Genomic DNA, 57671 nt, shown 5'->3' with positions numbered 1-57671 from the left:
AGGGCTTCATGGCATTTGCTTTAGTCCTTATTTGGAAGGACAAAACATCGGGGATCGCTTATCCGAAGAGCAGATTCAGAGAAGGATGGAAATTGTAGCTCCTTACACGAAATGGATTCGGTCCTTCTCCTGTACAGATGGAAATGAGTTTATTCCAAAAGCTGCTCGAGACAAAGGTCTTAAGACTATGGCCGGGGCTTGGATGGATAGCAACAAAGAAACAAATGAAAAAGAAATCGCAGCGCTGATTGACTTGGCTAAGAAAGGTATGGTTGACATAGCTGTGGTCGGAAATGAAGTGTTGCTGAGGGGAGACTTAACAGAGGAAGAATTGATTGCTTACATCAACCGGGTCAAACAGGCAGTCCCGGGAATTCCTGTAGGATATGTGGATGCATATAATGAGTTTATCAAACATCCTGCCCTGGTGGATGCTTGTGATGTGGTGTTGATCAATTGTTATCCTTTCTGGGAAGGCAGCAACATTACTCATGCCACGGCCCATTTGAATCAAATGTACTCCTTGACCAAAAATGCAGTCAATGGTAAAAAAATAATCATTACAGAAACAGGATGGCCAAACGAAGGTACTGCCATCCATGAAGCGCAGCCTTCCCCGGAAAATGCCATGCGCTACTTTATCAATACCCAAGTATGGAGTCAACAGGAAAACGTGGAAATGTTTTACTTCTCCTCTTTTGACGAATCCTGGAAGGTAAGGCACGAAGGGGATGTAGGACAGGCTTGGGGAATTTGGGATAAATATGAAAAACTTAAATACTGATAATTATGTCGTTTAATGCTGACAAAATCTTGGCCCTGGCAGGAAAAAACCTGCAGGGATTATCATCGAAAGAATTGGCTGAATCATTCAATGAACTACTAAAGGAAGGCATGCATGGCCTCTGCTTCAGTCCTTATGTGGAAGGGCAACAGCCAGGAGATCAATTGACTGAAGAACAAGTTCGTAGAAGACTGGAAATTATACGCCCCTATACCAATTGGGTCCGATCCTTTTCCTGTACCGAAGGGAACGAATTGATCCCTATCATTGCCAAAGAGATGGGGATGAAAACTCTGGTAGGTGCTTGGTTGGGTAAAGATGACAAGGTTAATCAAGAGGAGGTGGCCGGTTTGATTAAGTTGGCTAAAGAGGGTTATGTGGATATCGCCGCGGTGGGCAACGAGGTCTTGTACAGAAAAGACCTGACAGAAGATCAATTGCTTGATTTCATTGAAAAAGTGAAAAAAGAGCTTCCTAAAATTCCGATTGGCTACGTAGATGCTTATTATGAGTTTGAACATAAACCAAGAATCACTGAGGCTTGCGATGTAATCTTGGCCAATTGCTATCCATACTGGGAAGGTTGTGCACTGGATTATTCTTTGTTGTACATCAAAGACATGTATAACCGGGCAGTTCGAGCAGGCAAAGGCAAAAAAGTAATCATCACAGAAACAGGCTGGCCAAGTCAAGGGACTCCACTCTATGGAGCTGTTCCCTCTGATGATAATTTCATGAAATACTTCATCAATATCCAAACTTGGTCAAAACTGGATTCTATTGATGTGTTTTATTTCTCTTCTTTCGATGAATCCTGGAAAGTGGGCGCTGAAGGGGATGTGGGTGCCTATTGGGGAATATGGGATAAAGATGAACATTTGAAATATTGAATCAATAGATAATTAAGAAAGGGCCAATCGGCCCTTTTTCCTGACTTCGGCTGTCTCAAGTGCCGATTCGACATATTTCATTGATATTCTTTACGTTATGATTTTCAGTTTTTGACTTTGAGTGTCCCAGTGTCGAAGTCAAAAAAAATAAACCTCGCATTTGGTTATGGCGAGGTTTAACCCATGTTTACTACTGGGGTTGATCCATTACTTAGTTGCCTTTACCTCCTTTTCCGCCTCCCTTATTCCCCAAGATGGTAATGTCAATGTAAGTGAGGTTGTTCTCCACGTCAATCACGGCTGTTGGACCTCCTTCATCCTCTGTAGGAATGACTTCGGCACCTTCCAGAATTGTACTTTCAGTAAAGAAGGTATTTAAAGCAGTACCACCAGGATAGGTTTCATCAAAGCTGAAGGTAATTCGGTACACGCCAACACCATCATTTGCCCTTTTCACATCCCAGTTATAACCGAAAATAATTTTACCTTTAATGTTTACCTCTGCATTAAAGAATGTTGGACCGTCACCTTCTTCCCAAACGGGTTTATTGACCACAGGTGGCAACACATCACCAGTCCACAAGTGAGTTTCAGGATTCCAGGTAAGTTCAGGTGTTTCAGAGGTGATTTTTTGGATAGTTAACCTAGCATGCTCTGTATATACGGTAGCTTGAGTACCGGGACCATATACCACCTCATCTTCCAAAGTGGTTTGTAAACCGTGAAGCTCATCTGTTCCCCAACCGGAGACGTGTCTCATCGCATATTGACGATAAGGTGCCTCAACTGGGGCGTTATCATACAAGCCCATTTCGGTTCTTACTTTGGAGGTAAGGTACCAATCTACAGATTCCAGGTTGTCTCCCCAATCAACCACGTCAACTTCGACTGGTTCTAACGCATTTACATCTGATGCCTGCCAAAAGTTTCTCACATCCTTTTGAACCCAGGCTTTGTAAACGGAATCAATAGGAGGAATAGGAGTGGCAGAAAGATAACAAGGATCTGCACCTACTATCGGCAAACAGCTATAAATTGGGTAAGCGGGATCTATTGGATCTACTCCCCATACATACCACCAAGTACCTCCTGTCACCACATCATCTATGTCGTAACCTACAGGAGGTTCTCTCAAAGTAAGATCTGTACCTTCTGCCCAAATGACAGGGAAAGAAAGATTATTTCCTGCTACAGTTTCTCCTCCTCCGGGTTTGCCTCTACCACCTGGCCCACCGCCTCCGGGGCCATTTCCTGCCAAATTATAATCCATTTCACATGAAGTGAAAACCAACGCGCTGGCCAAGAAAAGACCCAATTTTAGGGATGTTTTTAAGGTTTTCATGACTTTTAGGTTTTTGTTTTAGATATAAGAGTTAGACACATTCTAACCTATTCTAAATTAATAACTTACCCTTTTTTCGGTTGTGATAAACAGTACACACGTTTCTGATTTTGATCAGAGAAATCGGGATCAAAAAACAATTTTATAGTGGTAAAATGAATTTATCTGTTAACAAAATATATTTTGAAAACAAGTCTTCCGTCCTAGAGTAATACTTATCTCAAGAATAAAAACCAAATTTCAGGTTATCACCCTATCCTATAGGTCATTGACTCAAAAACTCCACTTCATTCTTAAGAATCCCCGGTGAATCACACCCTGAAAATTCTCTGACTGCTTTGCATAAAAAGACTGCCAGGTGAAGTCCACATCCAGATTGGTGGCAAGATTGTATTGAAGGGATGGAAGGACCAGGAGCAAGTGGGTTCCCGGCGCATAAATCAGTGAAACTTGTCCAGAAAACAATGGCGTGAATTGCTTAGCTGTGGTAAAGACTCCGTTCCATTTGGTGGGCATTAGATTCTGCGGTGAAAGTTGAAAATTAAAAAGACTGATGTTTTCAATCGGCTCATCTATTCCTTTACTGTTGAGTAAAAAGCCTAGATTCAAATACCAACCTTTTTCAAAGACATAGTCACTTTCCATGGTCAGGTTGAGTTGGGCAGTAGTATCTCTATGGGCGGCATAATATTGAATTTCTCCTTTGAAACCTGCCTGGCCAATACTTCCCGACCAGCCGGTTCCCAAGGTCAAAATTTCTTGATAAACCCCTGCAGAAAACTGAAAATCATAGCTATACTTATTGAAATTATACTTTGCGGCTACCACCGCTTTATTGCTTTGATCAGCAGCAGAGGCAGCGATTTCCAAACTTGACATTTCGGTTAGGTGATATTTGGCTTTCACCGCATCCCTTCCCGGTCTTTCCTCATAATCAAAATCCAGAAAATTATAGGTGTTGAAAATATCGTTCGGATTCCAAATCGTACCGATTCCCCAATTAATTCGCTGTCTTCCCAGGCGAATTTCAAAAGCATTACTTTGATACTCCAGCCAAAACCGATCTACATAGGTCTGCATCAGCATACTTTCAGTTTCAAACCAGATCACTGAAGCATTGATCCATTCATTGGGATTTCGGATTCCTGAAGAAAACTCTGGAATGTATTTTACTTCTTCACCCCAAAAAAGTCTTGTCCTAAATTCTGCGGCTCCCCGAATTTTTTGACTCGGGTTCCATTTTAGGTTCAGCCGATTATGAATCAAATTTCCAGTGACCAGACTGTCAAATGATCTGTTGAAAGTAAGGGATTGCAGGTCTTTCAAATATCCCCTCAATTCCAATTTTTGTGACAATTTTGTCTCCGTCTGAGCAAAAAGAACTTGAGTTATCAGCATGGATAAGCTTATAATCCTCAAAAACTTCCATATGCCTAAGGAAGTACACATAGATTAATTCCTTGGTTTTTCTCCTTCATGTGGTAAATCAGTAGGTACCCGTGCAGTATCAGAATGGATTTGACCGTCAACCAAAGTGATCACTCTCCTTGCCCGTTCAATGACCCGCGCATCATGGGTAGAAAATATAAACGTGATATTTTCCTCTTGATTCAATTTCGCCATGATGTCCAGGAGATTGGTGGCTGATTTGGAGTCCAAATTAGCGGTAGGCTCGTCGGCCAACACAAATTGAGGTTTGGATGCCAAGGCCCTCGCTACCGCCACTCGCTGCTGCTGTCCTCCGGATAATTGGGCCGGACGTGTGTCCATCTTGTCTTCCATCCCGATCTCCCTGAAGAGATTCAGTACTCTTTCATCGATTTCTTCCTTTTTCTTATGCTGAAGTTGCATGATAAGCTCAACATTTTCCCTAGCTGTCAAGACAGGAATCAGATTGAAAGACTGAAAAACAAAGCCGATGTGGTGCAGACGAAAATCTATCAGTGCATTCGGGGAAAGCTGTGTAATGTCCTTGCCATTGATTAGAATACTTCCCTTATCGGGTTTATCTAACCCACCAAGCAAATTCAGCAAGGTAGTTTTGCCGGAACCTGATGGACCTACGAGTGCAGTGAACTCTCCCCTTTCCAAATGGAGATGCACATTATTTACCGCCAAAATCGGAATGGTGTCCGGATTAAAAGTCTTGCTTACGTTATGGGCATCAATGACAGTCTTCATAGTTGTGGGAATTATTGCCTTAGCGCATCAGCAGGCTGAAGTTTGATGGCTTTCCATGAAGGAAACAAAGCGGAAATCAAGGCGGTAATGAATACAATCAGCAGCACGCTATCCATCGTCGCAAAAGGAAATTCCGGATAGATCATACTTCCAAATCCAAAACTGGACATCGCTTCCTCTGAAAAAGAGGAAATATCAATTCCTGTTTTGGAGAAGTAAAGGATTGAAAACCAAGAACAAATAAATCCAATAGGAACTCCTACCAATGTGAGGATGAGCGTTTCGGTCAGGATCAAGAGAAAAATTTTCTTTCTGTTCATCCCTAAAGCGGTCAGCATTCCTATTTCCCTGGTCCTCTCGATGACCGACATCAACATGGTATTGATAATGCCGAATGCCAATGCAATCATGATGATCCCAATGATAATAGAGGAATATTGATTGATGGTGCCTACCAATAATTCAGTTTCCGGAGAATTTTCCTTCCAAGTCAAAACTGAATACTGAGGAAATTGAGCTTGAACTCCATTTTTCACCAAATCAAGATCCTCGTCTTTATTCAGAATCACAGCGATTTCATGGCTGCTTTCCCGTAGTCCCAAATCGTCCATCAGTGTAGCTCGATTGACATAAACAATCCGTTCATCTAATGGCGTATTAATGGTTTGATAAATTCCTGTCACCCGAAATGCACCGGAAGTCACCGTATTCTCTATATCAGTAAACGTAAGAACCAGTTTTGAACCCACTTTAAGCTTCATTTTCCCGGCTAGCTTTTTACTGATCAGAATTCCATTTTTTTTCCCGGGGTCCAAAAGTTCCCCTTCTTTGACTTTGAGATCCACCCTGGAAACTTCCTTTTCGTCCTCCAGATCAATACCGATGATTTGGACTCCAGATGTGCCTGTCGTTGTGGCAAGCATTCCTTGTGCAAGGACTCTATTGGAAAAAGCCTTGATTTCGGGAATCTTCTTCAACTCATTCTCCAGAAGGTTCTCATCTATTGTAAACTTGGGGTCATAGTCTTTTTTGAATTCAGGATGATGAACCTGTAGATGAGCTACTTCGGTATCAATCACTGTACGTACCCGTTCACTCATCATCCCTTCATAAAGCCCTAAGACAAACAGGCCTGCAAACAAACCGATAGCCACCGAGATCATGATGATGAGGCTTCGGGTTTTATTGCGCCATACGTTTCTCCAGGCCATTTTCAGGTTCATAGCTTCATTTTTTCATTGCCGTTACGGGATTTAGCCGTGCAATTTTTAAAAGAGGATAAAGGGAAAGTAAAAGCGCCAAGACAAGCACCAATAAGCCCTGTCGAAGGAAAATTTCAGGATTTGTGGAGGTGGGAAAAATCGCTTCAAACCCAAATTCCTCATACACTTTGGCCAATTCACCTTTAAACCGGATAGGAAAACGATTTAGATAAATCACAATTGGAATGCTGGCCAAAATCCCCAAAACACATCCCGCGAAAACTGTCAGGACCGATTCGATCAACATCAACTGCATCAATTTGCCTTTTTTCATTCCTATAGCTACCAGCATGCCCATTTCATACTTTCGCTCCACCATCATCATGAGTAAGGTACCGATGATTCCGAAGCCAATCAGCATATACAAAACACCCTGAATGATGATCAAGCTGGCTTTGTCTGTCCGAATGTGCTGGACTACCTCGGGCATCATTTCCTCCCAGGTCATCACTTCATAATCGGAACCCAAACTACTTTTTACCTTTTCTGCAGTGGGATTTAGATAATCTGGATTTTCCAGTCCAATCACGTAGGATGTGAGCATATTTTGAACGCTGTAAAGTTCCTGGGCTACCGAAAGACTCAGGTAAAGAGTTTGGTCATTTAGATCAGGTGACCCGAATTTTAGGATTCCCTTGATCGGGTATTTTCCTACTGCCATAGCCCCATGATAACCCTGACCGATGATAACTAAGGTATCATGAAGACTAAGATTCAAGCGATTGGCCAAGCCTTCAGACAGTAAAGAAGCAGGATCATTTTCGGAGAGGTACTCCCCTTCTATCAGTTTGTTTTCCAGTTGGGTTATGGAATTTTCCAAATCCGGGGAAATTCCAATAACCAGACAGCCTTTTGTCAGCGTATCCGAAGAGACCAAAGCAAAAGATTCAATTCGGGGTGCAACGGCTGTTATATTCTGATGCTGTGAAATCAGGTTTGACAACTTGGAGGAATTTTCAAACGTGTTGTCCAATATTTGCTCCTCCCAGTACCCTTTTTTATGTATCTGTATGTATCCGTTGTAAAAACTGACTACGTTTTTGATTAGGTTCTCGAATATTCCATCCTGAAGAGAATTGGTCAGAGTGGAAAGTATGACCGAAAAAAATACCGCTGCAATGGTAATGGCTGTCCGGTTACGGTTTCGCCACATATTTTTCCATGCCAGCTTCAGCAACCACATATCAGTTCAGTTTTCTCATTTGGTCCATGGTGAAAAAGCTGTCCTCCAATGGCCGATTAAAACGGATGCTTTTGTAGATAATCTCCGTTTTCTGGTTCTTTTTGTCCTGTGGAACCATTTCAAATCGCGTCGGAATCAGCCTTCCGTCCATCTGTTTGATGTCATAGCCGGTCATGGTATTGACCAAATAGCCATCTTCGTCATAAAACCGGGTATGAAGCTCCAAAAAATCTTTTTTATCAATCACGATGATGAGCTTACCCCAAACCAGTGCAGATTCAGGTTTGGGTATCATTTGAATAAGGAAACTCTCCCGGTCTGCCACCATCGTATCGCCAATGATGGTATGGGTATAATCTTCCAAAACTGAAGATTCTTTGACCAAATCATCATTGGTGAAATCCGTTCCCATCCAGCTTTGGCTCATCATGGAGGGAGGAAGCTTGATCGTTCGTTCTACTGTAGGTAGCCAGTTCCAGACTTCTTTTTTTCGCTTCAAAAAAACTGTCCCCTTGTCCTTTGCAGGAGTTTGGATGAGAATCATGGCGTAATCATTTCCTTTCATCCAGGTCTTTACACTCATTTCTCGGGTCCAGGACGGTCGGGTGGTTTTGATGACCAATTCTGCCTCGGAAGTATTTCCCCTCATTTTTTCATCAGCCTTCCGCACTATTTCTTTGGCATCTTGGGCTTGGACAAAGCTCAAACGAGCCATCAGAAGAAGGAATGCAAGAATGGAGGATTTCAGAAAGCTCATGTCACCAAGAATCTTCTAGAAGTTAATCAATTTTCAAAAAATCTTCAACTGAAGTAATCTTTTGATTTTCAACAATATCAGGGTGATTGAAGTAGAGCTTTTACCTGGTGTAAATTTGTGATGGGTGTAAACCAGAGATGAACACCCATCAACCAATAGTTTAGATTTTTTAGCTCAACACCTGGACCTTTGAGGTATGGGCAAATCATTCCATTCGCCCAATTCCATCCAAAATATTGCCTCAGCCGATGTCTAACCTCAACCTGAAGCTATACGAATGCTTGCTACCTTAATATTCAGAATTCCATTTACCTCAACTTGAGTACAGAAACATAAAAATCAGGATCAACCTCCAATTCCGAATTTTGATCTACCTTAAGTTGAGTCCAATTGGTGGAAATCACTATCCGCTGTTTTTTACCCTCGAGTTCAACATCTACAGGCATTTCAAAATTTTTCAGACAATTGCTGAACCGGTAATTCAAAGTCTTGGCATCTGAAAAATAATACTCCAACACCGGAATTCGCTCGTCTCTTAAATATTGGTCAAAAATAGGTGTGAGATCCATGCCAAAAGCTTGAGAAATATAACTTTCCACCTGCTGAGTAGTCACTGTTTGATGGTAAAATTCCTGATTCAAACCTCTGAGAATTTGTCTCCATTTCTCATCATCTTTCAGAATTTCTCGGAGCATGTTGAGCAAATTTCCTCCTTTGTAGTACATATCTCCCGAACCTCGCTGATTCACTCCATAGGTACCGATAATCGGACGATCATTAGCGATGTTCATTCGAGTGCCCCTGACATACTCCTGACCGGCTTCTTTTCCATAATGATAATCCAAAAAGAGGCTTTCCGAATAGTTGGTAAAGCTCTCATGGATCCACATATCGGCCACGTCCTTGTAAGTGATGTTATTGGCAAACCACTCATGACCGGCCTCGTGGATGATGATAAAGTCAAACTTCAAACCCCAACCTGTGCCACTTAGATCCCGGCCCCGATAGCCCATTTGGTAGCCATTGCCATAAGTGACTGAGCTTTGGTGCTCCATGCCGAGATAGGGTGCATCAACGAGCTTAAAGCCGTCTTCATAAAAAGGGTATGGGCCAAACCAGTGTTCAAAGGCCTTCATCATCCGTCCTGCATCCTGAAAATGGACTTTGGCTTTTTCTAGGTTTTCTCTGAGCACAAAGTAATCCATATCCAAGGTGCCTTTTTCTCCGACATACTTCTCTCCAAAATGGACATAATCCCCGATGTTGATATTTACCCCATAATCATTGATCGGATTGACCACAGACCAGTGATAGGTGTTTTTGCCATTCCCCATATCGATTCCTACCAAACGACCATTCGAAACATCCATTAACCCATCCGGAACTGTCACACTGATCATTAGGCTATCCACTTCATCGGCCGGATGATCTTTAAGTGGCCACCAGATGCTGGATCCAATTCCTTGATTGGAGGATGCTATAAAAGGTTTTCCGTTGCTGTCTTTGGTCCAGGTAATTCCCCCGTCCCAAGGCGGTCGGATGGCTTCTTTGGGTTGGCCTTCGTAGCTCACAACAAGTTCTTCAAAGGTACCCGGAACCTGCTTCTTCTTTAGCGTAACAAAGTGAGCCGCTCCTTCCCTTTTAAAATCCAGCTTCTCTCCTGCTTGAACTATAGAGGTGATTTTCAATGGTTCCTGCAAGTCAAGCTGTAAAACTTGATGTTCTGATACCACTCGATATCTTATTGTATTTGAACCTTTTATGGATTTGGTTTCAGGGAAAATTTCCACTGTCAAGTGGTAATGATTTAGATCCCACCAAGCTCGTTCGGGCGTGATGCTTCCCCGTAGAGTATCCGCTCGGGTGATGGTTTGCTGACCTATTCCAGCTAGGTGAGTTGACAAAAAAAGGAGGCTGAATCCGACCAGTATTTTTAAATTCAGTTTTGACATATTCTATAAAATTTCACTAAGAAAGTGACTTTTATCTAACATCTCAATACTAAAAACCAAAGAGGGAGCGATTGTCCAAATCCATCCAATTTAAAGTTGATTTCTGCTTCCAATTAGTGATTTGAATAAGGCTGCGATCTTAAACTTTGAAATCCGGATTGTAGCGAGCGACAAATGAAAATCGTACTTAGAAAAGAAACACTATCAGAAATATGCGGTCATTCATAATATCCTTCATTTTTATTCTAGCTATTTCCAGTTGCAATGAGGAAGACGGGCAATTAGAAAGCAGGTTTGAAGAAGGTACTTACAGAGGTACTTTCATTAGAAATTGGCCTTCTGGCCAAAGTAATACAGCGACCATCACCATGACTTTTGAGGATAATAAATGGAGTGGCTCCAGCAACATTCCGAAGTTTCCAGCCTTATGCCGAGGCACCTATTCCATCACTGGTAATAAAATCACTTTTCAGAATGAATGCCCATGGACAGCTGAATTTGATTGGAGCCTCATCCTTTCAGGCGAATTTACCTTAGAGAAAAGCGGTAAAGAATTGGAGTTCTCAAATTATACCCGTTCCGCTACTTTCACTGATCATTATAAGCTGGTTAAAGAATAAGAACTACCTATAAAAACTCTTTGCCAACTCAACTATTCTGGAAAAGAATAACATTAACTCTTGAACAGCCCCTACTGGTTTCTGATCTTCATCTTTTCATTGGAACTTCCAAATTTACTTTTGCCCCTCCCCGTCTTTTGCTTTCATCCGCCGCTTCCATAAAGGCATAGATTTCAAGTGTTTCTCTGGAATCGATGGGTGATTTTTTGGTTCGGAAAAACTCAGCAATCTGTACTACCAAAGGTTCATAGCCTTCGAAGGGTCCAAAAAACAGATTTCCATCGGTCCCAAAGGCGGTTCCTCCATAATCGTGCTTTCCAGATCTCATGCCCCTGAAGGTTCCGATCCGACCGTCTTTCCAGGTTCCTACGACTACTTCAGCATCCGGAGTTGAAAAGCGTGTCACTGATTCACATCCCACACCCATCGCAGTAAACAGGATTTCCACCCCATGAATCCCGTACCAAAACAAATCCGGATGGCTGGGTTCGAGTGTTGCAGGGCTGAATGCATCACAGGCCAGAACTTTTCCGACTTTGTTTTCATGACGGACGGCATGGACATTCTTTTGATAGCGCAGCGAGGAACAGGAAAACATCGGAACGCCCGCTACTTCCGCTTCTTGGTAAATTTTTACGGCATCTGCAAAAGAACCCGCAACCGGCTTGTCGATAAAAACAGGCTTTTTAGCCTTAAATACGGCCCTTGCCTGTTCCAAGTGAGGTTTGCCGTCATTGGTCTCCAGAAGCACCACATCTACTTTTTGAAGTAAAGCTTCGATGGAATCCACGATTTCCACACCTTGTTCTTTCACTTGATCGATGTAACCCGGAATTCGGTCCATGCTGGATTTGATGTCGCGGCTGCCGTAAGGATAGGCGGCCACGACGCGAAATCCCGCTAGTTCAGGCTTGGGATTCTCGGCATTAAAAAGCTTGGTAAAGGCTGGAGCATGTGAGGTGTCCAAACCGATGATTCCGATTTTAATTGGATTTACTTGGGTATTTCCAAGGAGGGAAAAAGGTAAAGAACTCAAGCTTGCTGCGGCTCCAAATGCTGTGGTTTTTTTTATAAATGATCGACGGGATGATTTCATAACAAATTGAAATAATGAATTTTATATGGTTTTATTAATGTCAATTTTTTGAAAATGTATTTAAATACAGGTCGTGCCTTTGGCACTCTTGGAAACTTATATTTTACCATTTGCCCAGAATTGAATTCTGGGCTAGTATAGAACACGCTTTCAGCGCTTTTCCTTGATTTCAATTTATAGCACATGCCCTGAAGGGGCAATTTGTAATAGCCTCAAATTCAATTTGGGGCTATGAATTTAATCCAATCTCAAGAGCACCAAAGGTGCGATCTGTGCCAAATTTGGAGATCCCTTACACCTTAAAGAAAATCTTCTTCCGATAAAGAAAATACAAGAACAGCCAAACCAACCCCAAAGCCCCCAAACTTTCCATTACCGGCATCCAATTTTCTCCTAAAGGTTTGTAAAGCCCTTCAAACAAAAGCCTGGAAGTATATCTGAAATTGACAAACCGATAGATCATGTAGATCGTCAAACTGTTCATCCCCACCACAACAAAGAAGAAGGCCCATTTCTGAAATTTCAGGATGTCGATCATCAGGTAAAAAAGGCCCATTGAAAGAAATGCCAAACCCGAAGTCAGCATAATAAAGGAACTCGTCCACATCCGCTTGAAAATTGGGAAATGAAGGTTCCAGACCAAGGCTATTCCGATGAAAATCAGCCCGGTAATCAGGAGTTCTTTGAGTTTTTGATTTTCTGAACTATTGATTTTCCGTAGAATTTCTCCTGCATGCGCTCCAAAGATCGTCAAACAGATTGCCGGAAAAGTGGTCAGAATTCCCAATTCATCGAATTGTCCTTGAAGCAGCCTTCCTGGTAGAAAAGTTCGGTCAAACCAACCCACCAAATTTCCCTCGAAACTCAAATCTCCTGCTCCAAATCCCGGAACGGGAACCAAAAAAACGGCTGCATAATAAAGCATCAAAATTCCTCCTGCGATGATCAACCGCTTCATCGCATTGAAGTTGAGAAAGAGAAAAACCGTCACAAAACCTGCTATTCCAATTCTTCCCAAGACGCTTCCCAAACGGATTTGCTCCCAATCGAAAAAGGGAAAAGGAGCATTTTTGTCCAAAATACCCAAGCCAATCAGGATTATCATTCTCCAAAATGCCTTTCGATAGATTTGGCTTTTGGGAGCATTGGCTTCTTTCAATTTCCCCAAGGAAAAAGGAATGGAAACCCCTGCCACGAACAGGAAAAGAGGAAAAATGAAATCGTAAAAGGTAAATCCGATCCACTCCGGGTGCTCAAATTGATGAGCCAGACTATCCATCCAAGTCATGGAAGTTTTGCCTTCCAAACTTCGGAAAAAAGCATCCGCCCCACAGATCATCAGCATGTCAAAGCCCCGAAGAGCATCGATTGACACCAGTCTCTTTGAAGGTTCTTTGAGCAGAATATCCATACGATCAGAGTTTAGGTTCCCAGCCTTTTTGGTATTCTCTGCCCCAAAGTTTCATGGCCTCCTTGTCACCAAGGATCTTTCCTGAATTTTGGTCAATTTCCAAAGCTCTTCCAGTTCGGTAGGAAATATTGCCCAAATGGCACAGCAACACGCTTTTTTGAATTTCAGGGTAAGGGGAAATCTGACTTTCTCCCTTATCAATGGCATTAATAAAATTGGTAAAATGAGCGATGTCCATGTCAAAACCAGCGCCGCGTTGATCCACCACGGTATTGGTCGTGGGCTCGGCAGATTTCACCAGCTTATTGGCGTTGTCGTAGATTTTGTAGGAGTTGTTGAGGAGTTCGAGCGTACCGTTTTCCCCATGAAATGAAACCCCTGAACCCATGGCGTTAATGTCGCGTGCATTGCAACTGCGTCCTTCCCAGAGGATGGATTTTCCGCCTGCAAAATCATAGCTGGCAATCTGGGTATCCGGGGTCTCCCAATCGTCCTGAAAATGGTAGCGCCCTCCGCTGGAATAGCATTTTTCGGGATAATCCACCTGCAATCCCCACCGGGCCAAATCCAAAAAGTGCACGCCATTATTGACGATTTCTCCTGTGCCCCAGTGCCAGAACCAGTGCCAATTGTAATGAATCAGGTTGTCTTTGAATTCTTTTCGAGGAACAGGCCCTTGCCAAAGCTCAAAATCCAGCCATTCTGGAACAGCCGCTGGCTTGCCGTAGCCAATTGATTTTCGGGTATTTGTATACCAAGCTCGGGCATAATAAGCCTTTCCGATTGCGCCGGAGTGAAGTTCTTTCATCGCCTCCTGCACTCTTGGCCAAGACCGGCGTTGATTGCCCATCTGAACGATTTTACCATACTTTTTGGTTGCTTCCACAAGCAGTTCGGATTCGGCAGGATTGTGCGAACCTGGCTTTTCCAGATATACATGTTTTCCTGCCTGAAGCGCCATAATGGAGGCTGGCGTATGCCAAAAATCAGGCATGGCAATCGAGACTGCATCCAGCGTTTTGTCTTCCAAGGCTTTTCTGAAATCTACCAAACCTGTTGGAGCTGTTTTCACTCCCTCTTTCAAAGCCAAGGCAATCCCGTTTTCCCGAGCACGGGAATCCACATCGCAGATGTAAGTGATTTCCACGTTAGGGATTTTGGCAAATGCCTGAATGTGCTGCAAGCCCCGGCTGTTGACGCCGATCACTGCTATGCGGTATTTGTCTTTGAGTGGATATTGAGAAAGGATATTGAATGAAAAAGCGGAAGAAGCCGCACTGAGACCCAAGGCTCCGGTTGCGGCCGTTTTGATAAAATGACGGCGGTTGAGGTTATTTTTCATGATGCTGTGGTTTTGAGTTTGGGTTAATCGAGAGGTATTTCTACTCCGTTTTTTAGGACTTTGAGAATTTTTAAAGTTTGATCTGGAGCTTGTTCTGCTAAAATCAAGTCTGCATTTTGACCGATTTGGATAGGCTCAAAAGAAGTATCAAAGAGCCTTTGAGGTCGTTTGGAGGCCATTTGCCAGGCTTCAGGAAGATCTGCCAATTTATTTTTGAGAAGGAAATTGATGCCTTGAAAGATATTCATAGCCGAACCTGCAAGCGTGTTGGCATTACCCAACAGGTGAAGCTTTCCATCAGAGGTTAATATGACTTTTCCTCCAACTGCAGCATTATAATCTCCAGGCGGCATGCCCGCCAAAGCCACGGAGTCACTGACGATCATCAGTTTTTCGGCTTTCACTTTCTTAAAGACCTGAATTACTTCAGCCGGAAGATGAAATCCATCCGCAATGATGGTGGCAGAAAGATTTTCGGCCGCCAGTTGAGACCAGAGGTAGTTGGGATGACGGGCAATGATGCTGTGCATTCCATTTCCCAAGTGGGTGGAAAGCCTCGCTCCTGCTTTCACCGCTTCCATAATTTGTTCATGACTGGCGTTCGTATGTCCGATGGAAACTAAAATCCCGGATTCCACACATTTTTCAATAAAAAAGGCGCTTCCCTCCCATTCCGGAGAAAGGGTGATCATCCTAATCAGACCTTCGCTTTCGTCAATCCACTTTTGAAACAAATTCCAGTTCGGAGCCTGTACAAATTCTCTGAAATGTGCACCTCTTGGTCCGTCTTCAGGAGAAATAAAAGGTCCTTCAATATGAATTCCACTGATGCAGGATTTGGCCAATAGATCATTTTTGCGAATCTGAACCACCTGCTGAATCAAAGCTGAAATCTTCTCCGGTGAATTGGTGATGATGGTGGGAAAATGGCTGGTAATTCCGCATTGAAGCAGTTTTTTGGAAATTTGACCCAAAGCCAAAACATCACTTTGAATCGAATTGTAATCCAAGCCACCATACCCATTCACTTGAATGTCAGTGAAACCAGGGCCTATCCAAACATTTTCCGGACAGGACTCAGAAGGTAAGACGGCCTTTATCTTCCCTTCGGAAATAAAGATTTCCAGTGGTTTTCCATCCAAAAAAGACTTTCCGATCAGGCGAGGTTCCATCTTCTGATTTTATGTCCATGGACTGCGTAAAACACCAGATACAAATAGCAAGGGAAAAGCACCCAATAAGCCTGTTGAACATTGACCGCGTCAGCCACGGCACCATAGGCAAGTGGCATGATGGCATTGCCGCAGAGTCCCATGATCATAATGGAAGCTCCGAGTTTGGTGAATCGACCCAATCCGTCTAAAGCCAAAGGCCAAATTCCAGCCCAAACCAGAGAATTGGCCAAGCCCAGCAGAACTACAAACCAAATCGACACATCCGATGTGATACCCAAAATCGTCACTTGACCCGAGGTGAAAATGATCAGCAGCGTGAATACCGTGCCCAACAGCGTACAAATCCGAAGCACATTCACCTGAGAAATTACTTTGGGAATCAAAGAAATACCGATCAGATAGCCCAAGATCGTAAATGCAAGCGTGTAGGAAGGGAAGACTTTGGCTTCCATCAATCCTATCCCAAAGGAGTTGGCATAAGGAATGACCGTATCGATCGCAATGACCTGGGTACCTACATGCAGAAAGATCGCTACCGCTCCCAAAATCAGATGGGGAAACTGGAAAATGGAGTTTTTACCTGAATTAGCCTCTGCTACTTCTGCGGTCTCATGTTCCGTGTCGATCTCAGGAAGTGGGGAAAACCTCACAAAGATTCCCAAGCCCAAAAGCACGGTTCCGACCACAGAATAAGGCAAAATGACTCGCCGGATCAATTCATCCAAGGCAGCGTCTTTCGCCTCCGGAGTCATGGTGTCCAACTGCTGGAAGAGTTCGTTGTCCCCCACTCTGAGAATAACCGCTGCAAAGAGAATCGGCGCCAAAATCCCAGCTCCTTTGTTGAAAATCCCCATTACACTGATGCGTTGGGCTGCATTTTCTTTGGGACCCAAAACCGTCACGTAAGGATTTGCAGCAGTCTGAAGAACCGCCAAACCTGTTCCCAGCGTGAATAAACCCAGGAGGAAAATCTCATAGGTTCGGCTCATCGCGGCTGGAACAAAAATGAAGGCTCCTACTGCCATAGCAAAAAAACCGACCATCATTCCTTTCTTAAATCCCACTGCTTTGAGCAGATAGGAAGAAGGTACCGACATGACTAGGTAGGAAATGTAAAAGGCAAAAGCAACGAGGTAGGAATCGAAGTTGCTGAGCGTAAAGGCGATTTTGAAATAGGGAATCAGGATCGCATTGACCCAGGAGACAAATCCGAAGATAAAGAAAAGCATCCCGATGATGCCAATGGATATCCAGGTATCCCGTTGGCTAAGCTGATCGGCACGAACCGCAGCGGTGGTTTTTGACATAGGCTGGTTTTGGGTTATAAGAAAAAAAGATAATTTAAGAATTATTGATGTGAGTGAAGACCTGCCTGAGGCAGACAGGCACTCACATCGGCGGTATTTTCGCCACCGTGAGTGTCCTCACTCACGGATTATCCTTTTAAATTCTCTTTTTCCATTTGCCTTAAATACCAAATTTTATGTCACCCATCCAAAAAATTTCCGATCAATGGTTGGAAAGAAAGGATGAAGCGGCTTCTTCCAGAAAAATCTGAAAATTCGGTCGCCTCCGTGAGTGTCCTTACTCACGGAACATTCATTTAAAGCTTATTAAGCAAAGATGAAGCAGGCTGATCCAAAAAGATCTGACAATCTTGATGCTCTTGTAAGATCGAAGCCGGTTGAAGATTGGAGATTTCTCCTTGAAGACAGTCTTTCACTGCTTGGGCTTTTCGTAAATCAGGAACCGAACAAATGATGGATTTTGATTTCATGATTTGACGGATTGACATGCTTATGGCTTGGGTCGGTACAGCTTCCAAATTGGGAAACCACCCCTCTCCCAGCTGCTGCATGCGACAGGCATGATCCAAATTGACGACTAAATAAGGCTTTTCCGTTTCAAAATCTGCAGGGGGATCATTGAACGCCAAGTGTCCGTTTTCCCCGATTCCTACAAATGCCACGTCTATTGGATGATTTTGAATCAAAGTCGAAAGTCGTTCGCATTCTTTTTCGGGTTCATTTTCTCCGTCAATCAAGTGATAGGCTTTTAACTGAGGAACATGATTAAAAAATCGCTCCAGCAGATATTTCCGAAAACTGGCCGGATGCGTGATCGTAAGTCCAAGGTATTCATCCAAATGAAATACAGTCACCTTGCTCCAATCGATGTCTTTTTCAGCCAACAACTGCTTCAGTGTTTCAAACTGACTAGTGCCGGTAGCCAAGATAATGTTGGCAAATCCTTGGTTTTGAATGGCTTTTCGAATCAGTTCAGCACCGATTTTTCCGGCTTTTTGGCCCAATTCAACTGGGTTTGGGGAAATGGAAATGGTCATAGCTTGGAGTTTATTCGAGTTCTTCGAGACGGTAGTCAAAATCGCTTTGCAGGTCCTCATGAAGTGTGGAAATCAGCTTTTTTGCCTTTCCGATTTGAACTTCATACAAGTTGTTTATCACCGGGTGACGGAAACTCAAATAACCGTATTTCTTCATCATTTCGCAGAAATACAATATCAATTCCGCTTGGTCTGCTTTGTTTTTACTGAGTTTAAGAGCCTTGTTAAGCTTTCGGCGAATGGCTTGAGCTGCTTTTTTACCGAGGTGGTAATTTCGGGTGTTAGCCGTTTGAAAGGCTTCGTCCAGCTCCTCTTTGACCGAATCCACAAACAAGTTGGGCTGATCCCGTTCATTCAGTTTGAAGTAAAGGAAAGCCTTATTATCCCTGCTGAATTTGGCCAAATCAGTAATCAGGGCAATTAATTCCTTTTCAGAGAGGTATCCGAGGTCTTTTTTGAGGTCGGCAAGCGAAGGGATTTCCATGGCTAAAAGTAAGAAGTTTCCGATTGAGGCGATTTTCCACTTAAACCACTTCGTTTGATTTTCATCAAAAATCTGGCTCATATCAAAGAAATCTTGAATGAAAGCGAGTTAATCAATAAGTTTAAATCCAGAACGATAAACCCGATGGAAGCTTACGGACAAATCTTATTAATCGCCATGCCAGCCTTTTTCGTGCTGGTTTTATTTGAGAAATTCTGGGGAATCTGGAAAGGCAATGATACCGTCCCACTCAATGACATGATTGCCTCATTGAGTTCGGGGATCACCAATGTGACCAAAGACGTGCTGGGACTCAGTATTGCCGTGATTTCCTACGGATGGTTGTTTGAGAAATTCTCCTTTTTCCAAATCGAAGCGACTTGGCTGGTTTACGTGATTGCCTTTTTCGCCTTGGATTTTGCAGGGTATTGGACCCATCGGATTGCGCACGAGTACAATATTTTTTGGAACAATCATATTGTGCATCACAGCTCTGAGGAGTTTAACCTGGCCTGTGCACTTCGGCAGAGCATTTCTTCCATTGTGAAGATATTCGCGATTTTCCTAATTCCTGCGGCTATTTTGGGAGTTCCTCCTCAAGTAATCGCTGTGGTAGCTCCACTTCATTTGTTCGCACAATTCTGGTATCATACCAGACATATCGGCAAGATGGGTTTCTTGGAAAAAATCATCGTCACACCCTCCCATCACCGGGTGCATCATGCGATCAATCCGGAGTATTTGGACAAAAACTACGGTCAGATTTTCATCTTTTGGGACAAGTGGTTTGGTACCTATCAGGAGGAAAAGGATGAAATACCAGCTGTTTATGGGGTGACAAGACCTGTACAAACTTGGAACCCGATCAAAATCAATTTCATGCATCTCTGGCTTTTGATCAAGGATGCCTGGAGAGCTGAAAAGTGGTTGGATAAACTTAAAATATGGTTTATGCCACTGGGCTGGAGACCGGCAGATGTGGCCAAAAAATATCCGGTATCCAAGATCGAAGACGTGTATCATTTCGACAAATACAATCCATTTCTCACAAAAGGCATGTTGGTTTGGAGTTTTGCCCAGTTAATCGCCTTATTACTTCTTTTGAGCTACCTCTTTGGCAACTTGGCGGCTATCGGAGCACCGGGAATTTTCTATTATGGTGGATTTGTGTTCCTGACCGTTTATGCCTACACCGAGTTGATGGATCGCAACCCAAATGCCTGGGCTTGGGAAGTCTTGAAAATGGTTTATGCCATGTATTTCGTGGTAACTTCAGGTGATTGGTTTGGATTAAATAGCTTTTTGCCTGGTTCGGTTTACATTTTCGTAGGGTACTTGGTTGTATCAGCGCTATTTTCGGTTTGGTTTTCCTCCCGAAAGGAAAATCTTCAATTTGGTAATCCATCAATCCCTCTTAAATGAAAGAACTTCAGCAGATTATCCAAGCCTACGAAGTTTGTAAATCCGAAAGTCAATCGGTTGCCTTAGCCACCGTAGTCCAAGTGGATGGATCGGCTTACCGACGTCCCGGAGCAAGAATGCTGGTCACTCAGGAAGGAAATCTAACTGGTGCGATCAGCGGTGGCTGTTTGGAAGGTGATGCCCTTCGCAAAGCCCAGGCAGTGATTTTCCAGCAAAAATCCATGTTGGTTACCTATGACACCACGGATGAGGATGATCAGAATTTCGGTGTAGGCTTGGGATGCAACGGAATCATCCATGTTCTGATCGAACCGATTGACTTTGGAAATCCGGAAAATCCGGTTGAACTCATTAAAAAAGCACTTTCCAATCGGGAGACTTCGCTCCTTTTGACGCTTTTCTCCGTGCCAAACTCTAAGTCGGAACAGATCGGCACGATCTATTTGAAAAAAGGAAGTCAGGATTTCGGAAGCCTTTCCAAAGTTCATGCGGATTTCAGACAAGAATTAGAAAAGGAAATTATGGATTTTGATTCTCCGCAAAATCTGATTCAATCATATTCCGAATATCAACAGCTCTCCGTTTTCTTCGAGGTGATCAAACCTGTGACTCGGATTCTCCTTTTTGGAGCTGGAAATGATACCATTCCCGTAGCTAAAATGTCTGAAATACTGGGTTTTGAGCTGATTTTGATTGATGGAAGGAAAAACCTGGCGACAGCAACCCGATTTCCTCAGGCAAAACAGATCATTCAAGGTCCTGCTGAAGAAGTCATTGATCAATTCGAAACGGATCTGAATACGGTGGCCTTGTTAATGACTCACAATTTTGAGTATGAAGTCATTGTCCTGGAAAAACTTCTGCATTGCATGATTCCCTACATCGGTATTTTGGGACCCAAGCGGAAAACCGAAAAGCTGATCCAGAGACTGGAATCCAACCGAATTCAGGCTTCGACCGAAAATCTATATGCGCCAATTGGATTGGAGATCGGTGCGGAAACTTCCGAAGAAATTGCTTTGTCCATATTGGCTGAAATCAAGGCTGTGTTGAATAAAAAGCAGCCGATTTTCCTTCGGGACAAGCAAGGTCCTATTCATGAAAAGGTGGGATGAAAACCGCGATAATCCTCTTAGCAGCAGGCTCATCTTCCCGTTTAGGAAGACCCAAGCAACTAATTGAATTTCAAGGAAAAAAATTGATTCAAAAAGCCATTGAGGAAGCTCAAAAAAGCAAGTCTGATTCTTTGGTGGTGGTGCTGGGATGGAATCCGGAATTGATCAAATCGGGATTTGGTTCAATGAAAATTCCTTTTGTGATCAATGAAAATTGGGAAGAAGGAATGGCTTCCAGCATGCAGTCTGGACTTCGTTTTTTAGTGGAAAAAGAACATCCCGACCAAGTCATTTTGATGCTGGTTGATCAGCCTTTTGTAGATGCAGATCTTTTGAACTCACTGATTTTGGAGAAGGAAAAGTCCGGAAAAGGAGTCGTTGCTTGCAGCTATTCGGATACTTTGGGAGTTCCGGCGATTTTTGATCGAGCCTATTTTGATGAAATGCTAAGCCTCCAGGGTTCTGAAGGAGCGAAAAAGGTAATTATGAAAAATAGAGCCGATGTATTTGCCGTGGATTTTCCACTTGGAGCTGTTGACTTGGATACAGAGGAGGATTTGGAAAGATTGAAAGATTGGAAGACTTGAAGTTTACAAAATTGATTCTCACCTACTCAATATCCTTAAAAAACTCCTCCAGATCCAATGTAAACCCTTCAAGAACGGTAGATTCCACCACATCTCCTGAAGTCAGTAATCTCGAAGGAACATATTTTCCATCGACAAGCGTATAAATCAATAAATCCTGATTTTCGGGATGGATAATCCAGTATTCTCTAACTCCATGGGATTCATAGAGCTTAAACTTGTGTTTAAGTTCTGTCTGGCTATTGCCAGGAGAAAGAATCTCTACGATTAGATCAGGCGCACCGATACAACCCCGATCATCCAACTTTTCAGGATCACAAATCACACAAATATCCGGCTGGACGACGTCATGGATTTTGTGGTCTTCTTTCGATCCTTTTGGGAATCGCACATCAAATGGAGCATCATATACCTGACATTTTTGACCTTCCAGAAATGTGAATAGTTTGGCGGCAAGTTTTAATGATACCCGTTGGTGAATTCTTTTTGGTGCTGCCGCTGCCTTTTTAAATCGAATTCCCTTGATTAATTCTACTACTTCATCAATCGGCCAAGTCAGATAGTCCGCATAAGAATACATTCCGTATTCTGCTTCAGGTTCGTTGACAGTATCTGGCTTATTCGTTTCCATAGCTTAAATATACTGATCCTAAACTGCTTAAGTTTTGATTTCCTAAAAATCAATCCTGCATTGACTTTACTTTCTCAATTCTAGGACTACTTTTTTCACCCAATCGATGGTCAGATCAATATCGGTTTCAGAAGTGTTTTTTCCCAAACTAAACCGGATCGAAGCTCTTCCCAAATCAGCGTTTAACCCCATCGCCTGAAGCACATGACTTGGCTTAGGTGAAATGGAGGTACAAGCAGAACCAGAACTCACCGCCACCTTTTGATTCACTTTTTTGAGCAACTCTTCCCCTTCTACCCCACCGAAAGCAATGTTGGTTACATGGGGCAAACGGGATTCCTGACTCCCGTTCAGAAAAGTGTCTGATAATTCCAAAAGGCCATTTTCCAGTCTGTTTCGCAGGTTTTCCAATCGCATGGACTCTGAATCCATTTCAGCTAATCGAAGCTCCATTGCTTTTCCAAACCCTACAATTCCTGGCACATTGAGCGTCCCGCTACGCATTCCCTTTTCATGACCCCCTCCGTGGATTTGGGCCAAAGGTTTGGGCAGGTCATGATTGTGTCTGACATACAAAGCACCGACACCTTTCGGACCGTATAGTTTATGGGCTGAAATGGCCATAAGGTGAATTCCTTTGGTGAAAACAGGAATTTTACCTGCAGCCTGAACTGCATCCGTGAAAAAGATAATGTTTCTTGATTCGGCCAAATCGGCAATTTTCTCCACAGGATGAATGACTCCCGTTTCATTATTGGCCCACATCAGGCAGATTAGTTTAGTATGAAGCAAAATGGAATTTTCCAGTTCCTCCAAACTGATATTTCCCTTGGAATCGACCGGCAGATAAGTGACTTCTGCACCTTTTTTCTGGATTTCGGCAAACGTATCCAAAACGGCTTTGTGCTCAGTCCATGCGGTGATGTAATGTTGTTTTTCTCCCTGATACGCTTCAAAGATTCCTTTTATTCCCAGATTAATTGCCTCCGTGGCACCCGAAGTGAAAATGATTTCCTTGGCTTTGGCGCCGATCAGATGGGCTATTTTTTCCCGGGCTTCTTCCACGGCGTTTTCAGCCATCCAGCCATAGGGATGGCTCTTACTTGCGGCATTTCCGAAATGTGTTCCGAAGTAAGGCAGCATCACTTCGATCACTTCAGGAGCACAGGGAGTTGTAGCATTATAATCGAGGTAAATCGGGTAGTTCATGGCTCTAAAGATCTTTATTTTTTCTCCCCTACTCCAAACTCATCCATTAACTGCAATCCGTAGTTTCGGATAGTTTCAATGATCGGAATCGCCGAAAGACCACGTTCGGTGATCGAATATTCCACTTTAGGAGGGACGACAGGATAGACTTTTCGGATGATAAATCCCTCCTCTTCCAACTCTCGAAGTTGACTGGTCAGCATTTTATGGGTGATGTGCGGGATGTCTTTTTTCAACTCCCCGTAGCGCATCACCCGATTTTTCAATCTCCAAAGAATGGGCATCTTCCAAGTCCCTCCGATTCGGTCCATGGCAAACTCGACCGGATTGTAATAAACCTTATTGTTAAATATGAAATCAGGCATATTGCTTCAATTTTCCATTTCTTACCAAAAGGTGCATATCATAATCTTTGGTAAGTATATTTTCAAAGATAGCATTCATTTCAATCTTTGATTCAATCAACTGTTCAAAACAATCATGAATCAAATTTTAGAGAAAAACGCCTACGTTCATTTTCACGGCGCTCCCAGCAAAGGGAAGATCTTGATGGTAGCTAGTTCACCTACCGTCTCTAAGCAAACAGGTTGGCCTATCGGCTTTTGGATCGCCGAATTGACTCATCCGCTTCGCGTATTTCAGGAGGCAGGCTATGAAGTAGAATTGGTGTCTACGGAGGGAGGAAAACTGGAAATGGATGCCTATTCCAATCCCACCGATCCTAGCGGTTATTCCGCACATGATGTGATTTCCTTGGGCTATTTGCAAAAGCCTGAATTCAACGCCATGCTGGAAAACACCAAAAAACTGACCGAGGTCAATCCGGCAGACTATGCGGCTGTTTTCTTGGTTGGTGGTCAAGGCCCGATGTACACCTTCAGAGGAAATCCTGAATTGGAGAAGCTTTTTGTCGCTTTTTACGAATCAGGAAAGCCCAGTGCTGCAGTTTGTCACTCCACTACCCTTCTGTTGGAAGCTAAAAAATCCAATGGGGAACTTCTCGTGGCTGGCAAAACCTGGACAGGCTTTGCCGATGCGGAAGAAGAGTTTGCAGATCAGGCTGTTGGAATGAAGATCCAACCCTATCGAATCGAAGAAGAGGCTCGAAAACTTTCCGGAACCATTTTTAAAGTTGCCTCTCCATTCTCTTCTTATGCAATTCAGGATGGAAACTTGATCACGGGTCAACAACAAAATTCTGGTGCCGCTGCAGCAGAATTGGTGGTAGAAGCATTGAACAAGTAATTGAATTTCAAAATGAAAAAGTGGAGCAAGAAAAAAGGAAAGGATATCTGCCTAAAAGCATGCATCACCCTTTTTCTGCTCCACTTTTTTTCTCTTTCCTCTATGGCTCAACTGAATGAAAGCGACACTGCCAAATTTCAATTTAGAGGTGGACTCATCGGAGCTTTCCAAAGAGGAAATGTGGAGTTGCTGGTGATTCGTGGAAGGCTGGAAATTGTCACCAATTCTCAAAAACCCTTTGTTTTTAAATCCCAAAACAACAGTCTCTACCAGGAATTCAGCGGGTTAAAAGCGGACAATGACGTCAATAGCCGGAATTACCTCTATTACAAACCTTTCCGAAAATTCTACCCTTTCTCTATGCTTTATTTCCAAACCAACTACCGAAGAGAGATCGATTCCAGATGGTTTGGAGGGCTGGGATACACTTGGCAAGTGGTCCAAAAGCCAAAGACGATTCTCAAGATTTCCGGAAGCTTGGTCTATGAATCCACCCGATTTCGAAGTGATCAATTCAATGAAACTGAATACAACGGAAGTACTGAGATTTCACTTCCCAGAGCGACCTTGTATCTGGCTGGATGGCACAAGTTAGCCGATTCCAAGCTGAGGTTGTTTTACAGTGGATATTGGCAGCCTGGACTTGATGGGACACCCAACAACCGGTTGCAACTTGATTTGGGGATAGAAGTACCACTTTGGAAAGGACTGAATGCCACAATGCAATACAGTTTCAGTCGGGAACAAGTGGTCATATCTGAGGTGCTTCAGGAAGATCGGATTTTGACGTTTGGCCTCAGTTATCAACTCAAAAAATGAACAGGAAATAATGATCATCAAACGGAATTTTAACCCCATCAAGGTAGTCCACTATGTCAAAATGGAATTGCTCATTTCGACGGTCGTTTCGGTTGGAATTTGGTGGATGTATGAAATTGGAATCGCACAAGTTTCTTTGCCTTTTTCCATCGCGGCCATTTTGGGCAGTGCCTTGGCAATTTTTATTGCATTTCGGAACAACAGTGCCTATGGACGATGGTGGGAAGCGCGAACTGTCTGGGGTGGAATTGTGAATTCTAGTCGGGTTTTGGCCCGGTTGATTATCACTTTTACCGATAGCCATGCCCACCAAGCCAATTATGAAAAGGAACGTAGCGAGGCATTTAAAAAACACTTGATTTATTCCTGTATCGCTTGGGTTCATGCGCTGAGAATACACCTTCGGAATCAGGAAACTTGGTCAGAACTCAAGCCATTTCTTACCTCGGAATATTACAGCCAATTGATTCAAAGCCAAAACAAACCCAATTTTCTCCAGCTACTGATGGGCAAAAAGATCTATCAGGCCATGGCAAATGGTACCTTGGGCGGCTTTGACTCATTCCAAATGGAAGGGCAACTCCTCGCTTTGGCAAATTACCAAGGAAGCTGCGAGCGCATCAAGAACACTCCGCTTTTACGTCAATATGATTTCTTTACGAGGCTCTTTTTATATGTTTTTATCTTTCTGCTACCATTTGCTTTGATCGCTGATTTCAACCGAATGGAAATGTCCAGCTTAATGATTCCGGTTTCAATCCTGATTTCCTTTGTTTTTTCTATTCAGGCCAAAGTCGGTGAAGTCAACGAAGATCCTTTTGAAAACCGGATCACGGATGTGCCCCTTTCCGCCCTTTGCAACACGATTGAGCGGGATTTGAGAGAGATGCTTGGAGAAAAAGAATTGCCTCAAAAAAATGAGGTAAAAGAAGGATATTTATTCTAACCAATTTGTAATCATTCAATTATGAAATCGAGCATGACTAAAAAATCATACACCGGAATGATTCTAAGCTTTGCGAGATTCTCCCGATGGAAAATCGGGACAGGCAATCTGACCATTAAAAATCAAATTATAAACAGATGAAATGCCCATGAGAAAATGCTTCTCACACAGGGAAATGATTATCCAGGGCATTCCATGTGGCAAATGAACATCAAATTATAAACACATGAAATTAGCAATCATCGGCACAGGAAATGTCGGAGGTGCCTTGGCCACTCAGTGGGCAAAAGCCGGACATGAAATCAACCTCGGAGTTCAGGATCTTTCCAATTTCAAAGGCAAAGAACTTCTGAATAATCCCAACACTCAGGTTTTTTCGGTAACAGAAGCCGTCAAAAAATCCGAAGTAATCCTGATTGCTGCTCCTGCTGCGGTGGAAGTTGCCAAAAGTCTGGGTGATACCACCGGCAAAATCATCATCGACTCCATGAATATTGTCATGGGCCGAGGGCCTGTTGGCTTCAAAACCACCGCAGAAGCCATCCTTGCCCATACCCAAACCCGAGATGTAGTCAAATGCTTCAATACGACAGGTTTCAACAACATGCAAAACCCGATGTATGGGAATCAAGCTTTGGATTTGTTTGTAGCCGGAGATAGCAAAAATGGAAAAGAAATTGCCAAGCAATTGGTCAAAGACGCCGGTTTTGCGGAATGTTACGATGTGGGTGGTAATGACCGATTTGAACTCATGGAGCAATTTGCCTGGTTTTGGATCAATCTGGCCATGGTGCAAGGTCAGGGAAGGGAGATTGGGTTTAAGTTGCTAAAGCGGTGAAAGTAGCCTAAGGCAATAGCGTTTAAAAGGTTTGGGCTTTGAATAGTGTAGGCAGTTGGGGCGACAGGGTTACAAAGTGATCTTGACCTCCAGAGATTCAGAAAAGCCAAATCAGCAACGAAAATTTTAAATGAACAGAAGCTGTTCATTTATCAGAGAGTGTTGGAGGTGACGAACGAAGAGCAAATCAAGGAACTGGAATCCCGGGCCATTTAAATCTTTGAAAGATTGGACTTGATTGTCAACAATGCTGGCATAAATCCAAAGGATTAATGGATTCAATAAATCCATTGCGCTGGAGCGATCAAATGGTCAAAAATTGTTGGTGACTTTGGTTAGAATATTTCAATCAGTTAAAATTCCTTATCCCATAATCCATACGGTTGTTATTCGATTCGGGTAACCTTCAATCCTTCCCTATTCAAGACTTCCAAATCCTTTTCATCCAACGCAGCATTAAAAACGGCAAGTCCTGATACTTTCCCGATGAATTGGTTGGTCATTTTACCAGTAACTGAATTTGCCCCAACAGTGAAATCAGCACCATCTTCACCCCCATCAAAAATTCCTTCATCATAAGGAAAAGGGTTGGTGAACTCACCTGCACTTAATTTCCCATTGATGAATGATTTAATTTCTTTTCCATCGTAGGTAACAGCAATGGAAACCCATTCATTTAATGGGACTTGTTCCCCCGAGCTTGAATAAGTAATCCAAGCTACTTGTCCTACAGTTTTTCCACCGGTAGCAGATATATGTCCGTGTAATAGGCCTGAAGCTGGATATCGAACTGATTCGTTGAAGTGCGTTTTCAAACGGGCGTTTAAAAACATGCAATACTGCCTTTTCGACCTTGTTTCATCCCAAACACCTGCTACTGCCTGCCAGTTTTTTGAGGATTCTATTTTGACCCATGCCATTACGGTTACTTGAGCATTTTTTCCAAAAATATTTAGATCACCCAAAGAGTCCCTTGGAATAAAAAACCATCTTTCATTCTCAATTACTGCTGACGTACCACTGATTGGGCCTTCATTGATTTTTGAAATACCTCCGTTTCCTTCAAGCAAATAATAACTTTTGTGACCGACAAAACTTTTAGATTTTCTCGGTTCTCCTTTTTCCTCTGAAAAGTCCCAAAAAGCCACCAGACTTTTTTCAATCTGCGAGCTTTGAGAATATGTCTTTTGTAAAAAGACAACAAAAAAGACCATGGTAAAGCACCAACTTCTAATCATGATTTTTATTTATTATCCCATTCACCAATAGTTTCCCCAAATACCAGTGTTGATCTAGGTAGTCTTTCGGATTTTCCATCACTATTTTTCTCCTGGCCAAAATACCTTCCTTATCAATCTTTTGAGGATTCCAATGAATGACTATTTCATGCTCTTTATCCTCCAAATCCTGAATAAGCAAATAGCTTATTCTTCTGAAATTACAGTATTCGTCAAATCGGGTAACTTTTCTGTATTCTTTTCCATCCAATGCTATGATAAGGCTCCCAGAATCCGGTCCCAAGATATCTGCAAAGCCTATTGCGGTTCCCTTGAACTTGATTTTCAGGACAGAAGTCGTATCTGATGCGACCAACACCTCTTGGAAATAATCCCCAAACTTTTCAAAATTCTTCTTTTCCTTGGGATCAAATTCTTGCCAATTTCCTTTGATAAAATCCGGACTAACAGGATAAGTGCGAGTAAAAACCAAAGGTGAGGTATGCAAGGCCTCAGGAATCGTGAATGTTGTCTGGATCGGTAAATTCAGCAATTTGGTCATCGCTCTTTGAAATACTTCAGCATAAATCCGCTGCCCTGTTTCCAAAAATGGATGCACTCGATCATTGCTAAAGACCATCGTATCATCCTGAAAAGGCTGGTTGCCCGTGAAAATCAAAGTCCCCTCCTCCACTCTTTTACTAACTTCAAATCCAAAATTGATGCTTGGAATTCCATAGTGGTCTGCCACTTTTTCCATAGCGATTTTGGAAGAGGGAAGCTCTCCTTTCTTTTCAAGGCCTACAAAATCTTCCACAAGCGTGTATATCAAACATACATCTGTCTTTGGGTTTACCGATTTTATTTGACGGACAATTCCTTCCATTGCCTGGATGATCTTATCTTCCGATTTACCGTTATCATTCACGGCAAATTCTACAAAAACGAGGTCTGGATTCTTTTCTATCACTTGTTCCCCAACTCGGTATGCACCAAAATCAGATCCCGTACCTCCAATAGCGGCAGGGATCTGTACAAAGTAGCTAGCAGGAAACTCTTGCTTAAACCAATCAAATGAATATTCTCTCCATCCTGGTGCCTCAGTAATCGATCCACCGAGATAGGCTATCCGAATTGTGTCCCGAGAATGAATTTTTTGAACCACGTTCGACAAACCATTTCTGGACTGAAGTTCCTTATCCCTTAGGTCTTCATTACTCAAAAAGCTATTCAAAAAGAAAACCAGACATCCCAATAAGAACTCCATATCAATCCAAAAGGAGGTCAGAAATATGTACCGAATCAGTCTTCATTTGGAAAGGCATTTTAAAAACCATTCCTTATGAATTGGAAAAATAAAGCCTGGATTCTGAAGGTTTCCTTCCATGACCATCGGCCCATAAGGCAACAAAATCCGGATGACTTGTTAGTGGTTTTCTGGCGTAAGAATGATTGTACTCAGAATTTTTGGTCAATTGCCTCTCGAGTTGCCAAGACTTTCCTTTATCCTTACTCCTCCATTGGGCCATTTCTCCACCTGTGTTGAATTTTTGAGGACCAGAAACAGTGGGACCAATAATCATCCAATCACCCAATGAATCAATGAAAATAGAACCCATGTCATAGTTATTATCTGAATCAGTAATCCTCACTAATTCCCATGATTTACCATTCCATTTTGCCAGATTCCAAGTGTGGGGACCATGTTCTGGTCCAGGATCAAATCCTTTGCTTGTGACATAAAGTATGACTGGATTTCCATCCTTGTCATGCATAATGTCATTGATATAGACGAGCAATTCCTCTGATTTGTAATCTTTTACCAAGGCATCATTCCCTACCTCAGTTAAGGGAAGTTGGATTGATTTTCCCTCCGCATTTTGCCAGGTGTTTCCATAATCTGAAGTTTCCAGGTAATACAGATTAGTCCGGTAGTTTAATCCGATATCCCCTTTGGTATATGGATGATAATTGAAGGCGGAAGAAAGTTTTCCTTTGGAAAAAACACTGGTCTGGTAATGACCTTCCTCAATTGAAGCAATGTCTTTCCATTCACTCCAATTCTGTCCGTCTTTACTTTTCATCCAGGAAATTACTCTTGTATTTTTTGGCCCAAGAGGAAATGGTTTGTCGATATAGTGGGTAAACAAACCTATAAATCCCTCTCTAGGAGAATGATAAACTTGGAGATAAGAAAAAATATCCATCACTATTTTCTGCCCGTCTTGACTCTTTGTTGCTTCTACCAGCTCAAATTCATCTATGGAATAGGGACTCTTGCTCTTTAGGATATAGGAAGGTCTCCAAACACCATGAGAGGTACCAAAAATCCAGATATAACCCTCATCATCTATGCTTAGCACAGGATTATCATGTGCATCGGTGGTTTTTTTATCGAAAACAGCCGTGGGTTTGGCCAAAGTCTGATTACGGTGATCGAAAAATGAAACAGCGTAAATCAAAGATCCTTCCTCATTCACTGCGCCGTAACAAAAAAAGGTTTTTTGAACCTCCTCCGAATAGATTGCCAAAGGATTGTGATTAGCAGTATAGGTACCTAATCCTCCCCCATACTTGTAGACAAACTCAGAATTGTTAGGCTGATTGGCATACCAAATTCCCCGAAAGCCATCCATTTTTTTATTCAGTAAGATTCCTTCTGCGTATTGGGCATCAGGATGCACTTGGGCATTTGCTGTGAAAACAATGAGATAAACCCAAAGAAATGTAGCTATGTATTTATTGAAACAGATCACTTTTTAAGGAATAATTAGATTCAAATAGGTTCAAAATCAGTTACTGTTTTTACATAAATAGAGAATGATTTAAAATAAAATACGATTGTCCGCAAATGCACCAGCAGTCAAATACTCTTTGATTAATGGGCCGAATGCATCGACTGCGCTCAGCACCGGCGACCGATGAACGAAGGATTCCAGATTTCAACCTTTTCGAGAAATTTCTTTAGCTAGCTAAGCCTTCTGGTAAAAAAGCTGAAATACAGAAAGTATAATATTGAAAGGTAAAATCTGAATAATCTTCATCGTTTTTAACATGTGAATTACTTTTCATTTCCTCTTTTTTTTTCAATGAGTTGCAGATAATATTGAATCCATAAGAAGTAAAAAAACAGCCCTAAAAGAGCTGTCTTTTTTCAAACTATCTATCTAACAAACAAATCTTTAAATCTTGATAATCAGAATATTTATTCCGTGTTTCCATTTTTAATATGTTTATCCACAAGTGGTTATCCTAGGCAGATTAGTGAAAAGTGAAATCTTTTGTAGTTTGAATGTTTATGGACTACAATACACTTTCATTATATAGAGTATTATACAATCAAAATGACCCCATAGAAAAGCCATTATTTTAAAAATTTTTATTCTCAAGCCACTCTAGGAAAATCCATAGGAAGAAAATCTTAAAGTCAGAAATGGATCTCAGAAAAAGTCTGGATTTGGTTTCCCTTGAATTATTACTTAAATAAAAAATTTGCTTATTTAAGTAGTTAAATCCTAAATCCGTCATTGATTAACCTAGTTCCTTTTCGATTTTATTTAAACATAAACCATTTATTCCACCCCAATTTTCCTCCTTATTTCCTCTTCAACCTATCTTTATTCAGCACTAATGATAGACTTTCACCTGCATTCATAGAAAAGCTATAAGACCTGCCCAGATAGCTCAATCGTACATTATTTTTTCTCAAAGATTTAATTTCTACTTGTGTAAGCTTGTGTTCTGCCCAAACCATGCTTACTTCATACCCTCCTCTTGCCATTAAACCTTTGATTTCTCCTGTATCCCAGGATGTTGGAAGTGCAGGGAGTAATTCGATTTCTCCTTCATGGGATTGGAGTAACATCTCGGCGATTCCTGCTGTTAAACCAAAATTTCCGTCAATTTGAAACGGTGGATGTGTATCGAATAGGTTATCCAGAATAAGTTGGCGCTTCATTTCCAGAATATTCTTCCAAGCGCCTTCCCCGTCTTTTAACCGTGCAAAAAAGTTAATCATCCATGCCCGACTCCATCCCGTATAAAATCCTTCGCCCTTTACAGCGTATTCCAATCTTCGGTTCAGAGTTTTTTTTGCAGCTTCAAAAAGTTCAGGTTGTCTTGATGTGATTTCTTTACCGGGATATAAACTAAATAATTGAGAAATATGACGATGACCCGGCTCGGCCTCTTCATAGTCTTCTAACCATTCTTGAATGATGCCATACCGTGCACTGACTTTAGTGGGAGGCAAAGCTGAAAGGACTTCCCTGCTTTGAAGTACTAGATGTTCCAATTCTTTCCTCTCTTCTGCTATCTCCAAGAAAGCAATTAGCAAAGCTCGGGCTATCTGAATATCCATAGTAGCACCATAGGTAAGCATATGCTTCTCCCCGTTGGGAAGAATGTAGGTGTTCTCCGGAGAATTGGAGGGAGCTGTTACATAATAGCCATTTTTATCCTTTACCAGAAAAGAAAGTACAAACTCCACCGACCCTTGCATGGTAGGTAAAAGAATATTCTCCAGAAATTCCTGATTCCCTGTAAACTGGTAATGATCATAAAGTTGGGTCACTAACCATGGGCCTGCCATAGGAAAAGTTCCCCAGCCAACTCCATCAGAAATAGAAGTATGACCAAAAACGTTGGTCAGGTGATTTACGGTCCATCCTTTGGCCCCAAATGTTTTTTCGGCTGTAATAGCTCCAGGTTCTCTCATTTTATGAACCAAATCAGCAAATGGGGCAAAAGTCTCTGAAAGGTTGGTCACATCAGCAGGCCAATAATTCATTTGAAGATTAATGTTGGTATGGAAGTCCGAATTCCAAGGAGCCACCATGTACTCGTTCCAGATCCCTTGAAGGTTGGCGGGTAGCTTCCCCGGCGCCCTTGAAGATGACATGAGCAGGTATCTTCCAAACTGAAAAAGTTGTGTAGTCAAAAATAAATCCTCTCCCCCTGCCTTTACTTTACTCAGCCTGACATCTGTGGGCAAATCTTCCTTTTCTAATTTGCTGCCAAGAGAAAACTTAACCCTGTCATACAGCGCTGTATGCTCGTTGACGTGAGCCATTTTTATTGCCTCGTATGATTTTGACACAACGTTGGCAATAATACTTTCAGTGACTTTTGATGGATCAATTGAACGGTCAATATCCATTTTTTCAAAACTGTAATCTGTGGCAGCAGTCATGTAAAACACGACTTCATCCGCATTTTCTACCCAAAATGAATTATTGACCGTTTGCAGGGTGCCTCCTTTATTTTTTCCGATTACCCTCCCCGAAAACTTCATGTGGAGGCCTTTTGGACTGGCGTCTTTATCAGGTAAATCGACAATCTGTCCAAGCAGCTCCAGTTCATCAGAAGATACAGCCTTTACTATCGCGTCCTGAGATCTAGAGAGGTCCAATTTGAAAGTCAACATGCCTGGTTTGGAAGCTTTCAGTCGAATAACCAAAACATCATCTACGGCCGATACAAATACCTCTCTATGGAATAGAACCTTATCATAACTGTAATCTACTTCGGCAATGCCCTCCCGCATATTTAATGAACGCCTATAGCTTTCAAAATCAGGAGTGCTTCTTTTGTCTTTGAAAAAATGGATACGAATATCTCCCAAACTCTGGTAAGAACGGATTCTCATAAAAGGTCCCTTGAGGTAGCTTTCAGCCAATTCTTTGGCTTCCCCGATATGGCCAGTCAGCAATTTTTCCTGGATCAAAGGTAAAAAGGCAGCTGCATTGGCATTCCCATCCGCTTTGGATCCCGCCCAAAGTGATTCCTCGTTGAGCTGGATTCGTTCATTTACTACATCTCCAAAAACCATAGCTCCCAATCTTCCATTTCCGATGGGATGGGCTGCATCCCAATTTTTGGAAGGCGTGTTGTACCATAATACATTGGGATTTTGGGCATTTACCAATGTTGATACAAGAAGAAAAGCAATGAGAAGCAATAGTCTATTTTTCAAATTACTACAGGAGTTAATTGGTGCTATTTCAAAGGTCATACACTACTCATGCGCTTAAAGACATTAAATGGCTGGGGCAGATATCCAAAATAATCCGAACAGGAGATCCATCTCCGATGCATTGAGGTGTCCTTTAAATAAAAAATAAGGAGGTGATGCTCTTACACTACACCGCACTCCCAAATTGAATCAATGCTTACTGCCATCTTGCCTATGAGCAAACCAAGAATACAGGGTTTTTACTTTAGTGAATTAATCCATCTGGCAATCTTCAAAGCCTCCTCTCTTGGCACATGAGGCATTGGAGCCATTGGAGTTGCATAATCCGGCCAATTTTCGGGCTGTGGATTATAGATGAGCTCGACAATTTTCTCAGGGGTATAATTCCGTTTTGCCACATCCACATAGGCTGGACCTATCTGCTTCTTGTCTTTTTGATGACAGGCGGTGCAGGTATTTTTTGCCAATAGTACCTTAATCTCCGATTCGGACGGAACTGCTGAGCCAGTTGTAGGCTTGTTGGGAGCAGAGGAAACAGCTGATTTTGGTGTGGAAGGAGCTGGTTTGGCTGAGGCTGTTGCCTGTACCAAAGTAGGCTTAGGTTTTATAGCCATGGTTTCTCCTGAAGGAATCTCATTGAGGGTATAATAGGCATCAATATGAACCAACTCATGTGAATTCAGGGCTTCTCGGATTCCGGGAAGACTGATCTTATGGACATGGAATTGTTGCAAATCCTTTACTGCGATTCGGACTTTTCTTCCATCATCAGATACCTCCACTCCAAGAATCTCATGCTCCATCAGTCTCACAGGAGGGCTGCCATACACTGGAAAATATTTATAAGTAAAACTAGAAACCAGATAAGAGCCCAAGTTTTCAGCTGATTTCTTATCCACGGGCTTGGTGAACTCAATCTCAAATCCATCTGGCTTTACTTTTACTGTTCTCATCTCAAAAGGAATTTCCCTGTTCCAAACCAAACGCTGAAGACCTTCGTTGGCATCACCCGCAGAGCCCCATCCACGATTGGTTTCTCCGACAAAAAGGGATTGATCTGATGCAAAGACCATCCTAAGTACACCCGACTGGAAACCACTTCTAAAGTCAATCGATGCTCCCTGATAGACTCCATTCACCTTTTCCAACATCACCCGCATGATCTTACTTTGACCTTGATCTCCGATCAAGATCTGGCCCCCAAAGGGCCCCCAGAAATTCTCAGGAATCATCAAGGGCTCTGAATTAGATATTCCATGAATACCATGAGGCAACCAAACAGCCGGAAGCTTGATATCCGGAAGAGATTTTTTTGCCTCAGCCAACGTGATAAAAGATGCATTGACATCATTTTCAGGCTTGATAAATCTGCCATTCGCATCCTTGATTTTCATTGGATCTACAACCTTATCAAAATCTTCCGCTTTTAGTTTGAGAGGAGAATCAGGAAGACCTGTCCATTTCAATCCTCCGGGATTTCCGGAAAAGTCACCTTTTTCCAGATGCCAAAGCCCACCGGAAGCCATATAATCTCCCTGGTTCTCTGTATAAAATACTTCTCCATGAAGAATACCTGGACCTGCGGGAGATCTCATCCCGGTAGCCCATGGTTCAATTCTTCCATCAGGATGAATTTTCAGGGTCCAACCCCTATAGGGAACAGGGCTTACTCCTCTCCACCATTCAGGACTCTCAAAAGCCAAATTGGTAGTTACAATGAAAGCACCGTCAGGGGTAATTTTTGGTCCATAGCTATACTCATGGTAATTGGCAGAAATCGGCCAACTAGCCACCGTTTGATACAAATCAGCCTTACCGTCGGAATTCAAGTCTGTCAGTTTGGTAAGTTCTCCTCGCTGAACCATGTAAAGAGATCCTTCATGGTAGGCGAGTCCAAGTACTTCATGGAGACCAAAAGCAAATTTGCGAAAATAAGGTCTGGCAGAAGTCGGGTTTTCTACTACAAAAACGTCACCTCTGCGCGTGGCTACTCCCAGATTTCCGTTGGGAAACATAGTTAATCCCCCTACTTCCAATAGATAACCTTCTGGAACGGGGACCTTCAATATTTTAAAGAAATCCTCTTCCTTGGGAGACTCCTGAGCAAACAGAGAAAAACTCAACCCAATAGCCAATGAATTTAAAATCAGTGATTTAAAAGGGAAATTCAATCGAAACATATCTTCTTTTTCTTTCAGGATTAAAACAATAAACTATAGCTTAGTGAGGTGGTGATGGGTAGAAAAAGGCCATCTGCTCCCTGTAGTGGTTTTTGACCGGCCTGGTTGATTTTCAAAAACAACCCCGATTCCTCCAGCCAATAAAGGTTTTCAGCCACTTGAAACAGTTGCTGGGAAGGAGCCACTCGAACCATCATTGGAGTGCTGTTTCCAGTAAGCTCTATTTCCCGATTTAAACCCTTTCCATCTGTCATAATCTGGATCCGGTCTTTCAACTCTTGCGTTTCATGAGAAGAGAAAAATCGAAGATCACCGTCGGCCAATACTTGATAGCCTTTGGGCTTCCATTCCAGCTGAACTGGACTGAAAGCAGAGGAGTAAAATAATGAAGTTCCTTCGTTCAATTCGGTGACTGTTCCAAGAGGTCTGGAAATACCGTTACCTCGATCATTCCACATCGGAGTAGCGTCCAAAAACATCCCACGCCATACACGCAAAAGTTGATTGGCGTTCAGATCGTAGGAATAATGGGCACCCTTTTGGGAAGAAACTGAAATCCCGTGAGAGATTTTTTTTCTGCTTGGAAGCTCGATGAAAGATCTAAGAACGGGTGTCTCTTTCATATCAACCAATATCGGATCGGTCATTCTTTCCGGCATCCCGGAGGGATAGCTGTATTCTCTTTCCCACATTCCATCGGCACTTCCCGTCAATAGGAATCCTTGGGTTGTCCAGTCGGTAGGTTTTGAAACCCAAATCACAAAGGGGATCTCCCCTGCCTGAAGCGATTTCTCAACCAAAATATTCCCACCTTTTAGGACAAGTGGATCCGAATTAGTTCCTATCCGAATAGCACCAGAACCATTGGGAACAGACATCCTAAACGTGTAATTCCCTGCTTTTTTTACAGAAACCACTCCTTCAAATTTGCTTAGGGAAGCAGAAGTCAAGCCTGCCACAAATTCATTGAAATCTGAAATTTTACCAGAAGAAGATTCTTTTAGAGTGTTTTCTGCAGGAAGCTCGGTGTAGCTTCCCGGAAAAACTTTATAAGAAATCTCACTGAATTCGGGTGCAGGTGTATCATATCGCTTCACCTCCAATGACTTGATCGCCACGGGGCCATGATCTCCCTGAATTCGGATTGGACCTTCGGACACTTCCCCATCACTAAGGGCTCCTCTTGTCGGGCCAAATAAAATCACATTTTGGTGGATAAGGATCCCATTCAAGGTCACTGATTCGATCTTTGCATTTTCAATTTTCTCTCCATTGGCAGAAAATCTCGGAGCCTTAAATTTTATGTTTAAAGTTTGCCAAGTTCCAGGTGCCTTACTAGCATTTTGTCTGGGCGCATACCCTTGGTAGCCCTTCTGTCCCTCAGGTTTGGATTCATCCCATCGCTCATAAATTCCTCCATTATCGCCGGCTTTAGGATTGATGACCAACCAAGAGTCGAGCAGTTGCACTTCATATCTTCCCTGCAGATAGATGCCTGAGTTGGATCCGGGAGCCATCATATACACCAAAGTCACTTCTGCATCTCCAAATTTCTCTTTAGAAATGATATCGGTTCCAGGTCTTTTTTTATCGGGATTGTTGAGAATGATGCTGCCCTGTCCTTCTGATGACAGATTTTTTGAGATTAGGGGATCAGTCCAAACCTTAGCCACTTCTGACCAACTACCATTATTGCCCTCAAAAGATGAAAGACTTAATCGGGTTTGGGCTTGCAGGGAAAGGCAGGAAAAAGAAAATGCCAGACTTACCCAAATTGATTTACGGATTTGAATCATATGATTAGTTTAATTTATCGCCTACTAGTTACTATCTAGCCAAAATCTGATTTTGAAAGATAAATGAACCCAAAAATCCAACTGTCCTTGACTGTCGACCTTTCGTACATTTCTTTAGGACACTTCTTTGAATAAAAAATGGATTTGGAATTTGACCACTTTTCAGTTAATTACTGAAAAGTACCATGGACCAATTTTTTTTCTTCAATCCAAATTCTTCACCAATTAGTTAATAAGCTTCCAAGCGAATAAATCACCTGGAAGCTTTTGTTCATTTCGATTTATGGAATTATAATCTTTCCTCCCACTCCAGAATTTGCTTAAGGTCTAAAAGAGCATTTCGAAGTTTGGCATACTCCAAATCCTGAACCGACACCTTATTGTCGATAGCTAGGGAAGCAGCCGCAGCGGCAGATTGGCCCAGAATCATAAAGACAGGTTCCATTCTAATAGAGCCAAATGCAGTATGGGAACTAGAGACACATACCGGCACCAGCAGGTTAGTGCACTCGGATTTTTTCGGGATAATTGTACCATACGAAATGCTGTAAGGACGATCGGGTTTAATACCGATGTCTCCTTCATTCTGAACATATCCTTCTTTGGTCACGATTCTTTGAACATTATGAGAATCTAAGTGATAAGAACCCATTCCTATGGAATTTGGAACTGGTTTCTTCCCAAGAACTTCATGTTCGGTCATCACATAATCACTCACCATTCTTCTCGCCTCCCTCACATACAGTTGATGGGGCCAGTTGCTATTATCCACAAATTCGTCCTTGGCTAAACCCCATTGAGCCATTTCATCTCTTACTTTCTGAGGAACTCTTGGATCGTTGGCTAAAAAATAAAGTAATCCCTTATGGTAGTTTTCGTGATCCTTGATAATGGCCTTTCTTTCCTCGTAGCTGGCTTCAGGATAGGCATAGTTTTTTCCGATGTAGTCCGAACTGAAAGGTCCATGATTATTGGTGTCAGTTTTTAGGTTTGGAATGGGATCAAATTTCCAGAAAGTTTCATTCCATCCTGCAGCATACACCCGTGCCAACAATTCATATCGGGTGGAATCATAATTTTCAGGCTTCGGAAATGGAACCTTGTTATCAGGATGCCTGCTGAATGTCATTCTAAAATTATAGGCCTGTACTTTATTGTCTCCTGTGCCATTAGGGAGTAGAGGCTCCTTCGATATTTCAGGCAACAATCCGCTGCTTGAATCTCCCGCTATGATATAGGGACTAATAGGCTTAGCGAAATAGTGATTATGGTGGTAGACCCCAAATTGAACACCATTCCAAGTTTCACCATAAGTATCATTGGATTCTCTTCCCACATGATAACTTACATTGGCAGCAGCCATGAGATCCCCCTCATAAGTGGCGTCGATAAATACTTTTCCTTTGTATGTCTTCCCCGAAAGCGTGGTGATTCCTACAATCTCTTGGCCTTCTTTTTTTACCCCTGAGGCACGATCCAAATATTCATTTCTATGTATTTCAATCTGATATTCTTTGACAAAATCTTCAAAGATTTTTTCTGCAACATGGGGTTCAAAAATCCACATGGTTCTCTCTTCCCCATCAATTGCAGGAGTACCTTGACCTACATTTCCATAAGACTCTTTTTCTTCCCATTTCCAGGCTTCTTTTTCCTGATAATGCAAGTAAACCCTGTGGTAAAACTCCCTTGCCAATCCGCCGATCACAGATTTGTCACCGGTGTCGGTAAATCCTAATCCTCCCGAAGAAAGCCCACCTAAATGTGTGTCAGGTGAAACGACGATAACAGATTTATTCATCTTTCTTGCCTGCACTGCCGCAATTATGGCCGCAGAATTACCTCCATAGACGATGATATCTGCTTCGTATGATGGTGTTGATTCAGTGGGTTTTGTACAGGAAGTAAAACCATAAAAGAATAAGATCAGAATGGATGAAATGAGCAAAGAGTTTTTCATGTGAAGGGTGAAATTCAAGTTTCCCTAAAGATACTTTTTTGTAAAAAACCAGCCCAGATAAAAATCTGGGCTGAAAAAGGAGTTAGTTAATACCCTGGATTTTGGTCTTCAGGATCAATGGCTGAATTGACGTCAATTTCCGCCAAAGGAATAGGGAGGTATCGGTGGGTATTGTACCTGAAAGCGCTAATTCCGGCAATTCTGAATTCGGCTTCTGCAACGGCTTGTCCCCATCGAAGTACATCTTTCTTTCTGATTTGCTCAAGACCAAATTCCCATAGTCTTTCGTCCATGATCGCTTGTCTGGTTTGTGCCTGACTAAGATTCAACGCTAAAGGAGGCATGTTTACTGAAGGCCTTTGTCTTACCTGATTGATAAACGGTATGGCCTGGGCAGTTTTGTTTTGTTCATTTAGAGCCTCGGCATACATCAATAAAATATCAGCAAATCTCAGAACTCTGAAATTAATCGGAGAGTCCCCGTTTTCCTGGTTGGCAGGGATGTAATCCAATCTTCCGTATTTTCTGGCAGTCCAATCATTTCTGTTGTAGGCGACGTTGTTAAACACTCGCATGGGTTCAGGGTGCGCTGGAGTGGGTGGTCCATAAGCCGTAAATCTCAACCTGGGATCTTCGTCTTTGAATCTTGCAATGTAAGATGGATTCATCACTGCATTAAACCATACCAAATAGGCGAAGGTTCTTCCTCTGTTAGTTCCTTCGGCTACAGTTGCAAAGTCATGGTCATCCCAAGCACCACTATTTCCTCCAATGTTGTTATACTGTACTTCAAACAAGGATTCTGAATTGTTCTCATTAAACCAAGTATGATTATCTATGTAATTAGGAACTAAGCGGTAATTGAATTCCCCACCGTTAACCAATCTTGCAAAGTACGTTTCTGCTTTTTGGTAACCTTGAGGATCAAGGTTAACTCCAGGCGAAGCCATATACAAATGTATTTTTCCAAGGTATCCAACTGCGGCCCCCTTAGTTGCCCTTCCCCTATCTGGAGCAGAATGAGTTACAGGCAAATTGGCTTCAGCAATCTGAAAATCACTAATCGCTTGTTGATAAACTTCCAATTCGGTTTGAGACCTAGGGGTATTGGTTTCCCCAGCAGATTGAGGAAGAGTTAAAATGATGGGTACTCTTCCATAGTTAAAGACTAATTCAAAATAAGCCCAGCCTCTAAGAAAATGTGCCTCACCGAGCAATCTGTTTTTCAATGATGGATCCAGATTTTCCATCTTGCTGATGCCTTCGATAGCAAAGTTTGCTCTTCCTATGATTTGGTAAAGAGCAATCCATACATTCCTAACGGTTTCATGGTCCGAATCAAATGAATAAGTAGAAATATGCCAGCTCGCAGGCATATTGGAGTTAGGAGACATTTCAATCCCCACATCCATCATATTGAAATATGAATTATGGTACATTCTCCCACTCTGAAGCGGGGTATAAACTGCATTGACTGCTCCTATGGCATCTTCTCTGGTTTTAAAGAAGTTGGCATTTGTGACTTCATTGGGATTGTCAAGAGAAAGAAAATCAGACTCTAGCTGACACCCAAAGCTGAATAGCATTGCTATCAGGATATATATTTTTGAGCTTTTCATAAGATTATTATTTTTCTAACTGGTTATTCTGAAGCCTATTTGGCATTAAGTCATCTCTTCATTTGATGATCAATGTCTTGTTCGAATTCATTTTGGATTAGAATCAAAACATGAATTAAAAACCTACTTGAACACCAAGAAGATAGGTTCTGGCCTGAGGATAAATGGACTCTGCCACACCTCTATACATGTTGTTAAAACTTGACTGACGGCTGGTAAATTCAGGATCCCAAGCACTGAAATTGGTGAAAGTCAGCAAATTTTGACCGGTCACATAAACCCTCACGCTGGAAATAGAATTATTAAATGCTTTATTTAATGCCGTAGTTGGAATCGAATACGCCAACGTTGCAATTTTTAATCTCACGAATGAACCGTCTTCCATCCAGCGATCGGAGAATCTGGCATTTCCATTAGGGTCACCGGCTACGGCTCTCGGCATGGTAGTCGAAGGATTGTTTGTTGTCCATCTTTCCAATACAGAAGTAGTCGTATTAAACGCTCTAGTCATACTCTCCAAAATCCTCGCTCGATCCTTGTTGTATGCTTCAAAACCACTCATCCCCTGAATCATCATGGATAATTCAAAATTTTTATAACCAAAATTCAGGGTTGATCCGAAGTTAAACTTGGGTATTGGGTTACCGATCACTTCTCTGTCCAATGCATTGACTACGCCATCACCATTTAGATCTTTAAACCTGATGTCTCCAGGTTTGGTATTGGCCGTCTGATACACATTGAATCCTTTGGATCTTGCCATTTCATTGTCTGCATCGATTTCAGCCTGAGTTTGATAAATTCGATCAAATCTATGCCCAAAAAAGTGGCCTATAGACTGACCTACCACACTTCTGTTTAAGCTTTCCGCACCAAAAAGTGGTTGAGTACGGGCACCAAGGCTAGTAACGACATTTTCAAGCAGTAAGCCAAAATTACCATTGATACCAAAATTGAACTGGCTTCGATTAAGTTGATACCCTAGGCTTAGATCAATTCCTCGGTTTCTTACCGAACCTGCATTTAGGGTCGGTGCTACTGAAATACCGGATGATGCAGCTACTGGAACCTGTAATAACATGTCATCGGTATCCCTCAACCAATAATCAAAACTCAAATTGACAGAATTGTTAAATAGCGTTGCATCTAAGCCAAAGTTTGACTGGGTCGTAGTTTCCCAAGAAATATCTCTGTTTGCCAAAGCTCTCTGAGTAATGGCAGGAACTGGCTGTTGGTTTTCACCAAATATATACCGGATAGTTCCTGTCAAAGTGGCCAAATATGGATATAAACCTATTTCCTGCATTCCCAATTGACCCCAGCCATATTTCAACTTCAAATCATTGATGAATCCTAAAGATTCCATAAAGGATTCGTCAGAAATTCTCCATCCAAGTGAGAGGGAAGGAAAAACACCGGTTCGATTGCCTTCGGCAAATCTTGAACTTCCGTCTTGTCGAACCACTCCTGTAAACAGGTATTTTCCTTTGTAATCATAAGTCACTCGACTTAAAAAAGACTCTAAAGCCCAAGTTTGCTCTTGCCCTGTGGCTGAGGTAACTTCATTTGCAGCCGACAAGACTCTGATTGTAGTATTTGGAAAATTCCTGGTGTTTACTCCTAAACTCCTAGAGTGAAAACTTTGCCTGGTGTATCCAGCCAAAAAGGAAAAATTATGGGATTTGATGCTTTTTCGGTAATCGATGGTGCCTTCCCACAGTGGTGAATTTCTTTCCAAGGCATTCTCCGAAAGTGTGGTGAAATTATTGACATCTCGCTCACCTGCAAAGTATACTGGTGTATAATTATAATTTCGGTTCATACCATAGTCAATTGAACCCGAGAACTTCATATTCAATCCCGGGATGATTTCATAATTGATGTAGGCATTACCGATCAAGCTAACTGCATTACGTGTAATATCAGTTAATTCCAAAATTCTCAATGGATTCTTGGCATCCATTCCATCAGCTACATTCGGCCCGTCAAATCCGCCCAAGTTATTGGGATTATAAATTGGGATATAGGTAGGCATGAACAAAGAATTCATCATTGCAAAATTCTCATCACCTTGTGTACTGGTATATCCCATTTGAAAAGATTCGCCTATAGTGATTTTTCCAAGATTAAAATCTGTATTTGCTCTAAATGAATATCTCTTGAAACCGGTAGATTCTACAATACCTTGTTGATCCATATACCCTCCAGAGATCAAATATTTGGTGTTATCCGTACCTCCTGAAATGGACAGGTTGTATTCTTGAATAGGAGCTGTTCTAAAAATAGCATCCTGCCAATCGGTTACATCTTTCAAAGCAGATGGATCTCTTAGGTTGGGTATTGGGGCCTGGCCTCCGTTAGATTGTTGTTCATTGGCATACTCGGCATATTGCTTGGCATTAAGGACATCCAATTTTTTCCAAACTTCCTGAAGGCCAACGTAAGAGTTAAAATTCACTTGAGGTTTTCCAGATTTGCCTCTTTTAGTGGTAATCAAAACTACTCCGTTTGCAGCTCTGGAACCGTAAATGGCCGCTGAAGAAGCGTCTTTTAGGATTTCTATGGATTCAATGTCATTTGGGTTGATGTTATTGGCACCACCCGCACCTATTACCCCATCAATTACAAAGAGAGGTTCTGTATTACCCAAAGACCCTACACCTCTGATTTGAACAACAAATGGGGCGCCTGGAGCACCGGTAGCCTGGGTTACAGATACGCCGGCTGCCCGCCCTTGAAGTGCCTGCGCAGCATTCAAAAGTGGAACACTGTTCAATTCTTTCATATTCACGGATGAAATTGAACCCGTTAGGTTTTTTAATTCCTGAGAACCGTAGCCGACGACAACCACTTCCCCCAGCACTTTGGCATCTTCTCTCATAATAATATCCAGCAAGGAACTGCTTCCAATCACTATATTCTGGGACTGATAACCTATAAAGCTAAAAACCAATACATCTCCTTCAGAGGCATTGATTTTAAACCTTCCGTCGGCATCAGAAACGGTTCCTGTGGTAGTTCCCTGAACCAAAATGGTCACTCCTGGGAGTGGCTCTCCTGTTGGATCTTTTACTGTACCTGTGATCTCTTTAAATTCTATCTCTTGGATTGAAATCGGTCTTTCATTGGATCCCAAAGGTTTGACATGGATATTGTCATTGACCTGAACGAAGGAAAGATTGGTCTGTCTGATCAAACTTTCCAATACTTGATAAACTGTCCCATTTTTAATTTCCACATCAAGTGTTTGTTGCAAAGGGACTAGGTTAGGATTAAACGTAAATCGGAAATCGGTCTGTTTTTCAATCTGCTTCATGAATTGATTCAATGTCAATTCTTCCGATTTAAAGGAAACGTAGACTTGGTCGATACTTTTTCTCTGGGCATTACCTGTATTCGCCAGAAGAATCGAACAAAAAATCAACTGGAGCGAAAAGGCATACAAGATTCGTTTAGACAGCATAATAAGTTGCCTCAGTAGTGGTTTTTTCATACTTTGTAAGGGTTAAAGTTTATTGTTAATAGGCTTTACACTTGCCTTTAGAGGTCGCAATTCTGTCAGGCAAGTCAAAAAGCAGTCTTTCTATCGAAAGACTGCTTCTTTTTTCAGGAGGTGTTGTCGTTCATTTTTAGACAGGTTAATGGGTTTATTGATAGGTTATGCTTGCCTTTTTGCCGGATAAAGTAAAATCGATATGTGAGGAAGAGAGCGAAATGCCCCGAAGGACGTTTTCCAACATTTCATCATTATACACGCCTGAGTAAGCCCAATTATCAGGGAAATTCCCCTTCACATCCAGCTGTACACCATACCAGTTTTCTATCTTGTTCTCTACTTCCTCAATAGAATCACTGCTGAATACCAATATCTTGTCTTTCCATCCGGTCATTTCCAAAGGATCAAATCCTGCCTTAAAAAACTCACCCTCAGCATTAAAAACCATCATTTCCTTGGGATCAAGCATAAGCTGATTCCCTTTTTGATCATTGATTTGAACCTTTCCACTTACCAGCGCGATGGATAGCTCCCCATTTTGGGATTCTTTCACGTTAAAAGATGTTCCCAATACTTTTACTTCTAGTTGACCGGTATTCACAATAAAGGGCCTCTTGGTATCTTCTGTAATTTCAAAATAGGCTTCTCCTTTCAGTTTTACCTTTCTTACCCCTTCTTCAAAGGTTTTGGGAAACTCCAACTCGCTGCCTGCATTCAAAAAGATTTTGCTCCCGTCTTCCAGGATAAAGGTAAGTTTTGTCCCCGGGGCCGCGTTTCTTTTCACCATTTCACTGAAGAATTCTTTGGGTTTTTCCTCTTCAATCTTGGTTTTGGAAAGTTCAAAAATGAGCCAACCTGTAAAACCAAGGATTATGATGGCCGCGATCTGACGAAAAGAAAAAAGCCACCTCCTAAAAGATTTTTTTGGCTGTGAGGTAGTAATTACTACTTGTGGACTCTCTCTGATTACTTTTTCAAATATATCCAAGTAGGATTTATCCGACAGTTCAGGGGCATTTTTATAGTTGAATCTGCGAAGCATGTCTCCTGCCAAAAGAACCGTCTTCCTTTTTTCCGGATGCTCTGCAAGCCATTTTTCCCAAAAATGTTTGTTGTTATCGTTGGGATTCTTGATCCACTCCACAAAAAACTCATCAGCAAGAAAATCTTCCAGCTGATAGTCTTCATACTTCCAATGTTTATCTAATGATTTCATTTTTTTCCTTGTTGGTCCATGCAGGCTTTCAGCGTTGCAATGGCTCTGTAAATTAGTTTTCGGGCAGATTTTACTTCGTTGAAATCCATTACCTCGGCAATATCCTTGTAGCTCATCCCCTCTTCATAAAAGAGAAGAATTGCCTGCCTTTGTCTGGAGGTAAGTGATTCGATAGAATGTTTTAGCTTTTCCTGTATTTCTTGGTTTAGTTCATTTTCTATGATGCTGCTTTCCGCAGATAGCTCAAGTTGAAAATTGATCAGGGGATCATCTTCTTCTATGGCTACTCGATTTTTATCGGATTTTAAGTGTTTGAATAGTTCTCTTTGGAGGCTTTTGAAGAGATAAGCCTTGATTGAACTGACCTGCGAGAGGTCTCCACGCTTTTTTCTCAGGTATATAAACAGGTTTTGAATGGAGTCCTCAACCAATGCTTCTTCCACTCGGAATTGGCAACCATATCGAAATAGCAAAGGAGTGTAAATCCTAAAAAGATAATTGAAGGCCATTTCATCACCTTGATTAAATGCACTCCATATCTCTGGGTCGCTTTTGGATTCAAAAAGCTTCACCGTCTCTTGATGACGATACAAAGCGTAGGATTTTTCGGGTTCTTGGTTAGGTCTATTGTTCATGAGGAGCCTTATCTACACTCTTTCCTTTTAAGGAGAATGAAAAATATCAAATGACCCCAACTAGAATGAGAAAATTTTAAGCTTTTAAGATTTTTCGAAGTAAAATATTTTTAAAACCGAATCTGCCCCTTTTCATTCAGCTTAATTAGTTAATTAAATTTTGCGGCGCTCTTTAATTTCATCCTAACTTGGAGGCTGTAAGATTTTGACTATGCAAGAAACCTGGACTTTTGATTTTTCCCCAACCTCAAATACAAAAGAGGAATTGGAAGAACTTTTAGCCGGAAAAGAGCAGGAACTCGGGATTTTCCTCTCCTATTATTACAAAAAAGAAGGAGCGGTCACCGAAAAAGTAAAGCTCAAATCCGGTCCTGAATTTGAGTCAATTACTACTGGCTCCATGGTTTTAGATTTTGATTTAGTGCACTTTAATGCCTGTCTGGCTATCCATGAACAGGCAAGAGAAGAAATGAAAATCAAGTTTGAGATCGATGAGGTGAACCAAAAAGTGAGGTTAGTCGGACCTTATTGGCCTGAGCGAGGCATGGATGAGATTTAGACTTTAGACACTAGATTCAAGACACAAGATTTAAAGTGCCTAGCCTTTCCAAGAAGCAATAAGGTAGTAGGTCCATAAATTTTGGAGTACCTATGAGACTTTTCCATAGCACCAAACTTCGTAACGGTTTGAGGTTGGACACTCTAAAATCTTGCGTCTAATGTCTCTCATGTCTAAATTCTCGCTTCTTGTCTCTTTCTTCTTGTCTCTTGCTTCTTGTCTCTAAGTTGCTTTTTGGTTGCATTTCCTTTCAATTAAAGTATTTTTGAGCCTCTATTTAGCTTTATGAAAGAATCTGCAGAATCTCTGAATTTTATTGAACATATCATTGAGGAAGACTTGGCCAATGGCTTTCCGCAGGAAAAGCTCCGCTTTCGTTTTCCTCCCGAGCCAAACGGTTACCTCCATATCGGCCACGCGGCTTCCATCTGTTTAAATTTTGGTTTGGGTGAAAAATACCAAGCTCCTGTAAATCTGAGATTTGACGATACCAATCCTTCCAAGGAAGAGCAAGAATATGTCGATGCCATCAAGCGGGATATCGCTTGGTTAGGCTTCCGTTGGGCCAATGAATGCTATGCTTCTGACTACTTCCAGCAGCTTCATGACTGGGCGGTGAAACTTATTAAGGAAGACAAAGCCTATGTCGATCAGCAGACTTCCGAGCAGATCGCTTCGCAAAAAGGTACACCTACAACTCCGGGCGTAGACAGCCCTTACAGAAATCGTCCGGTTGAAGAGAGTTTGGATCTTTTTCAACGGATGAAAAATGGCGAGTTTCCAGCTGGTTCCCATGTGCTGAGAGCAAAAATTGACATGGCTTCTCCCAATATGCACATGCGTGATCCAATCATGTACCGAATCATCAATGCGCATCACCATAGAACAGGAAACGACTGGTGCATTTATCCGATGTACGATTGGGCCCATGGGGAATCTGACTATGTGGAGCAGGTTTCTCACTCGCTGTGTACATTGGAATTCAAGGCTCATCGAGAGCTTTATGACTGGTATTTGGATCAGATTTATGACTCCAATCTACTCAGACCCAAACAGCGGGAATTTGCACGCAGAAATCTGAGCTTTACGGTGATGAGCAAGCGAAAGCTGCTTGAATTGGTGCAAAAGAATATTGTTTCCGGATGGGATGATCCACGAATGCCTACTATTTCGGGCTTGAGAAGAAGAGGCTATACTCCTACTTCTATCCGCAAATTCAGTGACTTGGCAGGAATTGCCAAGCGGGACAACGTGACCGACGTCTCTTTGCTCGAATTCTGTATTCGTGAGGATTTGAATAAAACTGCCACTCGAGTAATGGCAGTCCTCAATCCTGTGAAACTGGTGATCACCAACTATCCGGAAGGTCAATCCGAAATCCTTCAACTGGAAAACAATCCTGAGGAAGCAAACTCGGGTACACATGAAGTGCCTTTTTCCAGAGAGTTATATATCGAGCGGGAAGATTTCAAAGAAGACGGAGGCAAAAACTTCTTCCGACTTTCTCTTGGTAATGAGGTTCGTCTGAAAAGTGCCTACATCATCAAGGGTGAATCAGTAATAAAGGACGATGCCGGAAATATCCTGGAAATCCACTGCACCTACGATCCGGAAACGCGTTCCGGTAGCGGAACCGAAGCCAGTGAGCGAAAAGTAAAGGGTACACTTCACTGGGTTTCGATTGCTCATGCAATCAAAGCAGAGGTAAGAGAATACGATCGTTTGTTTTTGGATGAAGCACCGGATGCTCATGAAGAGAAGGGGTTCTTGGAATTCATCAATCCCAATTCTTTGAATGTCATCAAGGAAGCCTATTGTGAGCCATTTTTGGCCAATGCTACTTTGGATGACAAGTTTCAATTCCAGCGTTTGGGCTATTTTACCTTAGACCCTGATTCCAAATTCGGTAAGTTGGTATTCAACAAAACTGTTGGCTTGAAAGATACTTGGGCAAAACAAAACACCCAAGCCCCGACACAAAATCAGCCAAAACCACAGGTTCAGGCTCAGCCTCAAACACAGAAAAAAGCATTAAACGAGATCCAACAAATCGGTAAAAAACTGACCAATCTATCTGGTGAAAAGCTGGAAACGGCAATGAATTCTATCCGGGAATTTGCAGAAGAAGTGACTTATGAGGAATTAGAGCCCTTATTTGGAACGGCTGCCAAGAAAACCGGAACTCGAATCGCTACTATGCTGGCTTTAGGAGTCTTGTTGAACAAAGGTCAGGCTAAAAATCAGGCAATCTTGGATTTCATCGAATCTGGAAAAGCCGATGAAAATGAGATTCTGAGAGCAGAAGCTGAGAAATTAGGTTGATAGATTAACAGATTTGAAAATCGAAAAATTGATCAAAAATCTTTGTTAAAAGTTACCAAACATAGCATATTAATTTAATAAAAGAGCCTCTAATTGATTTTAGAGGCTCTTTTCATTTTCCAGCTGAGAAATGCACTTTACCACTAAGACATCAACTTGGGAAGACTATTTTACTAAAAGTCAAAATTCAAAAAATTATAACCACATAGACACAATAGAAAACATAGAAGCATTGCTATTGATCTCAAAATCTATGTGACACTATGTGCCTATGTGGTAAAACTGGTTTAATCCTTAATCAACAGAAACAGGACTTAGCTCAGGCCAATGCTGCTTTTGGAAAAGCAGCATAACACCAACTCCTAAATTTAATTAATGGTAAAATCAAAAAAATGCTGCCTCCGGAGAAGCAGCATTTCAAATTCTTGTGCTGAGCGATTTGTACTGAGCTTGTCGAAGTAAGTCGAAGCATCAAATCTCGAATTTCAAATTTTAAGCCCTTCTGATTTCCAATTTGATATCCGAAAATTCCTTTTGCTCGATAAAAGGCTGACTTCTGAGTCTTCGGCCTGTCGCAGCAAAAATCGCATTGGCAATGGCCCCGCCCGTAGGAGGCAAAGCAGGTTCACCTAACCCAGTCGGGTCAAATCCGGAATCCACGAAATGAGTGTCGATTTCCGGTACTTCTTTCATTCGGATCAGCCTGTAGGAGTCATAGTTTCGCTGTTTTGGAACACCATTCTCAAAAGTCAGATTGGTGTACATCGCATGGCCCATGCCGTCGACAATTCCACCTCTTACTTGATGATTTGCTCCGGTTGGGTTTACAACCATACCGCAATCAGTCACGGCAGTGATCTTTTTCAAGGTTGGCGAACCTCCTTGAACTTCAATATCAGCCACTTGAGCGACATAAGAGCGGTGTGAGAAATACACGCTGAACCCCTGCTTTATAGTTGGATTTTTACCCCAGTTGGACTTTTCAGCGGCAGTTTTTACCACGCCGATCATTCGGTCCACATCGTAACCCAACTCTCCTACCGGATTGGTTTTGGCACGATTGAGTAATTCCATTCGGAAATCTACCGGATCTTTTCCTGCCGCTAAAGCGACTTCGTCCAGGAAGCTTTGCTCTGCATAGGCCAAGAAGTTGGTGATTGGAGCTCTCCAGGCATTGGTGGTGATCGTGGATTTATGTTCAATGCTTTCGATCAACAGATTGTCCACCGCACCGGATGGGAAGTTATTTTCGCGGGTGGTATTTCCGGCATTCATCCCTACCCCACGCAGTTTGTAGCCAATCATTGTTCCGTTTGCATCCAAAGCCGCCTCGAAACGATAACGAACAGCAGGACGATAAGCACCTCCAGTCAGTTCGTCTTCCCTGCTCCAAGTTACTTTTACCGGAGCATTGATGGCACGTGATACTTCTACCGCCTCGATCACATAGTCAGCTCGTAGTCTACGGCCAAATCCGCCTCCCAGTCTGGTAATTTCCACTGTGACATTTTCCGGTGGTATTCCCAAAAGAGTGGCAGTCTCCTGTCTTGCCCGATCAGGGGTTTGGGTAGGTCCGACCAATTCTACTTTGTCACCTTGTACATGGGCAAAGAAGTTTTCAGGTTCCATGGGAGAATGCGCCAAGAATGGGCACTGATATTCCGCTGTGACCACCTTTGCAGCTGTTTTGAAAGCGGCGTCCACATTTCCGTCCTTTCTTTTGACCTCTGCTTTGCCTTTGGCCATTAATTCTACAAAAAGGCGATCGTGATCAGCGGTGCTTTCCACTGCCCCATCTGATTCGTACTCTATTTTTAGAAGCTTCTTGGCTTTTAAAAGTGGCCAAGTGGTATTTCCAACCACAGCCACGCTTGTTCCGAATGTCACCACATCGGTAACGCCAGATACGGCACGGGCGGCAGAGTCATCCACTGATTTGATTTTCATTCCAAATGGAGCGCGCTGAATCATCGCATGCTTCATTCCTTCTCTCTGGAAATCAATTCCATAAAGAGGCTTACCGGTATACATATCCTTGGCATCCACGTTTTTCACCGGAGTACCAATAATTTTGAAATCCTTTTTGTCTTTCAGGGTCACCTCTTCAGGTGCAGTCATCATTGCTGCTTCGGCAACAAACTCTCCGAAGTGGCCTTTTTTTCCTGATCCTTTATGAGAGATAATTCCTTTCTCAACTGTAATTTCTTCAGCCGGTACATTCCAGGTTTTGGCTGCTGCGGCCACCAATACAAATTTTGCAGTAGCCCCTGCTTTTCTCAATCTTTCCCAGCTGTGAGGCATGGCACCGGACCCACCGGTCAACTGACGGTCGTATTTTTCAGTATCCAGATTTGCCTGGACTACTCTGACTTTTTCCCAATCTGCTTCCAATTCCTCGGCAACCACCATTGGGAAGGAAGTCTTGATATTTTGTCCAAGTTCTGGGTTGGGTGAATAGATTACCACATCCCCGGTAGGAGAAATGGAAAGGTAACTGTTAAAGGATTTCGCTTGAGAAAGGATCTCCTCCGTACTCAATACTTCCACCTTTGGAGAATCACAGCTAAACCAGTTGAACCCGATAAATAAGCCTCCAGCTGTAGTACCGGCTATCTTGAGAAAGTCTCTTCTGCTTGCTTTAGTAACTGTTTTCATGGCTTATTTGGTTTTGGCGGCTAGGGCTACAGCTTCACGGATTTTATGATAAGTACCACAACGGCAGATATTTCTGTTCATTGCGTTGTCGATCTCTTCCATGCTTGGATTTGGATTTTGTTCCAAAAAAGCAGCAGCAGTCATGATTTGGCCTGCTTGGCAATAGCCACATTGGGCGACATCCACTTCTTCCCAAGCTTTCTGAACCGGGTGATCACCTTCTTCGGACAAACCCTCTATAGTAGTAACTTTGGAATTTCCCACACTTGAGATGGGCGTGACACAAGAGAAAGTTGCTTTCCCGTCAACATGCACGGTACACGCGCCACACTGTGCGATTCCACAGGAAAATTTTGTTCCGACCAATCCCAAATTATCTCGAAGAACCCACAAAAGCGGGGTATCGTCCTCGACATCCACTGAATGGGATTTGCCGTTGATGGTTAAGTTATAGTTTGCCATGGTTTTAGAGTTATTTCAGAATTTCAATTTAAACAAATAATCTTTCTATCTCAGGTAAATTCGGTGGAATTGATTGATAATATGATGAGTTGCAAATAAGATCCACCAGAGAAGATTAGGATGATTTTGGCTGAAGAAACTCATGAATTTCTTCTCAAATTATTCAAAATGAAATAATCTAAAGACAGCTTACCGCAGCCTGTCAAAGAAAGGATCAGAGAAAACATAAAATAGTTGAAAGGCAGTTCTGCCTCAGCATATATAGCTGCCGCATGTGCAAAAAGCACTGCTATCCCCATAGTAAAAGCCATCATCCATGCCCCAAAACGAATACCCAGCAGGATCAATATCGCAGCAGCAAACTCTGAAATTTGAGAGGCATAGGCTAATACCAAAGGTTGGGGCCAATTCAAACTTTCTAAAAAATTGGCAAGCTCTGGTACTTTTCCATAAAATAGGTAACTGCCACTATGCTTAAGCATGATCGTTCCAAGCCAAATCCGAATCAGGAGAATCGCTTCGTCTAAATACTTGATTTGATAGAGTTTACTAAGGCAATTCATAGAGAAAACTTCCAATTGAAACCAATTTCCATGTTTTTTAGCCAAAAACTCATTTTTTCAGAACTGTTTCTTGATAAATATTTATTTATCTTCGATCCTTCTGTTTTTTTAACAAAACCCTAAACCTATGTCTCAAACCATCAAAGCGGCCATCGTAGGTACCGGATTTATAGGTCCGGCTCACCTCGAAGCCCTGAGAAGAATTCCCAATGTCGAAGTAGTTGCCTTGGTTGAAGTCAATCAAGAATTGGCCAATGAAAAAGCCAAAATGCTTGGAATACCAAGAGCGTACACCTTTGATGAAATGCTAAAGCAGGCCGATATCGATGTGGTTCACATCTGTACGCCCAACTTTCTCCACTACTCCCAGGCCAAAGCGGTCATGGAGGCAGAAAAGCATGTCATCTGCGAAAAACCTCTGGCAGTAAAAATTCATGAAGCAGAGGAACTTGTCAAAATAGCCAGTGCCACAGGTCTAGTCAATGCGGTTCACTTCAATCTCCGGTACTACCCCATGGTCCGTCAGATGAAAGTGATGCGTGAAAAAGGTGAGCTAGGAGAAGTTTACTCGATCATGGGTTCTTACCTGCAAGATTGGCTCTTCCTTCAGACGGACTACAACTGGAGATTAGAGCCAGACAAATCGGGTGACTCTCGCGCTATTGCAGATATCGGTTCGCACCTTTTGGACATCACCGAGTATGTTACCGGATTGAAAATCACCGAAGTAATGGCTGATTTCTCTACCGTACACAAAACCCGATTGAAGCCCCTGAAGCCAATTGAGACCTATTCCGGTAAAATGCTGACGATGGACGATTACCAGGAGGTTCCAATCAATACCGAAGACCACGCCACGGTAATGCTACGCTTCGACAACGGATCCAAAGGTTCCATCACGGTATCTCAGGTAAATGCGGGACGCAAAAACAGATTGAATATCGAGATCGCAGGCTCCAAGTCCAATTTTGAATTTAATTCAGAGCGACCAAACGAACTGTGGATCGGAAAGCGTGAAAAAGCAAATGAGCAGCTGATGAAAGATCCGTCCTTGTTCCACAGAGAGGCTTCTTCACTGATCAGCTTCCCGGGCGGACACAACGAAGGCTTCCCGGATACTTCCAAGCAGATGTTTAAGGAAGTTTATGCCGCGATTGCTACAGGCAAACAGCCAGAAAATCCAAGCTTCCCAACCTTTGCGGATGGTCTGAGAGAATTGATCATCGGAGAGCGAATCGTGGAAAGCAACAAAAAACAAGCTTGGGTTAAGATTTAATTAAAAATTGTTAAGCCTTTTCAATGCCACTTGAAAAGGCTTTTTCATTATCTCAACTTGCATCAAATATCTTCTGACACATAACTAAACCTAATTCTTTATGAACTTCAAAAATTCAATTCTAACTCTTGCCTTGATGGTATTTTCGGCTTTGGCTTTTGCCCAAGAAAAAGCAAGTCCAGCCAGAACAGCAGAAGGTACCGCGGCAGGCAGCAAGATCACTATCAAATATTCCTCCCCTGCTGTCAAGGGCAGAACCATTTGGGGAGATTTGGTCCCACTTGGCCAAGTGTGGAGAGCGGGCGCTGATGAAGCTACTACCTTTACCACTTCTAAGGACATCACTGTGGAAGGCCAAAAACTTCCAGCTGGAACCTACAGCTTCTTTGTAATACCGGGTGAAAGCCAATCTACTTTTATTTTCAACAAAGTAGCCAAGCAATGGGGAGCCTATAACTACGATGCCAAAGAAGATCAACTTCGCGTAAACGTACCTTCACAGCAAACTTCCACCATGGAAGAAAGACTGGTGTATGAAGTGAAGCCTGATTCTTTCGAAATCCGCTGGGAATACGGAAAAGCTGCTGCAAAAATCGGCTCTTGATTTTCTTTCTAGGTATTGAAATGCCACCGGATGAAAATTCGGTGGTTTTTTTGTGCCTTTTTAATCTTGAATCTGGGTTGGCAATTTCCAAGGCGTAAATTTGCGCCACATGTCTAAATTCAATCCTTTTTCATTTGACCTGCCCGTTTCGGAGATCATTCCTGAGGTCAAAAAACATCTCTCCTCTTCCAATTCCCTGATTATTCAAGCCCCTCCAGGGGCAGGGAAAAGTACGCTTCTTCCTTTGGCACTTTTGGACGAATCTTGGCTGGAAGGAAAGAAAATCATCATGCTGGAGCCTCGACGTCTTGCGACCAAAAGCATAGCCCAGCGAATGGCCGACATGCTTGGGGAAGAAGTCGGAAAAACAGTGGGCTATAGAATTCGATTTGAGTCGGCCATCTCCAATCAAACCCGACTGGAAGTGATTACCGAGGGGATTCTCACCCGAATGATGCATCAAGACAATGCCTTGGAAGAGGTAGGATTGGTGATTTTTGACGAATTCCATGAGCGGAATCTTTTTTCTGAGGTTGCCTTAGCTTTGGCTAGAGAGGTTCAACAAGTTCTCAGACCGGATTTGAGAATCCTGCTGATGTCTGCCACCATTGACGCAGAGCAGCTTTCCCAGCTCTTGGGTTGCAAAGTCATTCAAAGCCAAGGCAGACAATACCCTGTTGAAGTCAATTACCTCAGTGAAGTCGATGAATATGCCATCGGTGAGGACACAGCCCGACAGATCATTCCCTTGACCAAAAAGCATGAAGGCGATTTTCTGGTCTTTTTGCCGGGACAAGGTGAAATAAAGAAAGCCGAAGAAATCCTCAAAAGAGCCCTTTCTGAGGATATCATCGTTCCGCTCTACGGACAGCTTTCTCCATCGGAGCAAAACCGGGCCATTCTTCCCCATCCTTCGGGGAAGAGGAAAATCGTCCTGTCCACCGACATTGCCGAGACCTCACTCACCATCGAAGGCGTTCGAGTGGTCGTAGATTCCGGTTTTGCCAAATCCAACCGATTTGATCCTCGATCAGGGCTTTCGCGCTTGGTTCTCCATCGTATCAGCAAGGATTCCGCTGACCAACGAAGTGGACGGGCAGGCAGATTGACTGCCGGTCATTCCTACCGTCTGTGGACCAAAGCCATTCAAGCTCAGTTGGCAGAATACCGCACTCCAGAGCTTTTGGAGGCCGATTTGACGTCTCTTGTGCTGGACATGAAAGCTTGGGGCAAAGAGGATATTCGATCCATGACTTGGCTGACTCCCCCTCCTGCCGGTACCTTGGCACTTTCCGAAAAAGTATTGGAGGCCATCGATGCCGTGGAAGATGGAAAGCTCACTTCTCACGGTAAGGAAATCCATCAGCTTCCTGTTCACCCCCGAATCGCTCACATGTTGATTTTTGCCAAGCGGATGAATCAATTGGCATTGGCCACGGATATTGCAGCTGTGTTGGAAGAAAGAGACCCGCTTCCTGCTGATGCGGGTGTGGATTTGAATT

General features: G+C 42.5%; 46 protein-coding genes (2 of these 46 cut by a window edge). 15 read left to right on the top strand and 31 right to left on the bottom strand.

The window, feature by feature from the left end; all coding sequences use genetic code 11:
- Together DDT91_RS05240 and DDT91_RS05235 are read left to right on the top strand one after the other, a co-directional pair.
- Positions 1-784 carry the end of an MFS transporter gene (locus tag DDT91_RS05240; protein ID WP_255502026.1) on the top strand. Its footprint begins 1550 nt before the window's first position, so only the last 784 of its 2334 coding nucleotides appear in the window; its start codon lies off the left edge, out of view; it ends in the stop codon at positions 782-784.
- Positions 785-789: 5 nt separating this feature from the next.
- Positions 790-1674, top strand: a complete 885-nt coding sequence (locus DDT91_RS05235; protein ID WP_187175080.1) for a glycosyl hydrolase family 17 protein — start codon at positions 790-792, stop codon at positions 1672-1674.
- A 211-nt stretch (positions 1675-1885) separates the two neighbouring features.
- Here the strand turns inward: DDT91_RS05235 and DDT91_RS05230 are convergent, their stop codons facing one another.
- From DDT91_RS05230 to DDT91_RS05200, 7 genes are all read right to left on the bottom strand, one after another.
- A complete protein-coding gene (locus DDT91_RS05230) occupies positions 1886-3016 on the bottom strand; it encodes a hypothetical protein (protein WP_187175079.1) in 1131 nt (376 codons plus the stop codon).
- Positions 3017-3289: 273 nt separating this feature from the next.
- Complete coding sequence (locus tag DDT91_RS05225) at positions 3290-4414, bottom strand: hypothetical protein (RefSeq protein ID WP_187175078.1); 1125 nt, start codon at positions 4412-4414, stop codon at positions 3290-3292.
- Positions 4415-4468: 54 nt separating this feature from the next.
- Positions 4469-5197, bottom strand: coding sequence for an ABC transporter ATP-binding protein (locus DDT91_RS05220; RefSeq protein ID WP_187175077.1), 729 nt, complete (start codon positions 5195-5197; stop codon positions 4469-4471).
- Positions 5198-5208: 11 nt separating this feature from the next.
- Positions 5209-6420, bottom strand: coding sequence for an FtsX-like permease family protein (locus DDT91_RS05215; RefSeq protein ID WP_187175076.1), 1212 nt, complete (start codon positions 6418-6420; stop codon positions 5209-5211).
- A gap of 4 nt (positions 6421-6424) precedes the next feature.
- The gene (locus tag DDT91_RS05210; RefSeq protein ID WP_187175075.1) at positions 6425-7642 is read right to left on the bottom strand and encodes an FtsX-like permease family protein; all 1218 of its coding nucleotides are present in this window, start codon (positions 7640-7642) and stop codon (positions 6425-6427) included.
- Between the two features lies 1 nt (position 7643).
- Positions 7644-8399 (bottom strand): outer membrane lipoprotein-sorting protein, encoded by a 756-nt coding sequence (locus DDT91_RS05205; protein ID WP_255502025.1) that lies wholly within the window; start codon positions 8397-8399, stop codon positions 7644-7646.
- 308 nt (positions 8400-8707) lie between these two features.
- The gene (locus DDT91_RS05200; protein WP_187175074.1) at positions 8708-10351 is read right to left on the bottom strand and encodes a M1 family metallopeptidase; all 1644 of its coding nucleotides are present in this window, start codon (positions 10349-10351) and stop codon (positions 8708-8710) included.
- A 212-nt stretch (positions 10352-10563) separates the two neighbouring features.
- Between DDT91_RS05200 and DDT91_RS05195 the strand changes: the two genes are divergently transcribed.
- Positions 10564-10971 carry a hypothetical protein gene (locus DDT91_RS05195; protein ID WP_187175073.1) on the top strand — a complete coding sequence of 136 codons (408 nt, stop codon included), beginning with the start codon at positions 10564-10566 and terminating at the stop codon, positions 10969-10971.
- Between the two features lie 88 nt (positions 10972-11059).
- Here DDT91_RS05195 and DDT91_RS05190 read toward each other — a convergent pair whose 3' ends face one another.
- From DDT91_RS05190 to DDT91_RS05160, 7 genes are all read right to left on the bottom strand, one after another.
- Positions 11060-12067 carry a Gfo/Idh/MocA family protein gene (locus tag DDT91_RS05190; RefSeq protein WP_187175072.1) on the bottom strand — a complete coding sequence of 336 codons (1008 nt, stop codon included), beginning with the start codon at positions 12065-12067 and terminating at the stop codon, positions 11060-11062.
- 292 nt (positions 12068-12359) lie between these two features.
- Complete coding sequence (locus DDT91_RS05185) at positions 12360-13478, bottom strand: acyltransferase family protein (RefSeq protein ID WP_187175071.1); 1119 nt, start codon at positions 13476-13478, stop codon at positions 12360-12362.
- Between the two features lie 4 nt (positions 13479-13482).
- Positions 13483-14820 (bottom strand): Gfo/Idh/MocA family protein, encoded by a 1338-nt coding sequence (locus tag DDT91_RS05180; protein ID WP_187175070.1) that lies wholly within the window; start codon positions 14818-14820, stop codon positions 13483-13485.
- 23 nt (positions 14821-14843) lie between these two features.
- Positions 14844-15992, bottom strand: coding sequence for an N-acetylglucosamine-6-phosphate deacetylase (locus tag DDT91_RS05175; protein WP_187175069.1), 1149 nt, complete (start codon positions 15990-15992; stop codon positions 14844-14846).
- On the bottom strand, positions 15977-17302 hold the full coding sequence (locus tag DDT91_RS05170; protein WP_187175068.1) for a sugar MFS transporter: 1326 nt from the start codon (positions 17300-17302) through the stop codon (positions 15977-15979). The genes DDT91_RS05175 and DDT91_RS05170 overlap by 16 nt, the downstream gene beginning before the upstream one ends.
- A gap of 296 nt (positions 17303-17598) precedes the next feature.
- On the bottom strand, positions 17599-18339 hold the full coding sequence (locus DDT91_RS05165) for a glucosamine-6-phosphate deaminase (RefSeq protein WP_187175067.1): 741 nt from the start codon (positions 18337-18339) through the stop codon (positions 17599-17601).
- A 10-nt stretch (positions 18340-18349) separates the two neighbouring features.
- Complete coding sequence (locus tag DDT91_RS05160) at positions 18350-18904, bottom strand: hypothetical protein (RefSeq protein ID WP_370539289.1); 555 nt, start codon at positions 18902-18904, stop codon at positions 18350-18352.
- Between DDT91_RS05160 and DDT91_RS05155 the strand changes: the two genes are divergently transcribed.
- The 3 genes from DDT91_RS05155 to DDT91_RS05145 are packed head-to-tail and all read left to right on the top strand — an operon-like array spanning position 18878 to position 21947.
- Entirely contained in the window at positions 18878-20245 is a 1368-nt protein-coding gene (locus tag DDT91_RS05155; RefSeq protein ID WP_255502024.1) for a sterol desaturase family protein, read from the top strand. The genes DDT91_RS05160 and DDT91_RS05155 overlap by 27 nt on opposite strands.
- Positions 20242-21360 carry an XdhC family protein gene (locus tag DDT91_RS05150; RefSeq protein WP_187175066.1) on the top strand — a complete coding sequence of 373 codons (1119 nt, stop codon included), beginning with the start codon at positions 20242-20244 and terminating at the stop codon, positions 21358-21360. The genes DDT91_RS05155 and DDT91_RS05150 overlap by 4 nt, the downstream gene beginning before the upstream one ends.
- On the top strand, positions 21357-21947 hold the full coding sequence (locus DDT91_RS05145; RefSeq protein WP_187175065.1) for an NTP transferase domain-containing protein: 591 nt from the start codon (positions 21357-21359) through the stop codon (positions 21945-21947). Before DDT91_RS05150 ends, DDT91_RS05145 begins: the two co-directional genes overlap by 4 nt.
- Positions 21948-21969: 22 nt before the next feature.
- Here DDT91_RS05145 and DDT91_RS05140 read toward each other — a convergent pair whose 3' ends face one another.
- The 3 genes from DDT91_RS05140 to DDT91_RS05130 all read right to left on the bottom strand — a co-directional run bounded on the left by DDT91_RS05140 (position 21970) and on the right by DDT91_RS05130 (position 24152).
- Positions 21970-22578 carry a Uma2 family endonuclease gene (locus DDT91_RS05140; protein WP_187175064.1) on the bottom strand — a complete coding sequence of 203 codons (609 nt, stop codon included), beginning with the start codon at positions 22576-22578 and terminating at the stop codon, positions 21970-21972.
- A gap of 66 nt (positions 22579-22644) precedes the next feature.
- Positions 22645-23787: a cysteine desulfurase family protein gene (locus tag DDT91_RS05135; protein WP_187175063.1), complete on the bottom strand. Its 1143-nt coding sequence runs from the start codon at positions 23785-23787 to the stop codon at positions 22645-22647.
- Positions 23788-23801: 14 nt separating this feature from the next.
- Positions 23802-24152, bottom strand: a complete 351-nt coding sequence (locus DDT91_RS05130) for a helix-turn-helix domain-containing protein (protein ID WP_111393053.1) — start codon at positions 24150-24152, stop codon at positions 23802-23804.
- 115 nt (positions 24153-24267) lie between these two features.
- Here DDT91_RS05130 and DDT91_RS05125 point away from each other — a divergent pair, with 115 nt between their 5' ends.
- The 4 genes from DDT91_RS05125 (at position 24268) to DDT91_RS05110 (ending at position 27635) form a co-directional block, all read left to right on the top strand.
- Entirely contained in the window at positions 24268-25032 is a 765-nt protein-coding gene (locus tag DDT91_RS05125) for a type 1 glutamine amidotransferase domain-containing protein (protein ID WP_187175062.1), read from the top strand.
- A gap of 12 nt (positions 25033-25044) precedes the next feature.
- On the top strand, positions 25045-25851 hold the full coding sequence (locus tag DDT91_RS05120) for a DUF481 domain-containing protein (protein WP_187175061.1): 807 nt from the start codon (positions 25045-25047) through the stop codon (positions 25849-25851).
- Between the two features lie 10 nt (positions 25852-25861).
- Positions 25862-26797, top strand: a complete 936-nt coding sequence (locus tag DDT91_RS05115) for a bestrophin family protein (protein ID WP_187175060.1) — start codon at positions 25862-25864, stop codon at positions 26795-26797.
- Positions 26798-27023: 226 nt separating this feature from the next.
- The gene (locus DDT91_RS05110; RefSeq protein ID WP_187175059.1) at positions 27024-27635 is read left to right on the top strand and encodes an NADPH-dependent F420 reductase; all 612 of its coding nucleotides are present in this window, start codon (positions 27024-27026) and stop codon (positions 27633-27635) included.
- 386 nt (positions 27636-28021) lie between these two features.
- Here DDT91_RS05110 and DDT91_RS05105 read toward each other — a convergent pair whose 3' ends face one another.
- The 11 genes from DDT91_RS05105 to DDT91_RS05055 all read right to left on the bottom strand — a co-directional run bounded on the left by DDT91_RS05105 (position 28022) and on the right by DDT91_RS05055 (position 47728).
- A complete protein-coding gene (locus tag DDT91_RS05105) occupies positions 28022-28873 on the bottom strand; it encodes a LamG domain-containing protein (protein ID WP_187175058.1) in 852 nt (283 codons plus the stop codon).
- Positions 28866-30119 (bottom strand): SGNH/GDSL hydrolase family protein, encoded by a 1254-nt coding sequence (locus DDT91_RS05100; protein ID WP_187175057.1) that lies wholly within the window; start codon positions 30117-30119, stop codon positions 28866-28868. Before DDT91_RS05100 ends, DDT91_RS05105 begins: the two co-directional genes overlap by 8 nt.
- 73 nt (positions 30120-30192) lie before the next feature.
- Positions 30193-31608: a BNR-4 repeat-containing protein gene (locus DDT91_RS05095; RefSeq protein WP_187175056.1), complete on the bottom strand. Its 1416-nt coding sequence runs from the start codon at positions 31606-31608 to the stop codon at positions 30193-30195.
- 839 nt (positions 31609-32447) lie between these two features.
- Positions 32448-34826 (bottom strand): glycoside hydrolase N-terminal domain-containing protein, encoded by a 2379-nt coding sequence (locus tag DDT91_RS05090; RefSeq protein WP_222718595.1) that lies wholly within the window; start codon positions 34824-34826, stop codon positions 32448-32450.
- 239 nt (positions 34827-35065) lie between these two features.
- Positions 35066-37006: a c-type cytochrome gene (locus tag DDT91_RS05085; RefSeq protein ID WP_187175054.1), complete on the bottom strand. Its 1941-nt coding sequence runs from the start codon at positions 37004-37006 to the stop codon at positions 35066-35068.
- 20 nt (positions 37007-37026) lie between these two features.
- A complete protein-coding gene (locus tag DDT91_RS05080) occupies positions 37027-38802 on the bottom strand; it encodes a DUF1080 domain-containing protein (protein WP_187175053.1) in 1776 nt (591 codons plus the stop codon).
- Between the two features lie 289 nt (positions 38803-39091).
- Entirely contained in the window at positions 39092-40762 is a 1671-nt protein-coding gene (locus tag DDT91_RS05075; RefSeq protein WP_187175052.1) for an FAD-dependent oxidoreductase, read from the bottom strand.
- Positions 40763-40848: 86 nt separating this feature from the next.
- The gene (locus DDT91_RS05070; protein WP_187175051.1) at positions 40849-42381 is read right to left on the bottom strand and encodes a RagB/SusD family nutrient uptake outer membrane protein; all 1533 of its coding nucleotides are present in this window, start codon (positions 42379-42381) and stop codon (positions 40849-40851) included.
- A 115-nt stretch (positions 42382-42496) separates the two neighbouring features.
- Positions 42497-45874: a TonB-dependent receptor gene (locus tag DDT91_RS05065; protein WP_187175050.1), complete on the bottom strand. Its 3378-nt coding sequence runs from the start codon at positions 45872-45874 to the stop codon at positions 42497-42499.
- 154 nt (positions 45875-46028) lie between these two features.
- Positions 46029-47093, bottom strand: a complete 1065-nt coding sequence (locus tag DDT91_RS05060) for a FecR family protein (RefSeq protein ID WP_187175049.1) — start codon at positions 47091-47093, stop codon at positions 46029-46031.
- The gene (locus tag DDT91_RS05055; RefSeq protein ID WP_187175048.1) at positions 47090-47728 is read right to left on the bottom strand and encodes an RNA polymerase sigma factor; all 639 of its coding nucleotides are present in this window, start codon (positions 47726-47728) and stop codon (positions 47090-47092) included. Before DDT91_RS05055 ends, DDT91_RS05060 begins: the two co-directional genes overlap by 4 nt.
- Before the next feature lie 211 nt (positions 47729-47939).
- Here DDT91_RS05055 and DDT91_RS05050 point away from each other — a divergent pair, with 211 nt between their 5' ends.
- Both DDT91_RS05050 and DDT91_RS05045 read left to right on the top strand, forming a co-directional pair.
- Positions 47940-48287, top strand: a complete 348-nt coding sequence (locus DDT91_RS05050) for a hypothetical protein (protein ID WP_187175047.1) — start codon at positions 47940-47942, stop codon at positions 48285-48287.
- Between the two features lie 285 nt (positions 48288-48572).
- Positions 48573-50609: a glutamine--tRNA ligase/YqeY domain fusion protein gene (locus tag DDT91_RS05045; protein ID WP_187175046.1), complete on the top strand. Its 2037-nt coding sequence runs from the start codon at positions 48573-48575 to the stop codon at positions 50607-50609.
- A 492-nt stretch (positions 50610-51101) separates the two neighbouring features.
- On the opposite strand, the gene DDT91_RS05040 is transcribed toward DDT91_RS05045, so the two are convergent.
- The 3 genes from DDT91_RS05040 to DDT91_RS05030 form a co-directional block, all read right to left on the bottom strand.
- Positions 51102-53264, bottom strand: a complete 2163-nt coding sequence (locus tag DDT91_RS05040; protein WP_187175045.1) for a xanthine dehydrogenase family protein molybdopterin-binding subunit — start codon at positions 53262-53264, stop codon at positions 51102-51104.
- A gap of 3 nt (positions 53265-53267) precedes the next feature.
- The gene (locus tag DDT91_RS05035; RefSeq protein WP_187175044.1) at positions 53268-53726 is read right to left on the bottom strand and encodes a (2Fe-2S)-binding protein; all 459 of its coding nucleotides are present in this window, start codon (positions 53724-53726) and stop codon (positions 53268-53270) included.
- A gap of 140 nt (positions 53727-53866) precedes the next feature.
- Positions 53867-54289: a DoxX family protein gene (locus tag DDT91_RS05030; RefSeq protein WP_187175043.1), complete on the bottom strand. Its 423-nt coding sequence runs from the start codon at positions 54287-54289 to the stop codon at positions 53867-53869.
- A 127-nt stretch (positions 54290-54416) separates the two neighbouring features.
- Between DDT91_RS05030 and DDT91_RS05025 the strand changes: the two genes are divergently transcribed.
- From DDT91_RS05025 to hrpB, 3 genes are all read left to right on the top strand, one after another.
- Positions 54417-55565, top strand: coding sequence for a Gfo/Idh/MocA family protein (locus DDT91_RS05025; RefSeq protein ID WP_187175042.1), 1149 nt, complete (start codon positions 54417-54419; stop codon positions 55563-55565).
- Between the two features lie 100 nt (positions 55566-55665).
- Positions 55666-56169 carry a DUF2911 domain-containing protein gene (locus DDT91_RS05020; protein WP_187175041.1) on the top strand — a complete coding sequence of 168 codons (504 nt, stop codon included), beginning with the start codon at positions 55666-55668 and terminating at the stop codon, positions 56167-56169.
- Between the two features lie 109 nt (positions 56170-56278).
- A protein-coding gene (gene hrpB, locus DDT91_RS05015; RefSeq protein WP_187175040.1) for an ATP-dependent helicase HrpB crosses the window boundary here: on the top strand, positions 56279-57671 show its 5' portion. The gene runs 1094 nt beyond the window's last position; 1393 of the gene's 2487 nt are visible here — the first part of the coding sequence; the start codon lies at positions 56279-56281; the stop codon falls past the right edge of the window.

This window comes from Algoriphagus sp. AK58 (assembly GCF_014324365.1).
Lineage (GTDB): Bacteria > Bacteroidota > Bacteroidia > Cytophagales > Cyclobacteriaceae > Algoriphagus.
The sequence above is the reverse complement of the archived record's forward strand: the minus strand, read 5'-3'. Positions and strand labels throughout refer to the sequence as shown.

What these genes read in the sequence shown, in the direction of transcription:
- DDT91_RS05110 (WP_187175059.1), top strand. Translation starts at nt 27,024, where the DNA reads ATGAAATTAGCAATCATCGGCACAGGAAATGTCGGAGGTGCCTTGGCC.
- DDT91_RS05105 (WP_187175058.1), bottom strand. Translation starts at nt 28,873, where the DNA reads ATGATTAGAAGTTGGTGCTTTACCATGGTCTTTTTTGTTGTCTTTTTA.
- DDT91_RS05205 (WP_255502025.1), bottom strand. Translation starts at nt 8,399, where the DNA reads ATGAGCTTTCTGAAATCCTCCATTCTTGCATTCCTTCTTCTGATGGCT.
- DDT91_RS05120 (WP_187175061.1), top strand. Translation starts at nt 25,045, where the DNA reads ATGAAAAAGTGGAGCAAGAAAAAAGGAAAGGATATCTGCCTAAAAGCA.
- DDT91_RS05045 (WP_187175046.1), top strand. Translation starts at nt 48,573, where the DNA reads ATGAAAGAATCTGCAGAATCTCTGAATTTTATTGAACATATCATTGAG.
- DDT91_RS05130 (WP_111393053.1), bottom strand. Translation starts at nt 24,152, where the DNA reads ATGCCTGATTTCATATTTAACAATAAGGTTTATTACAATCCGGTCGAG.
- DDT91_RS05200 (WP_187175074.1), bottom strand. Translation starts at nt 10,351, where the DNA reads ATGTCAAAACTGAATTTAAAAATACTGGTCGGATTCAGCCTCCTTTTT.
- DDT91_RS05060 (WP_187175049.1), bottom strand. Translation starts at nt 47,093, where the DNA reads ATGAAATCATTAGATAAACATTGGAAGTATGAAGACTATCAGCTGGAA.
- DDT91_RS05050 (WP_187175047.1), top strand. Translation starts at nt 47,940, where the DNA reads ATGCAAGAAACCTGGACTTTTGATTTTTCCCCAACCTCAAATACAAAA.
- DDT91_RS05180 (WP_187175070.1), bottom strand. Translation starts at nt 14,820, where the DNA reads ATGAAAAATAACCTCAACCGCCGTCATTTTATCAAAACGGCCGCAACC.
- DDT91_RS05085 (WP_187175054.1), bottom strand. Translation starts at nt 37,006, where the DNA reads ATGTTTCGATTGAATTTCCCTTTTAAATCACTGATTTTAAATTCATTG.
- DDT91_RS05065 (WP_187175050.1), bottom strand. Translation starts at nt 45,874, where the DNA reads ATGAAAAAACCACTACTGAGGCAACTTATTATGCTGTCTAAACGAATC.
- DDT91_RS05175 (WP_187175069.1), bottom strand. Translation starts at nt 15,992, where the DNA reads ATGGAACCTCGCCTGATCGGAAAGTCTTTTTTGGATGGAAAACCACTG.
- DDT91_RS05125 (WP_187175062.1), top strand. Translation starts at nt 24,268, where the DNA reads ATGAATCAAATTTTAGAGAAAAACGCCTACGTTCATTTTCACGGCGCT.
- DDT91_RS05195 (WP_187175073.1), top strand. Translation starts at nt 10,564, where the DNA reads ATGCGGTCATTCATAATATCCTTCATTTTTATTCTAGCTATTTCCAGT.
- DDT91_RS05220 (WP_187175077.1), bottom strand. Translation starts at nt 5,197, where the DNA reads ATGAAGACTGTCATTGATGCCCATAACGTAAGCAAGACTTTTAATCCG.
- DDT91_RS05135 (WP_187175063.1), bottom strand. Translation starts at nt 23,787, where the DNA reads ATGAACTACCCGATTTACCTCGATTATAATGCTACAACTCCCTGTGCT.
- DDT91_RS05145 (WP_187175065.1), top strand. Translation starts at nt 21,357, where the DNA reads ATGAAAACCGCGATAATCCTCTTAGCAGCAGGCTCATCTTCCCGTTTA.
- DDT91_RS05100 (WP_187175057.1), bottom strand. Translation starts at nt 30,119, where the DNA reads ATGGAGTTCTTATTGGGATGTCTGGTTTTCTTTTTGAATAGCTTTTTG.
- DDT91_RS05025 (WP_187175042.1), top strand. Translation starts at nt 54,417, where the DNA reads ATGTCTCAAACCATCAAAGCGGCCATCGTAGGTACCGGATTTATAGGT.
- DDT91_RS05210 (WP_187175075.1), bottom strand. Translation starts at nt 7,642, where the DNA reads ATGTGGTTGCTGAAGCTGGCATGGAAAAATATGTGGCGAAACCGTAAC.
- DDT91_RS05165 (WP_187175067.1), bottom strand. Translation starts at nt 18,339, where the DNA reads ATGACCATTTCCATTTCCCCAAACCCAGTTGAATTGGGCCAAAAAGCC.
- DDT91_RS05075 (WP_187175052.1), bottom strand. Translation starts at nt 40,762, where the DNA reads ATGAAAAACTCTTTGCTCATTTCATCCATTCTGATCTTATTCTTTTAT.
- DDT91_RS05160 (WP_370539289.1), bottom strand. Translation starts at nt 18,904, where the DNA reads ATGAGCCAGATTTTTGATGAAAATCAAACGAAGTGGTTTAAGTGGAAA.
- DDT91_RS05035 (WP_187175044.1), bottom strand. Translation starts at nt 53,726, where the DNA reads ATGGCAAACTATAACTTAACCATCAACGGCAAATCCCATTCAGTGGAT.
- DDT91_RS05185 (WP_187175071.1), bottom strand. Translation starts at nt 13,478, where the DNA reads ATGGATATTCTGCTCAAAGAACCTTCAAAGAGACTGGTGTCAATCGAT.
- DDT91_RS05020 (WP_187175041.1), top strand. Translation starts at nt 55,666, where the DNA reads ATGAACTTCAAAAATTCAATTCTAACTCTTGCCTTGATGGTATTTTCG.
- DDT91_RS05140 (WP_187175064.1), bottom strand. Translation starts at nt 22,578, where the DNA reads ATGGAAACGAATAAGCCAGATACTGTCAACGAACCTGAAGCAGAATAC.
- DDT91_RS05080 (WP_187175053.1), bottom strand. Translation starts at nt 38,802, where the DNA reads ATGATTCAAATCCGTAAATCAATTTGGGTAAGTCTGGCATTTTCTTTT.
- DDT91_RS05235 (WP_187175080.1), top strand. Translation starts at nt 790, where the DNA reads ATGTCGTTTAATGCTGACAAAATCTTGGCCCTGGCAGGAAAAAACCTG.
- DDT91_RS05070 (WP_187175051.1), bottom strand. Translation starts at nt 42,381, where the DNA reads ATGAAAAGCTCAAAAATATATATCCTGATAGCAATGCTATTCAGCTTT.
- DDT91_RS05215 (WP_187175076.1), bottom strand. Translation starts at nt 6,420, where the DNA reads ATGAACCTGAAAATGGCCTGGAGAAACGTATGGCGCAATAAAACCCGA.
- DDT91_RS05040 (WP_187175045.1), bottom strand. Translation starts at nt 53,264, where the DNA reads ATGAAAACAGTTACTAAAGCAAGCAGAAGAGACTTTCTCAAGATAGCC.
- DDT91_RS05115 (WP_187175060.1), top strand. Translation starts at nt 25,862, where the DNA reads ATGATCATCAAACGGAATTTTAACCCCATCAAGGTAGTCCACTATGTC.
- DDT91_RS05170 (WP_187175068.1), bottom strand. Translation starts at nt 17,302, where the DNA reads ATGTCAAAAACCACCGCTGCGGTTCGTGCCGATCAGCTTAGCCAACGG.
- DDT91_RS05030 (WP_187175043.1), bottom strand. Translation starts at nt 54,289, where the DNA reads ATGAATTGCCTTAGTAAACTCTATCAAATCAAGTATTTAGACGAAGCG.
- DDT91_RS05055 (WP_187175048.1), bottom strand. Translation starts at nt 47,728, where the DNA reads ATGAACAATAGACCTAACCAAGAACCCGAAAAATCCTACGCTTTGTAT.
- DDT91_RS05150 (WP_187175066.1), top strand. Translation starts at nt 20,242, where the DNA reads ATGAAAGAACTTCAGCAGATTATCCAAGCCTACGAAGTTTGTAAATCC.
- DDT91_RS05225 (WP_187175078.1), bottom strand. Translation starts at nt 4,414, where the DNA reads ATGCTGATAACTCAAGTTCTTTTTGCTCAGACGGAGACAAAATTGTCA.
- DDT91_RS05230 (WP_187175079.1), bottom strand. Translation starts at nt 3,016, where the DNA reads ATGAAAACCTTAAAAACATCCCTAAAATTGGGTCTTTTCTTGGCCAGC.
- DDT91_RS05190 (WP_187175072.1), bottom strand. Translation starts at nt 12,067, where the DNA reads ATGAAATCATCCCGTCGATCATTTATAAAAAAAACCACAGCATTTGGA.